We start from the raw sequence: 57400 nt of genomic DNA, 5'->3' as shown, positions 1-57400 counted from the left end.
CGGAAGCCTGTGCGGGGCTGGTGGGGGCGTTGTGTGCCGGAGCCGCTGTCGTGCCGCTCAGCCCCAAACTGGGGCAACGGGAGCTGGAGCACATCCTCGCCGACAGTCGACCGGAGCTGGTGCTCGGCGCGCCCGGATTCTCGCCGCCCGCGGGCCTGGCCGGGCTACCCGTGCACGAGGTTTCCCTCGACGTCACCGGGCGTGCACTGCCCGAGGAGCCGGCCGGGGACTCCGATGCCTTGATCGTCTACACCTCCGGCACCACCGGAATGCCCAAGGGAGTGGTGCTCACCCGGGAGGCGATCCGCAGCAATCTCGACGCGGTGGCGCGGGCCTGGGAGTGGACCGACCGTGACGTCCTGGTCCATGCCCTGCCACTGTTCCACGTGCACGGGCTGATCCTCGGCATGCTCGGACCGCTGCGCGTGGGGGGAACCCTGCGGCACCTGGTTCGCTTCGACACCGTTCGGGTGGCCGAGGAACTCGCCGGGACGGGCACGATGCTGTTCGGCGTCCCCACGATGTACCGCCGACTGGCCGACGACGCGGAACGTGATCCCGGAATCGGGCGGGGACTGGCGCGGGCACGGCTGCTGGTGTCCGGTTCGGCCGCGCTGCCCGCCACCGAGCACCAGCGCATCGCACGGCTGACCGGGCAGCGGGTGGTGGAGCGCTACGGGATGAGCGAGACCATCATGAACTGCGGAGTACGCTCCACCGGCGACCGCAGGCCCGGCTATGTGGGACTTCCGTTCGACGGGGTCGAGCTGATCCTGGTCGACGAGGAGGGGAACCGGATCACCGTCTCCGACGACGAGACCGTGGGCGAGATCCTGGTTCGCGGGCCCAACCTGTTCCGGGAGTACCTCAACCGTCCGGAGGACACGCGGGCTGCTTTCACCGACGGTTGGTTCCGCACCGGGGACATGGCCACCCGCTCGCCGGACGGCTATGTTCGCATCGTCGGGCGCCGAGCCACCGACATGATCAGTAGTGGTGGTTTCCGGATCGGCGCGGGTGAGATCGAGAACGTGCTGCTGGAGCACGTCGCGGTTTCGGAAGTGGCGGTGACCGGGGAGCAGGATCCCGAGCTGGGGCAGCGCATCGTGGCCTGGGTGGTGCCGGGGGGAGCGCAGCTCTCCGAACGGGAACTCGTCGAGCACGTGGCGGGGCTGCTCAGCTTCCACAAGCGCCCCAGGGAGGTGCGTTTCGTGCGGGAACTGCCGCGCAACGAGCTGGGTAAGATCCAGAAGGGGAAGTTGGGGGCCGAGTGGGCCTCCCGCCACGTTTTCGCGGGCTGAGTTCCGACAGCCGCCCCGTCATCCCTCCCGGGCGCATGCGATCGGGAGCGACGGGACGGCTGAACCGGCACACCCCGGAGTAGCTGCCGGGATGTGCCGGTGATCAGTTCGCCGTTCGGCACGCGGTGGTGCTCACGACCAGGGAATCTGTTCGGAGTGGTAGAAATCGATTCCCTGCTCCTCCCAGCGGGGTGCCTGGTCGGCGACCCGCTGCCGGAACGAGGACCAGTCGAGCTTGTCCGAGGCGGACCAGCCCAGTTCCGCGATGGCGGGCATCCGCGGGAAGGCCAGGAACTCGATCTCGTCGGAGTTCGTCACCGTCTCGCTCCAGAGCGCGGCTTCCACCCCGGCGATCGAGCTCTCGGGGACCGATGCCATGAAGCTGCCCGGGTTCCAGTCGTAGGCCTCACGCACCGTGGTGGGGCCTGCCCAATCCAGACCGAGTTCGGTGTCCTCGTTGTACTTCTGATCCACGTAGGACTTGTGGGCGGGCGACAGCAGGATGTCGTTGCCCCGGGCGGCGGCTGCGGCGACCTCCGCGTTGGAGTTCGTGGTGCCCCAGTACTGCACCATGGCCGATTCCGGTGGCTCCGTCTTGGCGTAGTCGTGCCAACCGAGCGGGGTCTTGCCGTGCTTCTCCACGAGCGGCAGCACCTTGGACATGAACTTCCGGTAGTCCTCGTCGGTGGTCGCGTGGGCCTCGTCACCACCGATGTGCAGGTACTCACCCGGTGTCATCGCGGCGACTTCCCGGAGGACGTCGTCGACGAACTCGTAGGTGATGGCCTTGTCGATGCACAGCGAGCTGAAGCCGACCTCGATGCCGGTGTAGGGATCCGGTGCCTTGCCGTCGCAGTTGAGCTCGGCGTAGGACGACAGTGCGGCGTTGGTGTGTCCCGGCATGTCGATCTCCGGGACGATGGTGATGTTGCGTGCCGAGGCGTAGCGCACGATCTCGGCGAACTCACGTTTGGTGTAGTAGCCGCCCTCGCCGCCGCCGACCTCGGTGCTGCCGCCGTGGGTGGTCAGGCGGGGCCAGCTGTCGATCTGGATGCGCCAACCCTGGTCATCGCTCAGATGCATGTGCAGATAGTTGATCTTGTACTGTGCCAGCTGATCGATGTAGGTCTTGACCTGCCCGACCTCGAAGAAGTGCCGTGCCACGTCCAGCATCGCCGAACGACGTTCGAAGCGGGGTTTGTCCACGATCTCGCCCGCGCGGACCTGCCACGGGCCGTGTCGGGGGAAATCGCTCTCGGCCTTGGCGGGCAGCAGCTGGCGCAGGGTCTGCACCCCGTAGAACAGCCCGTCCGGGTCGGTCGCGTGGATCGTGAGCCGATCCCGGTCGATGTCCATCCGGTAGCCGGAGTCGCCCAGCCTGGCCCGCGAGCCGTCCAGCCGTAGCACGATGTCGTTGCGGCCCGGCCGGTCACGGTTGATCAGAAATCCGTAGCCGGTGGAGGGGCGTAGCTGTCGCTGCAGGTAGTGCGCGACCTTCTCGGCTTCCGGGCTGCCCGAGGGAGTGTGGATGCCGGTGTTCCATCTGAGGTGGAACTTCGCGCCCGATTCCTCGCTTACCCGGGTGGGGGCGGGGATGACGTCGTGCAGCGAAACGGTGTTGCCCGTGGCAGGCCGCTGGTTGTCCGGTGCGGCCCCGTCCCCCTGGGGACTGGCCACCGAGACTGTTCCGCCTGCCAGCATCGCGCTGGTGGCCAGCGCCAGTGCGGCGGGGAGCAGTCCGCGTGAGTTTCGGGGTGTTTCCCGAGTTCGTTTCATCCTGGTCTGTACCTCTCGTCGGAGACGGTTGGATAAGGTATAGACCAAAATCGCGGGGAAGGTATATAGCCTGTTCGGAGTAGAACGACTGCTGCCGACGGCCGCTTTCCGGTATTCGACACGCGTTGGCCCCGTCACAGCCCGGCTGTGACGGGGCCAACGGTTCGCGGTTTGGCCGTCACGAGGTCGTGCCGGTCAGACCTCCGCCTTGCTCGTTTCCTTCGGATCCTGCCCGGATTCCGAGTTCTCGGTGAGATCGTTGCCCCACCGCGCCCGCTCCGGCGTGTCGGGCTCCAACGCCGCCATCGGTACCGGCGCGTTCCTGCGTCGGGTGAGCGCGGAGACCACGATGATCGTGAGCAGTGCCGCCACCATCGTCACCGTGCGGAACGGGAACAGCACCGCGCCGTCCTCGTACCAGGGCCAGGGCAGCACCGGGGCGAGTCCGAAGGTGTCCTCACCCGCGGAGAACCGCAGCAGGACGGCGACGACGAAACCGGCCGTGGCGCCGATCCGGTTGGCGAACGGCACGAACAGCGCGCACACCAGCAGCGGGAACAGCATGACGAAGATCAGGTCACTGGCCAGGTACCACAGGTCGTAGACGCTGCTGGCCTGCAGCGCCATCAGGGTGGCCGCCGCACCGATGATGACGATCAGCCTGCGGATCACCTTCTGCACCTGCTCCGGACCCGCCTTCGGCCGCACCAGGCGTCGGTAGACGTTCCAGCCGGTCAGCGAGGAGGCCGAGAGCACCGAGGAGTCGACGCTGGACATCACCGCTGCCGCCAGGACGCCGAGTCCCAGCGCCGCCGCGCCGGTGGGAAGCAGGTACCGCAGCACGTACGGCAGCACCATGGAGGGGTTTTCCAGCGGAGGAGCCCCCTCCGCCTGGAAGTTCGCCGCCGTGGCCACCACGCCGATGAGCACCGGCGGAATGGCCGCCAGCACGCACATCACGCTGGCGCCCACCGAGAGCCTGCGCGCGTTCTTGGGGCTGCTGGAGGACAGCACTCGCTGGAAGTAGACCTGCCAGGGGATGCCGCCGAGCACCAGTGCGATTCCTGCGTCCCACCAGTTCCAGTAGGAGTGGCCCCAGGCGGGATCGTCCCAGCCGGTCAACGGCGGGAACAGCGATGCGTAGGACTCGAAGTCGAAGTTCGACGGGTAGGCCGCCCACGCATCGCCCAGGCCGCCGACCGCCGAGGCAGCGAACGGCACCGCCACGATCAGACCGATGAAGATGACCACGACCTGCACCACGTCGGTGATGGCCACCGACCACATGCCGCCGACCACGGTGTAGGCCACGGCGATCACCGCCGACAGGATGATGGAGATGGTGAAGTCCAGGCCGATGATCGTTCCGAAGGTGGTCCCCAACGCGGTCAGGATGGCCCCGGTCCAGAAGACCTCACCGAGGATGGCCGGGATCGCGCCGAGTCCGGCGACCTTCTTGCCGAACCGGATGTCGATCGGGTCGAGCATGGTGGTGAATCGGCCGCGACGCATCTTCTTTGCGAAGAACAGTCCGCCGATGAGCAGACTCACCGCGTACCCCCACGGCGCCTGTGCCCAAGCCAGACCGCTGTTGAAGGTGCTTTCGGCGGTGCCGCTGATATATCCGCCGCCGACCCAGGTCGCCGTCATGGTGAACACGCCGATCCAGAGCGGCATGTTGCGTCCCGCGACCATCGTGTCGCCCAGCCCGCCCCCGCGTCGGGCGGCCACGAAAGCACCCAGCCAGTAGAACAGCGCGTAGAAAGCCAGCATCGCGATCAGTCCGGGCCACGAAACATTCGGTTCCGCGAGCGCCACATATGTCAGGGCGAATGCCAGAACGATCACGAAAATGCCGATCTTCGCCATCCCTTTTTTGCCCTTGCGGGCAACGGGTGGTCGGGTGCTGTCGTCACCGTTCGTGCGTGTTTCGGCAGGCACGTTCTTCCCTTCCGTGTCGCTGTCAGAACGGTTCGAGACCATAGCCAGAAACAGCGTGGATGTACAGATGTACTAGTTACGTCGAAGTAACGAATCGCTGGCGGTGCGGGTGGCCGTTCTCCGGAGGGTTGCCCCCGTTGCGGAGTGGTTATTGGCAGAGATTATGCAGGTCATAGTGCTATTCAATGGTTTCGTGGCTCCGCTGGTGATGTCGCGCGCGGCCCGCGGGAAGTCTCGCTGCGTCGTGTTTTCGAGTGTTGTTCGACTCACCGTTCGATGAGATCCGCGACACAGATATCCGTCGATCCCACGTCTGCTTTCGGCCGACGTACGGGGGTTTCGTCCGTCTTCCGATTTCCACGTATGGTGTTATACCGATTACCGAGTGTTTTTTGATTTTTCGTATCGTGGAGGTGTTCGCTCGATCCGGAGCGGGGATCGTTCGTCGGGCTCCTCCGGTGCGGTTCGAATTCTTCCGGCGCCATTTCGAGGGGCGTTTCCAGGGGAATCGGGCCACTGCGGGAGGCCGGGCGGTAACTACGGCCCCGGTGAGCTCTCGGGACCGTTCGCCGTTCCCTCGGCTGCGCCGAGCGGTGGGCCGGAGAGGTCGGCCGCCCCGCGCGAGGGATCGCCCGCGTCGCGGCACGGTCGGCTCGGCGCTCCGCGAGGACCGTCCGGCGCAACCACGAGTGTGTGTCGCGACACATCCCCGAATCGGGAGCACAATCGGACGCGAGAGCCCAAAGGCTAACGTTGGAGACGGTCAGGACGACGGTTCTGGCGGAGGTACTACGAGAGATGCGCAGCGATACGTCATCGAAATCGGAGTCCGTTCCCGACGACGCGGCTGGATGTGGGGGTGGCGGGCTCCCCACCACCCCCTGCAGCGTGGTTTGGAGCGGTGGTCACCCCTTCGTACTCGAGGGAAACGGCGGGCGGTCGCGCTGGGTCGGTGTCGACGACCGGGGACGACCGCGGTTTCTCAGCGACGCCGAACTCAACCGCAGAGGCTGGTCGCTTCCGATGCACTGACCGGGCCGTTCATCAGCGTGACTCTCTGTCCTCGGGCTGATGCCGGTCGATCAGGAGTGTTCGTGATCGGGCACGCCACGTCGAGCGTGGCCGCCCCGGCACGTGTTGCCGGACCATGTGTTGCCGGACGTTCAGTGATGTTCCCTCGCGCGAGGCGGCGAAGTAAGACGGCGACCACGGACGCCCGTCCCGACTTCCCGGTACGGGCGGGCACGTGGAACCGCTGCCTCGACCGCCGTGCCGACATCCCCCTCACTCTGCTGACCAGCAGCGAAACGGCGGGCCGCGCGGCTACCGGTCCGCATGACCACGGGCCCGTGGCGAGCCGTGTTCGCCCCGCGGCACGCGCACCGTTCGTACGAAACGTTCCCGGTCGCCTACCTCCTCGCGGTAGCGGCCGGTCACCGGCCCGAAGTGCACCGACGAGCGCGCACGGGCCACGGAGTGCTCGAACCTCGTGCTCCGGCGGGCCTGCCACGGGCGCGACGCCGTGCGCCGCGAGCCGCACGGAATCCCCGTGGAGCGAGGGAGCACGGCCGAACTGGTGCCGTCATCGGGTGAGGGGGACATATGGCACCCTGAACCAACAGGCACGATGACACGTCCGGCGTTGCCGCGAGCGGACGTGTCACGGATCGCGGGCCGCCTCGTGCTGGCGAGTGGAGCGGCCCGTTCGCAGGGGAGGGTCTCGTGGTGCAAGACGCCGATGGCGCCACTACGGGATCGGCGCGGAACTCCGACGGTCAGTCTTCGGAACAGGGCATCGACCGCATCAGAGAAGTCGCCGCAGGTGTCTGGAGTGATCCGTGGTGGACGGTTCCCAACGCGCTGAGCTTGCTGCGGCTCGCCGGGGTTCCGGTGTTCTTGTGGTTGCTTCTCGGGCCGCAGTGGGAACTGCTCGCGTTGTTGGTGCTGGTCTTCAGCGGTCTCACCGACTGGTTGGACGGGAAACTCGCTCGCTGGCTGGATCAGTACAGCCGGTTGGGGCAGCTGCTTGATCCGGCTGCCGATCGGCTCTACATCGTGGCCACGCTGGTCGCCTTCGTGATCCGCGGCGTCGTGCCCTGGTGGGCCGCTTTCGCGCTCATCGCGCGCGACCTGCTGCTGACCCTGTGCCTGCCCGTGTTGCGGTACCACGGCTTCGAACCGCCGGACGTGCACTATCTGGGCAAGGCGGCGACGTTCTGCCTGATGTACGCGTTTCCGCTGTTGTTGCTGGTGCAGGGGGATTTCGCGTTCGACTGGATCGCCCGTCCGTTCGCCTACGCTTTCACCGGGTGGGGAGCGGCACTTTATCTGTGGGCCGGACTGCTCTACCTCGGTCAGGTGTTCGGAGCCGTCCGGCTCGCCCGCACGCGTGGGTGAACGGCATCGCTCCGGCGGGGCTGTGTCTTTCGGCCCGGGGTTGTTCGGCCCGGGCGATCAACCGTTGAACGAATATGATCATCACTGCGATGATCCGGGCAAGCCCCGGTTGGCAACCAGCTCCGTCGGTTCGAATATCGGGACTCGCCGTCCGACGTCGTGTACGGCGCGGTACGTTGGGTGGTACTGGCACGATCCATCCGCAGGAGGAGAGCTCAGGTGAGCACCAACGACGGGCCCGGCGACGTATCGCCGGAGCAGTCATCGGAGACCACCTCGGTCTTCAAGCCCTTCCTCTCCGAGCAGGAGAACGCAGAGAGTGCGCCTGCAGAGTCCACCGCGTCCGGTGTGGACGCGCTGCCCGCCGGATCCGCTCTCCTGGTGGTCAAGCGCGGCCCCAACGCGGGGTCGCGATTCCTGCTCGACCGGGAGACGACCAGCTCGGGTCGGCACCCCGACAGCGACATTTTCCTGGACGACGTGACGGTTTCCCGCAGGCATGCCGAGTTCCGCCGGGAAGGCGCGGAGTACGTCGTCGTCGACGTGGGAAGCCTCAACGGAACCTATGTCAATCGTGAACCCGTGGACACCTCGGTGTTGGCCAACGGTGACGAGGTCCAGATCGGCAAGTTCCGTCTGGTGTTTCTGACCGGTCCGGCGGAGGGCACGCAGGGCAGCCGGTGACGATCGGGCGGTGCTGCGCTCGGTGGCAGCCGGGGTGCCCCCGTTCGGCGCGAACGAGGTATTTCGAGCCGGCCGCCGAGTCCGCGAGCCAAGCTCGCTCGTGGACCTTTCGGAGCAGCCGCACCGGTTCCGTCCGGCGAGATCGCGCCGCTGTGGGACATGCCCGATCACCCGGGTGGGCGGGGTACGGTGTATACGTCCCATCGGGTGATCCACGGGACGAGGGAAGCGGTCGGCGCCTGTGTGGGCGGCGTCTTCGCCGTATCGCGGGTAGCGTCGAAGGCGTCGGTGCGCGATCCTCGAAGGAGATGTCACGCTTCGGCGCGCTGGAGGAGGCGATTTGACGATGAGCAGCGAGATGCGCGTCGTCGGCGTGCGAGTGGAACTGCCGGCCAACCAGCCGATCCTGCTGTTGCGCGAGACCGACGGCGAACGGTATCTGCCGATCTGGATAGGTTCGGTCGAGGCTACCGCCATCGCCCTGGAGCAACAGGGGGTGCGGCCTGCGCGGCCGCTCACCCACGATCTGCTCAAGGACGTGGTCGGTGCGCTCGGGCGAGAGCTGGAACAAGTGCGGGTGACCGACCTCCAGGAAGGGACCTTCTACGCGGAGCTCGTTTTCGACGGCGATGTGCGGGTCTCGGCAAGGCCGAGTGATTCGGTGGCGCTGGCACTGCGCACCGGTGTTCCGATCCACGCCGAGCAGTCCGTGCTCGACGAGGCGGGACTGCTGATTCCCGACGAGCAGGAGGACGAGGTCGAGAAGTTCAAGGAATTCCTGGACTCGGTCTCGCCGGAGGACTTCCGCGGCGCCGACACCTGAGGCGCTTCGGTCGCGGTGGTGCTTGTTCGCGCGACGGGTCGCGGGGAACGTCTCGAACATCTGAAGGGGATCGGGGCGTCTCCCCGCTGGTGCGGAGCACCGAAGTGGTGCGAGACTTCCACAGGGCGTTCCGCGCGTCGTGTTGACCGCCGTTTTCCGCGAGCATACTGTTGAGTGACACGGTGGACGTGCGCGCGGTGGTCGAGCGAATGGGGGCGTGACGAGATCGGATTCGGACGTGTCGACGACTGCGGTTCCGGATCCGATGGCCGCCGTGGGTCGGCCGAGGGGAGGCGTGCGTGGTCGAAAACGCATCACGGCTGGATACGAACGTAGAACAAGCCGAGTTGTTCCCGGACGCGGCGCTTCCGGACGAGCTGGTCGGTTACCGAGGACGCGCGGCCTGTCAGATCGCCGGTATCACCTACCGGCAGTTGGACTACTGGGCCCGTACCGAGCTGGTCGAGCCCTCGATCAGGCTCGCCGAGGGGTCGGGTTCGCAGCGGCTCTACTCGTTCAAGGACATGTTGGTTCTCAAGGTGGTGAAACGGCTGCTGGATGCGGGCGTATCACTGCACAACATTCGCATCGCCGTGGATCATCTGCGTGGTCGCGGGGTGCGTGATCTCGCCGGGGTCACGCTGTTCAGTGATGGGACAACCGTCTACGAGTGCACCTCGGCGGAAGACGTGGTTGATCTGTTACGTGGTGGTCAGGGTGTTTTCGGAATCGCTGTCAGTGGGGCGATGCGCGAGATAACCGGCACGATCCACGATTTCCCCGCCGAACGCGCCGACGGGGGTGGCCTCCGCACACCGGACGAGGACGAACTCTCCCGGAAGCGTCGGGACCGCCAAACCGGGTGATCGCGGGGGTTTCCCACGGGATTTCCCCACCAGATTTCACCGCCCGGATCCGCTCGAGCGGAGCCACGGTGAGCGGGGTGGGGCCGGGCTTTCGTGGCGCTTTCGAGGAGTGTGCACCTTGCCACACACTCCCTGGACGGGGCGATATGAGGTACGCTCACACCCGTCGCCGACCCCGTACGGGAGAGACCGTGCCGAGCAACTCGGTACGGCGCCGAAGGAGCAACCCCTCCCCGACAACCTCTCAGGCTATTGGGACCGTACGGGCGAGATACCTCTGGAAAGAGGGAGTCGCCACAGCGTCGTGGTGAACCCCGCCGACGGTGCAAGCCCGCCACACCGGGCGAAGCTCTCAGGCGCCCGTTTCGCGGGCATTGACAGAGGGGGAGGTCAGCAACTCACCCGAGTGCTGTCTGCCCTGTCCGAGATGCCCGACGATTGAGGTTTTGGCGATGACCGACGAACGTATCCCGTTGGCCGCTCTCGAGCACGGAACCCCGTTCGCCGACCGCCACGTTGGCCCCATGCCGGCTGAGCTGGCTCGGATGCTCGATGTGATCGGTGTCGGTTCCCTCGAAGAGCTCGGCGAACAAGCCGTCCCGGCGGGACTCCGGGAACGCGACATGCGGATGGCGTTGCCGGAACCGGCTACCGAGGCCGAGTCCCTGGACGAGCTGCGCGAGCTCGCGGACCGCAACAACCCCCACGTGGAGATGATCGGCCTCGGCTATCACCCCACCATCACCCCTCCGGTGATCCGCCGCAACGTGCTGGAGAACCCGGCCTGGTACACGGCCTACACGCCGTACCAGCCCGAGATCTCCCAGGGGCGGCTGGAAGCCCTGCTCAACTTCCAGACGATGGTCGCCGATCTCACCGGCGTCCCGGTTTCCAACGCCTCGATGCTCGACGAGTCCACAGCCGCCGCCGAGGGCATGACCCTGGTGCGCCGCGCGGGGCGTTCGAAGTCCCCCCGGTTCGTCGTCGACACCGATGCGCTGCCCCAGACCATCTCGGTGATCGAGACGCGTGCCGAGCCGCTCGGCATCGAGATCGTGCACGCCGACCTCTCGCAGGGTGCGGCCGGGCTTCCCGAAGGGGAGTTCTTCGGTGCGCTGTTGGCCTACCCCGGCGCTTCCGGTGCCGTGCGCGACCACGAGGAAGTCATCGCCGAGGTGCACCGGCGCGGCGGTATGGCCGTGGTCTCGGCCGACCTGCTGGCGTTGACGATGCTGCGTGCCCCCGGTGAGATCGGCGCCGACGTCGTGGTCGGGACCAGTCAGCGGTTCGGTGTCCCGATGGGCTTCGGCGGTCCCCACGCGGGCTACATGGCCGTGCGCAAGGGCGTGGAGCGCCAGCTTCCCGGCCGTCTGGTCGGGGTCAGCGTGGACGCGGACGGAAATCAGGCCTACCGGCTGGCGCTGCAGACCCGGGAGCAGCACATCCGCAGGGAGAAGGCCACCAGCAACATCTGCACCGCCCAGGTGCTGCTGGCCGTTGTCGCCTCGATGTACGCCGTCTACCACGGTCCAGAGGGGCTGCGTGCCATCGCGACCCGTACGCACCGCATGGCCACCGTGCTGGCCGAGCAGCTGCGTCGCGGCGGGGTGGAGGTCTGCCACGACGACTTCTTCGACACCGTGCTCACCCGCGTGCCCGGCCGGGCCGACGAGATCGTCGCCGCCGCACGCCGCAACGGCGTGAACCTGCGCAGGGTCGACGCCGACCACGTGGGCATCACCTGTGACGAGACCACCACCAGGCAGCGATTGGCCTCGGTCTGGCAGGCGTTCGGCCTGACCGACGGCGGCCTCACCCCGGTGGACGAGCTCGACAACCTGGCCTCGGACGCGCTGCCCACGGCGCTGCGCCGCACCACCGAGTACATGACCCACCCGGTGTTCCACCGGCACCGCTCGGAGACGGCGCTGCTGCGGTACCTGCGCAGGCTCTCGGACTCCGACGTCGCCCTGGACCGGAGCATGATCCCGCTCGGCTCCTGCACCATGAAGCTCAACGCCGCGGCCGAGATGGAGCCGATCACCTGGCCGGCCTTCGGGGAGCTGCACCCGTTCGCTCCCGCCGAGGACGCGGCGGGCATGCTGCGCGTGGTCGAGGACCTGCAGAACTGGCTGGCCGAGATCACCGGCTATGACTCGGTGAGCCTGCAGCCCAACGCCGGGAGCCAGGGCGAGTTCGCGGGTCTGCTGGCCATTCGCGCCTACCACCGCCAACGTGGCCAGCAGCAGCGCGAGGTGTGCCTGATCCCGGCCAGCGCCCACGGCACCAACGCCGCCAGCGCTGTCATGGCCGGGCTTCGGGTGGTCGTCGTGCGCTGCGACGACGCGGGCAACATCGAGATGGATCACCTGCGTGAGCTGGTGGACAAGCACCAGGACGAGCTCGCCGCCATCATGATCACCTACCCGTCCACGCACGGGGTCTACGAGAACACGGTGCAGGACGTCTGCGGGCTGGTGCACGACGCGGGCGGTCAGGTCTACGTGGACGGCGCCAACCTCAACGCGCTGATCGGGCTGGCGCGGATGGGCAGGTTCGGTGCCGACGTGTCCCACCTGAACCTGCACAAGACCTTCTGCATCCCGCACGGTGGCGGCGGTCCCGGTGTTGGCCCCATCGGGGTGCGCGAGCACCTCTCGCCGTTCCTGCCGAACCACCCACTGCAGCCGCAGGCGGGGCCGGAGTCCGGTGTCGGGCCGATCAGCTCCGCGCCGTGGGGCAGCGCCTCGATCCTGCCGATCTCCTGGGCCTACGTCCGCATGATGGGTACCGACGGGTTGCGCCGCGCCACGCTGACGGCCGTGGCCTCGGCCAACTACGTGGCCAAGCGGCTGCACGACCACTTCCCGGTGCTCTACACCGGAGGCGGCGGGCTGGTCGCCCACGAGTGCATCCTCGACCTGCGTGACGTCACGGGGCGGGCCGGGCTGTCCGTCGACGACGTGGCCAAGCGGCTCGCCGACTACGGGCTGCACGCGCCGACGATGTCGTTCCCCGTGGCAGGCACGCTCATGGTGGAGCCCACCGAGAGTGAGAACCTCGCCGAGCTGGACCGCTTCTGCGACGCGATGATCGCGATCCGCGCCGAGATCGACAAGGTCGCGGCCGGTACTTGGTCCGCCGAGGACAACCCGCTGGTCAACGCTCCGCACACCGCCGCCTCGCTGGCGGGGGAGTGGGAGCACTCCTACAGCCGGTGGGACGCGGTCTATCCGATGGGCGCTCCGGAGAACAAGATCTGGCCCCCGGTGCGGCGGATCGACCAGGCTCGCGGGGACCGCAACCTGGTGTGCTCCTGCCCGCCCCTGTCGGCTTACGAGGGGTAATCGAGCGTTCAGCGGAGTCGTCTACTACCGTGGGCTCTTTACGTGACCGACTCCGAGAGGGGTATTAGAGCAGATGCTCACCATCAGCGAGAACGCGGCCGAGGTCATCAAACTGATCTTGGTCGGTGGCGAGTCCCCCGAGGGGGCCGGTCTGCGTATCAGCTCGTCCGAGGGATCCGAGGGAGAGGCCTCGGCGGAGAGCCTGGAGGCGGCCGTGGCCGACGCCCCGGAGGACAGTGACCAGGTCGTCGAGCAGTCCGGTGTGCGGGTCTTCCTGGACGAGCAGGCCGCCACGGTGCTCGGGGACAAGACGCTGGACGCCGAGCGGGACGACAACGGGGAGCTCGGCCTGACGGTCAGCGAGTGACTCGAGCGCAGCAGTGTCGACGTGGGGTGGCCGCCGTCGCGGTCACCCCACGCGCGTTTCCAGCGGTGGACTGCACACCTCGATGAGCCGTTGCCGCAGCGAGCTCGCTCGTTCGGCGAACGCCCGCTGGTGGCGGACGTACTCCGCACGGCCCGCGGCGGTTTCGATCTCGACGGGGGAGTAGCCCAACTCGCCGAGATCGTAGGGGCTGGCACGCATGTCCAGCTCACGGATCTCGGCGGCGAGCTCGAAGGCGTCGGCCGTCAGCTCGGCCGGCACGAGCGGGCCGAGCTTGTAGCACCACTTGAAGACGTCCATGTTGTTGTGCAGACAGCCCGGCTGTTCGAGGTTCACCCGGTCCTGCTGGGTGGGCTGCAGCGTGTTGCGCGACCGGGCGGCCGTGCTGAAGAACCGGAACGCGTCGTAGTGGCTGCACTGGACGCGCATCGACTCGACGACCTCGTTGGTGCCCTGTTCTCCCAGCCGCAGCGGCCACTCCGCGTGCCGCAGCTCGTCCTGGGTGAGCCGGTAGACCATGGCCCACTCGTGCAGCCCGAAGCAGCCCAGCTGTGCCGGTCGTGACTCCGTGGCGCTCAGCAGGCGGTGCACGAAGTCGGCGGTGTCGAGCAGCCGCGGGGTCAGCGCCTCGGGCGCGACCATCACGCCGTCCGGCGTCTCGGTGTAGCCGCTTCGGTCGAGGAACTTCGCGCCGCCCTCCAGCGCCACGCCGTAACCCGGTTGCCAGCGCTCCAGCCTCGACGGGCGCTGGGTGTAGTAGGTGAAGAGGAAGTCCAGCACCGGGTGCTTCTCGCCGCGCCGCTGCCGCTCGCGGTGCGGCACGGTATATACTTTCATGCGCTCCTGAAATACGCGTTCGCGTTCCTGCCACTCCTCTTGGGTGAGGACAACCACCGCCCTGCTCCCTCCTTGAGGTCAGCACGATGTCGGCGCGTGCTGACCAGCCTTTGCTTGCGACCCGCGTGGCTCGCCTCATGCGTTCCGGTGCGTTTGCTCCTCGACGTGATACGGAAGCATGGCTCGACCGGCACCTCGACATACCGCACGAGCTCTGCACGCGAGCCCCCGGCGACTGCCGGAAGGACTCGACGGTCAACCTGGAGCTGTTCGACCGGCACATCCGAGATCACTGCCGAGTTCGCCGCGTCTCAGATCCACCGTACCCACGTCGTAGCAGCGTGACGGTCGCTCGGTCCGACCCGCACACAGGTGGCCGAAGGCAATTTCTGACCCATGACTCAGCCACTCCGCTTCTGAGAACGGGGTGGCTGACAGAGGATTGGCCTCGATCAGGAGTAAGCTGCTCACCAGCCGAGCTGGTGTTTCGGGTGCTTAGCTCAGAACCAGTATCCGGGCTGCCACTGTACGGACTCCGGACGTGTCCCGGTACGGCAGTACTCGATGATGGCTTCTCGGGCCTGGTCCAGTGGGATCGAGGCCGAGGCGGGGAACCAGAGGTCGCCTTCGGGGTCGAACAGCATCGCCGGAGTCTCGTCGGTGGTGTGGGGGTTGTAGCTGTCGACGAGGTCCTGCTGTTCGGGCGTGCCGTTGTGGTAGCTGATCGCACCCCATCCGAGGTCGGGCCGTGTGCAGACCCGGAGCTTGTGACGTGGGAACTCGTTGATCGTGCCGTCCGGCGACTGGTGACAGGGGCGATCCCAGACGTAGACCTCGGTGGGTTGGCGTGGAGGCTCGTGCACGAGTGTCCGCACGAGTTCGTCGATCTCGTTCGCTGTGTGTGCGTACCGGAACAGGTGGTGGAACACCGCGGTGAGCACAGTTCCGGTTTCGAGGGTGGTCATGGAGTGGCTTCTCCTCGGATCTCAATCGGTTGCGTTGCGCCGGGCTGCCACACGGCCAGTATTGATCCGCGGGGCAGGATGGCTCGGATTGCTACGGCGCAGCTCTGGAAGCCGGTGCACATCTCATTGTTGAGGACGACGACGCCGTAGGTCTGCCCCCGTTCTTTCATCCGTTGGGCGTATTTCGTTTCGACGTGGGTGTATACACCGGGTGCACCTTTCGGGTTTCCCGGAGGGAACACGGTGGAGTTGTGCAGGGTGAGGCGGGCGCGTTCGGATTCGTCGTCGCGTCCGCTGGTTTCGGTGAGTTCGGTGCCGTCCTGGTCGTAGACGAGTCCGGTGGTTTGTCCTCCGGTGTAGTCGGGTAGTCGCTCGCGGACTTGGTCGATCCAGGTGCGGTCGCGGGCCGTGTCGGTGGGAACGCGTGGAAAGGTCGAGGGGTGGGGCAGACTCGGTGGGGGCTGGTCGCCGGTCATGCCGAGGGTGGCGAGATAGTTGACCAGGTGTCCGCGGGTGCTCTCGGACAGCGCGAGTACGTCGTCGATGAGCTCACGTGCTCGCTCGAACAAGGCATAGCCCTCCTGCAATTCGGGTGAGGTGCTGCCCTGGCCGACTTCGGCCAGGGTGGGCAGGGCGTATTCCTCGATCCAGGCGCGTACTTGGTGGAGTCGCTCGGGCGGCAGTTGTCCGAGCATGCCGCCGAGGGTGTTGCCCACCTCTTCCACGTGGGACATGGCGATCCCCTACAGGACGGCGGAGAAGGTGCGGACGTTTTCGGAGGCCTGCGCTACGGCTTGGATCGCCTCGCCTACCTTCTCGTGGGCGATGCCGAACAGTTGAAGGGATCGCTGCACGTCATCGTTGGTGCTGGTTCCGGCCACCTGGTACAGCAACCCGCGTAGGTCCGCCAGCCTGCTTCGCAGGGCCGCAAGTTCGCCGGTGGGTGCGGTATCGGTGATCTGTTGCAACTGGCCGCGGATTTCTTCGAGCATTACGGTCTCCGATCAGTAAGACACTTCTGACGCGTCATCGCCAGTGATGAGCGCTGCTCCGCTCGTGCAGCTCGCGAGCCAGATCCACGCGAGAATGCGACGCAGGAGCAACTTGGGGAGCAGGACCGTTCCGCCACCGGAGATCACCATTGAAAGCACCACCGCCGTCGTGGTGATGCCGTTGCTGATGGGGTCCGTGTGGTGCGGCGGAGTCAGCAGGCCTGCGATCGACTGGCGGCCGTACGGCGACGGGCGACCCATTGGGTGGCGGTAGCTGTCTTGGTCATGTCTCTCCTGGTGGGGACCCGTCCGGCCGGGACGGGGGAGGGGAGTAGCCCGGCCGGACGGGGACGGCCCAACACCGGATGTCGGGGATCGGCAGTGTTGGACCGTGGTCAGAGGCGGCGTAACCCGTTCAGGACGCGACGCATCAGATCGAGCTCCGGGTCAGCGAACGAGGTGGGCACGACCGTGGTGGTAGTCTTCGCGGGCCACTCCGGTAGGTGAGGACTACCGGAGTGGTTTTCTTCTGGGGATACCGCAGGCAGCGTGCCGGACCAATGGGAGTACCGGGGTAGTCGTGCCACCGGCAATTCCTGGGTCCGAGGTTCGTCCGTCATTTGTCGTCGCGGCTACCCAACCGTCAGTGTTCCCGGATCCGCTTCCGCGTGCCGAGGTCTTCGTTCACTGAAGTGCCACCACATCGGGGTGGCGAGCACCGCCGCCCCGCATAAGCCGGTGAGCACTGAGAGAGGAAGTGGGAATACCATCTACCGGTCCGATCGGAAGTCCATATCGTCGAGTTCTCCGATGGCTAAGTTCTCTGAACCGTTGATTGCTTCTCGTGAGATGTCGCTGGTGATCGAGGGTGAGCCAGCTATGACCGAATCGAGTATCGGAGTGAAATAACTTCGAGTGGGGACATCTGGATTCAGGTCGCCCCGGAAGGCGAGGATGTAACCACGACCCATTTGACTCAACTGTTTAGAAGTCGTGCTTGCGTATGTGCGAGCTCATCTGCTCGCACTCGGGGCAGTGCTGCCAGTTCGACGGCGGTGTTCCGGGGGTGAACCAGCCCAAGTGGCCGCAGATCGTCTGTGCTGCGTGGCCGTCCCGATAGTTCCTGACGAGGAGGGGCGCCGAGATGTCGTGCCAGATCCGGTCGTCGCTCAGCGACGCCGCGTAGGCGGGACGGCTCAGGTCGATTTCCGGTTCTCGTTCCCGCTTCGCTGCCTCCGGAAGGCGGGCCGGTGCGGTCTCCGCCGGTTCTACCGGCGCGTCCTTCAGGCACAGCTCGCACGGCATCCCGGCGAACGCTTCCGTGCTTTCCAGGTTGCTGTAGTGGGTGATGAATCCGCAGTAGGCTTTCCGTATTCCGTCCAGCCCGATGTTCTCGCTCGGAGCGAAGATGTGGACCGAGCGCACCATCGGAGGGTGGTTCTCGTTCAGCCGAGCGAAGATGACATTCACAGCACACCTCCTTTCGGACGTGATTCCGGATACCTCTCCCACATTCGCCGAGTGGTTCGTCTGGCCCGATTTCGGGCTCGTCGCTGTTCCAGTCGCGGCAGGTCGTAGAGCACGACCGCCCAAGGCAGCGCGGCCACCAGAGCCGCCGACGCGAGGATTAGTTCTGTTCGCACGATTACCTTTCACGGACATCAGCGGCGATGTCCACCACGAGCCAGATCGTCGTCACGCACGCGACGAGGACCATCGGGACCAGAAACACCGAACTCACCGTCCATCCGGGAGCTCGCGGATCGCCTGAAGACGGCGGCAGTCCCGGCACCGCGTGACTCGTCGCGGGGTGCCGCCCCGCGCGGGTGTCCGATGCCGTCTCCAACAGAGGGTGTAGGTGGCGGAGTGCTCCGCGCTTGTCGCGGGGCCCACCGGGATCGCGTGCTCGGTCACGTGCGGCAGCTCGTCCGGTCTCGGACGAGGGCTGCGTGAGCGATGCACTCCGTGTCGGAACGGGAGCGGACGGTAGTTCAGTCGTTCCATACGTGAGACGGTAATTATTAGACGATCACGTATCAATACGCTCGATCAGGTGATGCAGTTCATCGCCCTCTACCGTGGGAGGCTGGCGCTATGTCAGGGACCGCACGAGAAGTACATCTCGGTCGTCAGCTGAAGGCTCTGCGCAGCGAGAACGGTCTTTCTCTGGAGGACGCTGCGAAGCATGTGGAGCGAAGTCGAGCAACCGTAGGTCACTGGGAACGTGGGTACTCACGCATCAGTGCCCAGGATCTTACGGCGCTCCTCCAGCTTTATGGTGCCTCGGAAGAGCTGTCGGAGCATCTTCAGCAGCTTCGGAGGGACAGTCGTCAGCGAGGCTGGTGGCACAGCTACAAGCTACCTACACATCTGGCTCCGTTCGTCGGGTTCGAGGCTGAGGCAGCGGAAATGTTCCATTTCGAACTCGGTGTGATCCCCGGCCTCCTCCAGACGGAGGACTACACTCGCGAGATTCACAAGGTCGGTCGTCTTAAGCTGACGGACAACCAACTCCATGAATGGGTTGAGATCCGTCTCAGGCGACAGGAGCGGCTCCACGAAGGCGGAGGGTTCACACTGCACACGGTGATCGCTGAGGAAGCCCTGCGTCGGGAAGTGGGATCACCTGTGATCATGGCCGCTCAGCTGGAACGCCTGGAGCGAGAAGCCAAGCGTTCGACTGTGAACTTGCAAGTGTTGCCGTACGAAGCGGGAGCGCACGTGGGTTCCGTTGGTCCGATCACTGTGCTTCGGTTCGCTGATGCTGGTCATAGCGATGTCGCGTTTTCGGATACTCCGCTGGGTGGGCACGTCATTGACGACCTACGAGATGTAGCGGAGTTGAGTCGCCTGTTCAGTGAACTCCAAGGACAGGCCCTCCCGACACAGGCTTCACGAGAACGGCTCAGTAGCATCCGTCACGAGCACATGACACGTTCGAAGGAGTAGAGCCCGTGAGCACGCAACCTGAGTGGCGGAAGTCCAGCCGCAGTAACCAAGGCGGCAACTGCGTGGAGGTCGCCACCAACGTTCCGGGATCTGCCTTGATTCGGGACTCGAAACTAGGGGAGACCTCTCCTGTCTTGAGCACCAAGCCCGAGGCCTTCACCGCGTTCGTCGACGCGGTGAAGGCCGATTGGTTCGACTGATCCAGCGAACAGTGCAGCGCCCCCGGACGAACCGGGGGCGCTGCTTTTGTGTCCGCTTCATGAGTGCTGAGTCAGCACTGTCCCGAGCAACAGCGGGAAACCCTCGTGACATAACCGGGTATGCCATATCGAGGCGTCGCGTACTGCGCTGCGGTTTTGACTCCAGTGGTCAGGGGGGCAAAAGCAGCTGATTTTGGCCCGGTCCGTAGCAGGTGAAGAGGAAGTCCAGCACCGGGTGCTTCTCGTCGCGCCGCTGCCGCTCGTGATGTGGTTGCGTCCAGTGCAGCATGCGGTTGCGGTGTCGCTCGGCGCGTGCTCGCCACTGGGCTTGCGTCAGGACCTGCTCGACCGCGTCCACCACGGTAGTCCAGCGCGTCTCACCCGGTCCGGGAGGAGTCCCACGGGCGGGTGAGGTCCACCGTGCGGGTCACGTCGCGTAGGTGGCGTCCCGGCACGACCACCTCGGCCCCTCTGGCCTCGCGAGCTGATCGTCCGACATCGCTCAGTCCACATCGGTGCGGCAGGGGCGGTATCGTCAGCTGCTGTGCCGACTCGGCAACCGCACGGGTTCGCCGCACTTCCCGATTTCTTGGTGTGGCCTCCTGTACGTGTCGCTGAAAAGCCGCACCGAGACGTTTCCCCGTAGCTGGACGAATCCGGCGCTCTCCTCTTGAGTCCTATTTGGCCGGACGAGGCTTTGCGGGGGGCAGACTTCGACTACCTCTTTGGTCGAGTCCTGAAGCTTCTATGCTCTGTCTGTCGGGCGAGGTTTTGCGGGGGATGTGGTTGTGGGTGGGGTCTGACGTGCGTGATCGTAGCGGGTCGCGAGGGACTCGGCAAGTGAGATCAACGAACGGCCGGACACCATTGCCGCGCGCTGGCTCAGCATGCCTGTGGCCTGCGTGAACGATGTTCGCGAGGACCGGCCTCGATTCGGGGGCCAACAGAGTTGATCCGTACCGGCTCATCGGACGATCCAGTAGTCGACGCGCGCCTCGACGGTCCGAGCGCCGATGACGTGGCGCTCGTGGCGTGCGGGTGCTTTGAACACGGTCGCCGCTACGGCTTGCGGGCCACGGCCGCGAGTGTCGCGGTGGTGGCGGGGTCGTTCGGTTGTTCGTGCTCGGGATGCCATTCCGGGGCCCAAACCAGTCCGGGTGGAACGATCTCGTAGCCGTCGAGCAGGGCGGTGATCTCCGCACGCTCGCGGAAGTAGCCGGCGTTCGGTGTGCGGGCGTACATCCGTTCGAGGTCGCGTCCCTGTTCGCGCAGTTGTTCGGGCACGCCGTCCAGGGTCAGGTGCGAGATCGCCAGGTGGGAACCGGTGGGCAGCGCGTCGCGGTAGTGCGCCAGCAGTGCCCTGGGGTCGTCGTCGGGGGCGATGAAGTGCATGGTCGCCACGATGAGCAGGCCGACCGGGCGGGTGAAGTCGATGAGCTCGGTGGTGACGGGGGCGTGGAGGATTTCGGCGGGTCCGCGCAGGTCGGCACGCAGCACGCCGGTCCGGGCGCGGTCGGGGTCGGTGTGGTCCAGGATGGTCGAGGTGTGTGCGACCGCGACCGGGTCGTGGTCCACGTAGACGGTGCGCGCCGCCGGCTGGGACCGCTGGACGATCTCGTGCACGCTGTCGACGGTCGGAATGCCCGATCCGATGTCCAGGAACTGATCGATTCCTCGCTCGCACAGCCACGTCACGGCGCGCCGCAGGAACGCCCGGTTGGTGCGCGCGAAGTCCCGCACGAACGGGACGCGCTCCAGGATCCGATCGCCGAACTCGCGGTCCACCGGGAAGTTGGAATCGCCGCCGAGATAGTAGTCGTAGGCGCGGGCGGCCGACGGTCTCGTCGTGTCCGCGTCCTCGGAGTTGAGCGGCGCCGACCCCGACGCGTCACGGGGAATCTCCGACATCACGCCTCCACACGAGTCACGGAGCGCACGAAAGAACACGGCCTGACCCACGGCTGACTCGCGCCTACGACGAGACGGAGACGCGGTAGCCCCACGCGATCGCTCCCCAGCGCGAATCGACCCCGACCTCTCGACCGCACGGCCAAACCGACTCCGGAACAAACCGCGTGCTCCCAGGAGGAGCGTCCGGATCATCGTCCAGAACTAGCCGTTCTCATTCCTGACGACGGACGAGATTGTGCGAGCGCCTTTTTTCGCATGAGGAATGGGCGGTGCTGAAAGAGTTTCTGTGCCCTGTCCATCGGGCGAGGTATTGCGGGTTGATATCGATGAAGAGGGAAATCTCTTTTCTTCGCAGTAACCGTTTCTATGCCCTGTCCGTCGGGCGAGGTATTGCGGGACGTGCACGTTCTCTGCACTAGATCCACCGCCCGGAAGTTTCTATGCCCTGTCCGTCGGGCGAGGTATTGCGGGGCGAGCCGGTGCAGGCACATACCTACGTTGTCTGCGAGTTTCTATGCCCTGTCCGTCGGGCGAGGTATTGCGGGTTTCTCCATCTCGAGGGTCAGTACCAGATGACCGAAGAGTTTCTATGCCCTGTCCGTCGGGCGAGGTATTGCGGGGGTTGTGGTTGTGGGTGGGGTCTGACGTGCGTGATCGTAGCGGGTTGCGAGCACCTCGGCAAGAGTGATCAGCGAACGGCCGGAAATCGTTGTCGCTCGTTGTCGCAGTGACCCTGTGACCTGCGTGAACGACACTCGCGAGGACTGACCCCGATTCGGGTGCCAACAGAGTTGATCCGTACCGGCTCATCGGACGATCCAGTAGTCGGCGCGCTCCTCGACGGTCCGGGCGCCGATGACGTAGCGCTCGTTGAACGTTTGGGAAGTCGTCGGGTACATCCTCACCTGGTCCTCCAGCGGGTCGATCCGCTCCCGCAAGCTCGCGCGCAGTGTCCGCAGCTCGCGCTGGTCGCGCACATCGCACTCGAACACCGAGAGCTGCACGCGGGGGCCGTAGCCCGACAGGAGCATGGCGACGTCGTCGCGGCGCCGATCGTCGACGATGTCGTAGGTCACCAGAACGATCACGGCGTCCTCACTTCCACCGCAAGGCCCGATACGGCTCGTCGGAATTCAGCAGGGTCTTGCCCACCGCCTTGGCCTGCAGCGACAGGGCGATCCGATAGGAGACGCGACGGCCGGTACCGCGGTGCGAGACGAGAGTGAGCATGCGCTTCTCGTACGCGGCCAGGAAGGTGTGCTTGGCGTCGTCGCCCATTCGGCAGCCGATGTCGGGCTCGGTGGTGAACTGCTCGGGCCGCACCTGCCCGGTGCTCACCACCCGCCACACGGCGACGTCGACCGTCATCGGCCGGAACTCCTCCATCAGATCCAGCGCCAGTGCGGGCCGACCCCAGCGGTGCTGATGCAGAAAACCCACCATCGGGTCGAGCCCGGCAGCTTCCAGCGCGGCGATCGCCTCGTGGCACAGCAGCGTGTAGCCGTAGGAGAGCATCGCGTTGACCGGGTCGGGAGGCGGTCTGCGTTGCCGGCCCTGAAAGTCCCACTCCGGATCGAGCAGCCGCCGCAGACCCCGCATGTACTCGCGGGACGAACTCCCTTCCAGCCCCAGCACCTCGTCCAGCGTGTCCGCGTCAGCCACGCGTTTTCCCGCCGCCCGTAATCGTTCGGCCGCTTCCGAGGCCTCACCGTCGTCGCGCCGACGCGCGGCCCGCAACAGCGACACCCTCATGTTGTCGATCTTGGCGTCGACGAACTCCGCCGCGAACCGGCGGGCCACCGCCGAGTCCTCGGCGGCCCGGTACTGCACGCGCCGCGCGGAGGGATCGGAGGTGGTCGGCGGCGTCAAACGGCTGCCGAGCGTGCCCTGCTCGGTCAGCAGCACCACCTCGATTCCTCGCTGTGCGGCCCGGTGCAGAAACGTGGTGGTCAACCCGACACGTCCGAAACACACGACCTGGCGGATCCGGCGCAGGTTCAGCCGCAGCAGCGATTCCTCGCCGTCCACGACGATCAACCGGTCCCCGCGAACTCGCACGACTGCCCTGGCGGTCGACGTAGACAACCGTCTCAGGGTTACTTTCGGAATGACTTGGCTGCGTGGTCGGTGAACCGCCGCCCCACGCGGCGGCTTGCCGCGTTGCAGGGCACATCAGGTAGCCACCTACATCACGTGCCCTGCTGCCTTGCAATCCATCCACGTGGAACGGCGGAGCCGATCACCGTGCTCAGGCTGATCACCCGTGCGGCACGAAAAGATTACTGTGAAAGGACTCCTCAGTGGGTGCGACAGCATTTCGGCCGTGCCCAGGGTGGAGGTGGTGACGGTCTGACCGAGAAAACGGACGCCCTCGTCGAAAGAGACCACACGGCATTTCCCCGTGTTGAGGTCCAGTCGCAGTGCTTCGAGTTCGTTACCGGCTGCCTGCAAAGCTTGTTCGCCTTCGTGTCGGCTGGACACGGGTATCGCGAAGTCGTCGCCGTAGCGGATCACGCGCCACCCGGAGCCGAGCATCGCGCGGTCGAAGACGTCCAGATACAGGTTGCTCAGCAGGGGAGAGACGACACTGCCCTGGTGCAACCCACGCCCTCTGTCGCGGACGGCCGTGCGCGCACCGCGCACGGGTCGATCGAGCAGCATGCCGACGAGATGCACCACCCGCTCGTCGTCGACCACTTCCCGAAGCCTGCGCATCACTTCCCACAGGGGGATACGGTCGAAGCAGTCCTCGATGTCGGCTCTGGCAACCCAGCTCGCGCCGCTGTCGCGGGCCTCGGTCAACGCGTCAACCGCGTCCCTCGGCCCCAGACCGCGCCGGTAGGCGAAGCTCCAGGGCAACAGCAGCGGATCAATCTCCGGATCGAGCACCGCCAGCAGGGCACGCTCCACGATCCGATCGACCAGAGCCGGAACCCCGAGACGGCGTACGCCGCCGGAGGATTTCGGAATGTCCACCCGCCGCACCGGCGACGGGCGCCAAGTCCCGTCGCTCAGTTCCTCGGCCAGGTCACTGATCGAGCGCGCCGCGTCGGCCTCGAACCGCTCCACCTCGTTGTTGGGACGTCCGTCGTCCCGAGCGGCATCGCGCACTTCCTCCCAAGCATCCAACAGCCCCTGCTGCGAAAACGCGCGCGAATACAGAACTCCCATGACCATCCCCTGAAAAAGAAGTCGCACAGAATCGCGATTCAACGGTCACTGAGGTCGTGTGTTTCCTCTTGGTCGGGCGAGGTTTTGCGGGGCCTACTGCAGGCATATAGGCATCGAGCCTGAACCTGGTTTCTATGCCCTGTCCGTCGGGCGAGGTTTTGCGGGGTGGGGAGTCTGAATGGGGTGGAGGTTCTCGCCAATAGTTTCTATGCCCTGTCCGTCGGGCGAGGTTTTGCGGGCACTGGTCATATTTCGAACATGGTCTGATCTAATGTTTCTATGCCCTGTCCGTCGGGCGAGGTTTTGCGGGGGATGTGGTTGTGGGTGGGGTCTGACGTGCGTGATCGTAGCGGGTTGCGAGCACCTCGGCAAGAGTGATCAACGAATGGCCGGACACCGTTGTCGCTCGCTGCCGCAGTGATCCCGTGTCCTGCGTGAACGACGTTCGCGAGGACCGGGGCGCTTTCCGGTCCTCGCCGGGATGTCGTGTACCGGTCGGGGTGCGCCCGCGAGCGGGGCGGCCCCGCGCCCCGTGTCCACCGCGACGTTCACGGATCGAGCTCCTCCAGCTGGACACCGCCGAAGCCGTGGGTGGTCTGCGCCCCGACACCGGCCACGGCGGCGAAACGCATCAGGGCCGCGAACAGACCCCGCGTGACACGTTCGGCGTTCCTGGCCAGACCCAGTCGAACCGTGCCGACGAACCCGGTCTGTTCCATGGTCGCCGAGACCGGGGTCCGCACGGTCTCACCCGCCAGGTCGTGCAGGAAGACCGCCCCGGTGATCGCGCGCAGCTGCTCATCGCCGACGCGGAGCGGTTCCGGCGCGTGCGCGTTCCAGCGCTGCGCCGCGTTGCGCACGATCAGCACCGGATCTGGCAGCGGATGATCGCGCCCGTTCCGGGAGAAGTACAGTGGGCTGATCATCCGCAGCTGAGCGTGCCGGGCGGGTTCCGAGTTCGCCAGCCGCGCGTAGCTGACACCGTCCACATCCACCTCGCGCACCCGGCAGTGCGCCTCGCCGAGCCTGATCCGCCGGGGCACCGCGGGCGGGTCGTGCTCGGCCAGCCACCCGAGCTGCCAGCCGGTGCGGCCGTCGAGATCCCGCAGCGGCCACACCGCGAACGGCTTGCGCTGCTGCCGGTGCTCACCACCGCCGGACTCCAGCACCGCGCAGGCCGCACCGTGCAGCCGAGCCGGATAGATCCGCGCCGAACCCGGTTGATCAAGCGTCAGCCGTATCGTCGCCGGCACCGTCGGCCTCCTTCCCGTGTCCGTTGCCGTTCACCGCCACCGAGGTCGCCTCCGGGGCGGGCTGCGTCGGCGAAGGTGCCTGCGGTGCCGACTCCGCTTGTGGCGGCGGCTGCGGCAGCGGCGGTGTGGTCGGCTGCGATTCCCGCACCCGCATCGGCACGTAGCGCCGCTCGGCCTGGTCGAAGTTCATCAGATGCGTGCCGCGGAAGAACGCGGGCGCTTCCTGCGAGAGGTGCCAGCCGAGAGCCAACGCGACCGACTTGGGCACCATCGCCACGACCACGAGTTCCCGCTCCCCGGCGCCCGCCTTGATCACGGCCAGCCTCTCGGCGATCTCCGGGCCCATGCGTTCGAGTTGGCCGCGGCCAAAATTCGGCTCGTACTCGTTACGGCCCGGAAGATTGCCTTGATAGGTGAGCGTGTGGACGGTCCCCACCCCGAATTGAGCGAATTCCGCCGCTGAGAAGTGCTTGGCCTGTGGCGTGAACGCCAACCACACACCGACCCGGCTCGCCTGCGAATCGGCGACGCTCGGCTCGGCCTTGACGAGGCTCACCGGGTCGGTGTCGAGCGGGTACTCGATCTCCGCCCGCGAGGAGGAGCCGCCGCTGCGCTCCGGCTTCCGTTCGGAGGGAGTGGATTTCGGGGGCGTGCCCTGGTTCTGCGGCTGCAACTCCAGCATCCGCAGGCTGTCCGGGTGCGGCAGGGAGAACCCGACGGCCAGGGCGATGGGCCAGAACATGTTCGGCGCGACCGAGTAACCCGTGTCGTCGCGATCGGTGTTGATGGCCTCCTCCAGCGCCTGACTGAGCTCGCGGGAGGGCTCCACGCAGTCGATCACTCCACCGTGGAGGCGGGACTTGAGGTCGACCCACCGGGTCAGCGAACGCATCGACATGCGCCGGTCCCGGGCGGTGGCGAGTGGCTGCTCGTGTCGGTTGGGCATCGACTCGTCGAGCAGCTGCACGTAGAACAGCGTGCCCCGCTGGTCCTGCGTGATGGCCCGCAGCCCCAGCACCACCAGCAGCAACAGCACGGCTGCCACCAGCAACCCCATCCGCCACGGCACGACCCGGCCGTCGTCGGAATCCCTCGGGAAGAAGTCCTCCACGACGAGTGCCAGCGAGGCGGTGATGAACGCGCCGAGTATCACCACGGACCAGTTGGATCCGATCATGGGCAGCTGGCCCCAGCTCGGCAGGACGCGGCGCAAGGATTTCATCGATACCCCTCTCACGATCCGCACGCGTTCGGTAACCTACCGCAACAGATCATCATCGTGGGGTGATCACGTGAACATCGAGCAGGCCTGCTGGGGAGGCATCGCGTGGCCGAAACCTTCGTCAACCCATACACCTTCGTGCCGTTGCCGGACGCGGCGCCGAAGCGCTCCGCGCCGCACGGCCACAGCGGGCGGGGCGACCTGCTGTCCGGTCGACTGACCGTCACGATCACGGCCGAAACCCCGCTGCTGGTGCGCGGGATCACCGCCAACGACGAGCAGCGGCCCCGGTTGCCGCGACGTCCCGACGGCACGGTCATGATCCCGGGCTCCTCGCTGAAAGGCGCGCTGCGCTCGCTGCACGAGACCCTGGCCGGGGGATGCCTGCGGGTGTTCGACAACGAGTTCGTCCCCGGCTACCGCGCCTCGGCGAATTCCGACGAGATCGGCACGGTGCGGCTGGCGGTGGTGGTGAGTCACGACGACGAGGACTCACCGCCCGAGCTGGAGCTCTGCGAGGAGGGGGACACGCGGACGCACCGGCTGCACCAGAACGAGCTGCTCCGGCTGCACAGCGAAGAAGCCCCGCTGACCTCCGGTGACAGGCTGGAGGTCACCTTCGACGAGCACACCGGAAAACCGTCCGAGGCCACCCGCTCCGACGAAGGGGACTGGGTGGTGTTCCTCAGCGACGCCGGTGTGCGCGACAAGAAATACCCCTACCGCGCGCACATCCGCAAGCTGCCGGAGGTGTCCGACCGGGTCCGGGTCGCCCCGGAGGTCTGGCAGGCCTATCGGTACGCGATCGAGGGCGCCGACGACCTGCGGACCCAGCGGGCCCACGACCGCGGTGCGGACAACCGCTACGTACCCGTGATCCACACTTACCAGCCCGACGGTGAACCGAAAACGAGACTCACCCTCGGCCGCCGCTGGGCCGTCAGCAAGCGCCTGCGACCGGGACAGCCGGTGTGGGTCCGGGTCGACGAGCGGGACAGAAAGACCGTCACCGCCGTGCGCCAGGCGATGATCTGGCGCCGCCGAGGGGAGTACCCGGCCAGCGAACGCGTCGGTGATCCCGCGCTGCTGCCCTGCGAGGACCCGCGCCGGTTGTGCCCGAGCTGCGGATTGTTCGGCTCCGCCGACACCAGCGGCAACGACAGCGGCCACGCCAGGCAGCACTCCTACGCCGGTCACGTGCGCATCGGTGACGCGCTGGCGCTCGACGAGATCCACGGCCGGGAGGTGACCCTGCCCCCGATGGGCGTGCCCCGCCCCGGATCGGGACAGTTCTACCTCGTCAACGACCGCAACACCCAGGGCAACGCCAGTACACAGCCATTGCGCGAGTGGGGTTCGGTCGCCGATCGGGGGAACCAGCGCCGCCGGTTGCGCGGGCGCAAGTACTACTGGCACACCCCGCTCGAAGGCTCCGACCCGCCGCGGCGCGGCCAGGCCCGAACACACCAGCTCGACAAGAGCCGACTGATCAGCGAAGCCACGCTGATCCCCCAGGGCAGCCGCTTCCGCGTCACGCTGACGTTCACCGACCTCGACGAGGCCCAGCTCGGCGGACTGCTGGCGGCGCTCCAACCGAGGAAGCTGCTGGGACAGCGCGTCTGGCAGCACATCGGCGGCGGACGCCCGCTGGGCTACGGCTCCTGCACGCTCACCGTGGACAGCGATAACAGCGCTGTCTGGCGCTCCGGCACCCGCTACGGCGCGACCGGCGACGCGGTGCCGCTGGACATCGACGGCTTCCTCGCCGAGTTCGACGAGTGGGCGCGCGGCCAGGCCCCGGCGGTGCGGCGGCTGTGGCCGCTGCTGGGCAAGGCGCTCTCCCCGGAGACCGTCGAACCCGACGCGGTCTGGTATCCGCCGGGGGCGAGCTGGGCACATCGTGACGGGGACGAGGACGACGGCAAGAAGTTCGACGAGGGCCACGACTTCTGGAAGCAGACCAGCGGCGAGGAACTGTCCCGGGATGAGAGTTCCGGGCAGCGCAGGGGCTACCCGCTGACCCCGCTGCCGGATCTGTCCGCGACCGAGCAGTCGATGGAGATCGTCACCGACGACCGGGCGGTCCCGCTGCCGAACCAGCATCCCCACCCGCACGAGGGACGGAAGGGGAAGCGCACGTGAGCCTGTACCTGGACATCGGGGTCGTGCGGATCCAGTCGTGGTTGAGCCGGGCGCCCCACCTGCGTGGTCGCCGCGGCGCCTCGGCGATGATCCGTGAAGCCACCAAGCCGGCCAAAATCGACGAACTGCTGACCGGCTGGCAGGACATCGTGGAACGCTGCACCGAAGCGGGAGACGTCGACGGGGTGGTCCCCCTCGTCATGCACAGCGAGGCGCCCGAGGCCGTCTCCCGCGTCGAAGACCACGTCACCACCCACCTGCGCTCGTTGCTTCCGGGCGCCTCGCTGCGCACCGAGCTACGGGCCGGGAAGTACTGGCTGGAAGCGCAGAACGGCCCGGTGCGCGCCGAGCGCGAGTGGCCCGCCGTGGTCGCCGAATGGCCACCGGGCAAGCAGTGCGACTGGTGCCGTACTTGGCCTGCGAGCAGGCAACGGATGGTCGGGGCGAAGGAGAAGCGGGAGCTCAAGTCCCTGTGCCCGGACTGCCTGCTCCGGGAGGAGCACGCCGGCTACTCCACCAGCCGCAGGCAGGAAATGGCCCCCGGCACCGAACGTGACCTGCTCAAAGGCTGGGAAGACCGTCCTCCGCAGCGGCCGATGGCCGTGCCCGACACCTCGCAGGTCTTGGCCGAGCTGGGCGAGCGGCGCGACAACACCCACCTGGCCACCGTCTACGCCGACGGCAACGCGATCGGCGGTCTCGGTGACGAGGTCCGAGAAGCCCAGGATCGGGGACGCGGCACCACCTTCAAACTGCCAGCCTCGATCGAGCACGCCACCTGGTCGGCGCTGCTCGACGCGGTCGAGACCATCACCGACGACGACGCCACCATGCTTCCGGTGATCGCCCACCTGATCGGCGGGGACGACGTGCTCGTGAGCGTTCCCGCGCATCGCGCCTGGGCGTTCGCCCACACGTTGCAGACCCGGTTCTCCGAGTACCTGGGCGCGCGGCTGGCCGAGGCGGACCTGGCCGGGATCACGACCCCGACGATCTCCACGGGAGTGGTGTTCCACCACCACAAGAGCCCGCTGTCCTCCGCCATCGATCTCGCCGAGGAACACCTGAAGCGGGCCAAGAAGGAACACCGAGGACTGACCGCCGCCCTGGCGTGGCAGGACGTCACCCACGACGGCCCGCTGCCCGTGCACGATCGCCCCAGCGTCTCCGTCGAGGACCTCGCGGCGAGCTGGCCGGAGCTGTCGCGGCTGGCCGACTGCGGCGGGTCCGCCCGCGCGAACCTCGCCGCGCTGGCCCGCGACGGCGGCCACGCGGAGCTGATGCGCCACGCCGAACGGATCGGGCTGGACGAGCTGGTGCGACGGTTGATCGACGGCCCGGTGAGCCTGGAGCACGCCGTGGGAATGACGCGCTGGTGGAGGACGGCATGAGCACATCGACCCTGAGATTCGACATCACCTTCCACACCCCGTTCCGGGTCTCCACCGGCCACGCCCGCGACGAACTGGACGCGGCGATCGACCCGGAGCTGCCGCTGCCCAGCACCAGCCTCAAGGGCCTGATGCGGGCCACAGCCGTCAAACTCCTCGGTAAGAACGCGGAGATCGTGGGCAGCGTGTTCGGCTCACCCCGGCACGAGTCGCCGTGGCGCTGGAGCGACGCCGCGCCCGACGAGAACGGCTGGCACCGGCCCAAGGCGGCCGCGCGACTGGAGATCGACCGGGACACCCACACCGCGAAGGAGGACATGCTCGGCGTCCGCGAGCAGATCGGCGCCGAGCACGCCTGGTTCACCGTCACCGAACGCGGCTTCCTCGACGACGAGACCCTGCGCACCCACCGGCTGGTGCTGGCCGTCGCGGCCCGGGCCACCCGCTCGCTGGGCGCCGACCGCCGTCGGGGGCTGGGCTGGGTGACCATCAGCAGCGACATCGACATCGAACGGTCCGACGTGGAGACCTTTCTCGAGCTGGGGGCAGCATGAGCGAGCACGCGAGGGTCACCGTCCTGCTCGACGAGACCGTCGCCACCGGTAAGAACGCGCAGTCCGACCACCGGCAGGACACCCACGAGCACATCCCCGGATCGGTGCTGCGCGGGGCGATCGCGGCCGACTGGATACGCCGGAGCGGCCAGAGCGTCACGACGACCCCGGAGTTCACCTCGATCTTCGAGGGCAGGGGCAGCTTCGGGCCGCTGCACACCCCGGCCAGCCTGCCGATCCCGCTGTCGGTGCGGGTGCACAAGTACGAACCGACCCGGAAGTGCCACCAGCTCTGGTGGGACGAGGCCTTCGACGACGACGCGGAGCGTTGCCCGCACTGCGAAGGACCGCTCGAACGGAGCAAGGGGCAAGCACGCGGCGGGATACCCACCACCACCCGCACCACGGCGGCACTGACGGCCGACGGTGAGGCGGAGGACAGCGCGCTGTTCAGCCAGCGGGCGCTCAGCCAGGGGCTGCGGCTGCACGGATGGCTGCACGGCGAAGCCGTCCGGGCCCTGAACCCGGACGGAACCCCGATCACCTCGCTGCTGCTCGGCTCCCGGCGCAGCGTGCGCGGCAAGGCCTCCGTCGAAGTCGACCACGCGGTGAGCCCGGGGCCGGTGGAAACCACCGGCAACGACGTCGTCCTGCGGCTGGCCGCCCCGGCGGTGTTCGTCGACGACTTCGGGCTGCCCAGCACCACTCCCGACCTTTCCGAGCTGTCCGAGGCCCTCGGGGTGGAGGCGTCGGAGGTTCGGGGCTCCTGGACGCGCTGGGACGAGACCGGCGGCTGGCACGCGGCCAGCGGGCTGCCCAAACCCACCGAACGCTGCGTGGCGGCGGGCTCCACCTACCGCGTCCGCTGTGCCGAACCCCCCGCCGAGGAGGCGCTGCGCACGCTCATGGCCAGGGGAGTCGGGCTGCGGCGTCGCGAGGGTTTCGGCGCGCTGTTCCGCACCGAACCACCACTCGGCTTCGCCGCGTGGACCAGTGTCGCGGCTTCGCTGCGACAGCTTCCCGGACTGATCCCGAAATTGCGCGAGCGCCTCGATCCGCTGCGGCGGGGCACGGTGGACGATGAATCGTACTACCGGGCCTCGCACAAGATGCCCCCGGACGTGGGAGAGGCGCTCCGGACGATTTTGGGCATCACCGACGCGGACTTCTACGAGCAGCTGCTGGATTACATGGAGCACGGATGAAGAGCTCGCTGATCACTCTCCGACTGCGCATGGTGACCGCGGGGGGCGTGACCGCCCCGGAGGCGCTCGACGCCTCGGAAGAAACCCTCCCGCTGCGCACGGACAACAAGGGCCGCCCGCAGCTTCCCGGCAGCACCGTCGCGGGCAGTCTCCGGGCGCACTGCGACACGCGTGCCGACCTCGCCGCCGACGAGCACCAGAACGACCTCTTCGGCAGCAGACCCGGCTCCGACGCGCGCACCCCGTCCCCGGTCCAGGTGCTCGGCACCGTCTGCCGACCGGCGGGGGAGACCGAGTTCCGCAGGCGCACCGCGATCGACCGCGAACGCGGCGCCCCGGCCACGCACACGCTGCACGCGACTGAACTGCTGCCCGAGGGCACCGAGTTCGACGTGGTGCTGCGCTGGGACGACCCGGACCACCGGTACGAGAGGTTCGTCGAGTTGCTGCGCGGTTGGCGACCGCACCTGGGGCGCGGCTCCGGTGTCGGGGCGGGACTGTGCACGGTGGTCGGAGTCGGCGAGGCCACCTACGACCTCGCGACCGTGGACGGGCTGTACGCCTGGGTGCACCTCACCTGGCCGGACGACTACCCGACGCCCGTCGGCGGGGACGGGAACTCCTCGGCGCCCGAGCCCGTCGTGGACGTCGAGCTCGACATCGTGGACGGGCTCCACATCGGCACCGGCGAAGCCGAGCGGGAGAGCGAGGACGGACCCAAGATCAGCAGGGTGCTGCGCAGCGGCGGGAAGTTCGTAGTGCCGGGCTCGACGCTCAAGGGCGTGCTGCGCTCGCGAGCCGAGTACATCTGCCGCGCGGTCGGGGCCGTGGCCTGCACGGACCAGTCGTGCGGCGGGTGCGTTCCGTGCCGGCTGTTCGGGTTCAGCCCCGCGACGGGTGCGGAGGGCACCGGTCGGCGCGGCAGGATCGCGGTGCACGACGCCACCATCGAGACCACCGCCGATCCCGAACACCGCCAGCACGTGGCCATCGACAGGTTCACCGGAGGAGCCACCGACGGGCTGCTCTACACCGACGAGGTCCTCACCAGCGGGCGCTTCCGGCTCCGCGTCGAGCCGCTGGCCACGGACCTCACCGAAACCGAACGGCTGCTGCTGCGCGCCGTGGTGACCGACCTCGACGACGGGCTCGTCGGGATCGGCGGGCGCAGCACGGCCGGGCTCGGCACGGTGCGCGTCGCCACGCGCTCCGGCTGGGCACGTCCCGACCTCAGCCCCCTGGCCGATCTCCTCACCCCGGAAGCAGCATGAGCACACCCTGGACCCTGCACGGCAGCACTCGCCGTGAGAACGACGAGTGGAAGCACCTGCACGAACTCACCCACGACTGGACCGCCGCCTGGGCCGACAACCACGGTTTCCACCTGGACGCCGTGCCCGCCGAGCCACCGGCCACAACCCACCTGTGGGCGTGGACGACGGGCCGCTGGCTGCGTGCCCGCATCGACACTCCCCACTGGTGGGCCGTCGTGCTCGCAGTGGGCGACACGACGGTCGAGCCCTCATGGCGGCGGGAAGTCATCGACCGGCCCGATGTCAGCCCCGTGCTGCACTGGGCCGCTGCGGACGGGCGCATCCGGCAGTATCGAGGCGCCGACGGGGTGCTCGACCAGGACACCCACATTCAGCTGGTGCCCCACCGCCGCACCACGGCGCCCTTCATCGGGCACCGCGACAGCCTGCCCGGCGAGTTCGGGCAGCTGCTCGGCTCGACCTGAGCGGCGAACATCGCGCGGCGCGGCCTTCGCGTAGGCAGGGTCGCGCCGCGAATCCGCGGCGATGAGCGGTAGCGAAAAACGGCTCCCCGCCCGGCGGGGAGCCGCTCTCATATCTCCGCGCGAATATCAGCACGAAATTGTCTCCGCCCGAAACCGGCACGGGCGTTTCCCTTGATCGCGTTCCGAATCGGAGTGGCGTAGCGCGCGTTGACCCGCACGCACAGCTGCGTCGGCGCAGCGGACGAAACCGCCGTCGCTGGATGAGGGGTTGGCCCTGCTTCCGCCCGAGCGTTCCTCGAACTGCCGTTCCACTTGGCCCGATTAGCAGCGGGACCGACCGCCTTCAGGACAGCGACGGAAACGGGACGACTCGCGATTTCCATGCCCTGTCGGTCGGGTGAGGTTTTGCGGGACTCCCGTTCCGACGGACGACGGAACCGTCGAGCTGGGGTTTCTATGCCCTCTTGATCGGGCGAGGCTTTTCGAGGGTTGTGGTTGGGGGCAGGCTCTGACGTGCGTGATCGTAGCGGGTTGCGAGGACTTCGGCAAGGATGATCAACAGGTGGTGGGACATCGGCATCTGCTACCTCCCTCGCGGTGCTGTGACCCGCGTGAACGATGTCCGCGAGGACCGAAGTGCTTTCCGGATCTCGCGGCGATGTCGTGTACCGGTCGCAGTGCCCGCTCGTGGGCCGGGCAGTTCACGTTCGAGCAGGCTACGCGGTTCTCGCCGGGCCGACTCCTTCCAGCGGAGCTGTCGAAGCCGCGCGTGGTTCGTGCGGGTCGCCGGAGAAGGCAGGGACGTAGCCGCGTGCGCGATCAGCCTCGTGGCGCCGTCCAGTCACTGTTCCCCTTCAGCGCTCCCGGCGCCGGACTGCTCGGCGATCAGGAGTTCCGTGCGGTCCGAACAGGTAGGGGACTGAAACCAGTCCAGCTCACTGGGTTTCGCCATCGGGTACTGAAACCCGCACACCGACGTGTCGGCCGGTCGGCCGTCCCAGTGCCTGCCCCGGAAGGCGTGCCGAACCCATTCGAACCCGGTTCGATCCGGTACGGGCAACCAGTAGTGCCGCCGCTCGGTGGTTTCCACCGTCGTGCCTCCCGCACTGCCTCGGACAGTTGGATACTCGATGGATTCGAGTTGTTACCCGTTCGGGAGGTGTGCCGGACAGTGGCGAAGGACCCCACGAAAGCTCTCGGGGCCAAAAGGCTCGCGAAAGCACTCGGCAAGGAAGTCGTGCTGGAGAAGGACGCCGAGTCCCGCTGGTGCGGCGCTCATCCGCTGACCGGGCTCGTCCCCGTCCCGGGGCGGTGACGAACGTTCGACGCACGGCCGTTCTCGTGGATCCGAGAGCACCACGGACCGGCGTGCGATTTTTCTGAAAGAATTTCTTTTTCAGGATCGCGAGCAAAGAAGAGCCCCCTGATCGTGACCAGGGGGCTCGTGCTATTTTGATTCCGCCAAGATATCAAAAAGCAGTGCTGAGTCTAGCACGGAATGACTCCCCGCCGCGCGAACCCCAGGCAGCGCGTGGGTAGGGCCGCAAGTCCTGGCCACGGTTCACAGCCGTGCGGACCGCCGTCAGAGGGCGTGAAGTTCGCGCGTCAGGCAACGCACGATCTAGGCGAACCCGGCCGTGTCCTTGGTAAGCCCTGACGCTCATGCTCGGGCACTATCGGCCCATCATCGCCGCTCTGCCCGTAACCCCCGGCTCGGCGCGGGTGTAACACCCCGCGCGGGGTGAAGCTCCGAAGTCACAATTCCGGTATACCGAGAAGCTTCACCTCCCCCTCGACCCCGGGAGAACTGTGTCCAACACACGACACACCCGAGATCGAGGGGGGACTCGCAGCCTTACGGGTCCACGCGGTACCCGAGCCCCGGCATCGCCTCCGGCTCACAAGAAAAGACGGACGGCGGCCCGGCACCGGGGCCGGGTGAGGCTGTCGGGGGTTGCCGTTCAAAACGAGGCCGCACCGAGCGAGACCAACGCGCGCGAGGGGTACACCCCGAAGTTCATCACCGGGTGCTCTGGACCCGTTCCGTGCGCCGGCCTCGCTCCCAGCGTGGCGTGCCCCGCGATCTCCGGGCGCCTCCAGTTGAAAGCGCCCGGAGCCGGGTCAGGCCACGTGGGTGCCGTCGCGGACGGTACCCACGTACTCCTCGACGAGGTCCTCCAGCGCCACCACGCCCAGCGGTTTCCCGCCATCGTCGATGGCGGTGGCCAGGTGACTGCCGGTGCGGCGCAGCGCCGTCAGCGCGTCGTCCAACCGGGCCCGCGCACGCACGGTGGGCAGCGTGCGGATCCGGGAGGTCGGGACCAGGGTGCGCGGCGAACTGCCCGCCTGGTCCAGCACGTCCTTGACGTGCAGATACCCCACCAGCTTGCCGCCGTCGCCGCGCACGGGGAAACGCGAGAAACCAGTGGAGGAAACCGCGTCCTCCACGTCCGTCAGCGTGGGATTGCCCGGCAGGGTGGTCAGGTTTCCCAACGGAACCACCACGTCGCCCACGGTGTTCTCCACCGAGGAGAGCGTTTTCGCCAGTCTGCGGTGCTCGGACTGGTCCAACAGTCCCTCGCGCCTCGACTCCACCAGCAGCTCGGCCAGCTCCGAGGAGGTGTAGGCGGTCTCCAGGTCCTCCTTGGGCTGTACCCGCAGCGCCCGCAGCACCAGGTTTGCCAGCATGTTGAACAGCGCGATCAACGGCCGGGCCACCTTGACGAAGCCCACCAGGGCGGGGACCAGCCACAGCGCCAACCGCTCCGGATCGGCGATCGCGAGGTTCTTCGGCACCATCTCGCCGACCAGCACGTGCAGCACGACCACGAGCGCCAGCGCGATCGCGAAGGAAACCGCGTGCACCAGCACCGAGGGCACCGGAATCGGGCCCAACAGCCGGTCGAGCTGGTGCGCCACGGCGGGCTCGCCCAACCTACCCAGTCCCAGCGAGCAGAGCGTGATGCCGAGCTGGGCACTGGTCAACATCAGCGAGCCTTCCTGGCTGGCTCTGATGACCGTGTTGGCCCGTCGCTTCCCCTGCTCGCGAAGCGCCTCCAGGCGGTCCCTGCGCGAGGACAGCAGCGAGAACTCCGCCCCAACGAACAGCGCGTTGAGCAGCAACAGCAGCACGGTGAGTCCGATGGCCGTACCGTCGCTCATCGGGACACCTCCCGTTGCGGTTCGGCGTTCGCGACCGGCTGTCTGGAGCCGAGCTCAGGGGAGCGATGCTGCAGCCGCAGTTCGGCGATGCGATGCCGGTCCATGCCGGTGACCGTCAGGGTCCAGTCGTCCTGCTGCAGCCGGTCGCCCGGCGTGGGGATGCGGCCCAGCCGGTGCAGCACGAAGCCCGCCACCGTCTCGTAGTCACCCTCCGGCATGGCGAAGCCGGTTGCCTCCTCGAGTTCGTCCGCCCGCAGCAGTCCGGAGATGTTCCAACTGGAACCGCCGGTGCGGCGTACGGCGGCCGCCTCACGCCGGTCGTGCTCGTCGCGCACATCGCCGATGATCTCCTCGACGACGTCCTCCAGACTCACGATTCCCGCTGTGCCGCCGTACTCGTCGACCACCAGCGCCATCTGCAGCCCGGAACCGCGCAGCCGTTCCAGCAGCGCGTCGCCGTCCAGACTCTCCGGCACCGTGGGCACTGGTCGGGTCAGCGACCCCACCGAGGTCCCGGCGCGGTCTCCCAACGGCACCCCGAAAGCCTGTTTGACGTGCACGACGCCGTGCACCTCGTCGAGGTCGCCGCTGTGCACCGGGAACCGGGAGAAACCGGTGCGCCGGGCGGTGTCGATCAGTTCGAGCACGCTGTCCCGCGCGGTCAGCGACTCGACCCGCACCCGGGGGGTCATCAGTTCCTGGGCCGTGCGTTCCCCGAACCGCAGCGAGCGGTCCATCAGCACGGCGGTGGCCTCGTCGAGCGTGCCGTGTTCCGCGCTGGAGCGCACGATCGAACCGAGCTCGTCGGGGGAACGGGCCGAACGCAGTTCCTCCTGCGGCTCGACGCCGAACTTCCGGATCACCCAGTTGGCGCTGTTGTTCATGCCGTTGATCAACAGGCTGAACACCTGGGAGAACGTGGCGTGGTAGCCCGAGACGGCCCGGGCGGTCGGCAGCGGTCGTGCGATCGCGAGGTTCTTCGGGACCATCTCGCCGAAAACCATCGACAGCGTGGTCGCAAGAAAGATCGCGAGCACGAGGGCCGAGGGGACCGCCACGCTCATCGGTATCCCGAGCGCGGTGATGACCGGACGTAGCAGGTCACCGATCAGCGGCTCTGCCACGTAACCGGTCACCAGGGTGGTCAGCGTGATCGCCACCTGCGCGCCGGAAAGCTGGAAGGAGAGCGTGCTGTGGGCGCGGCGTACCGATCTGGAACGCCTGTCACCGACCTCGGCGACATGGGCGTCGATGGTGCTGCGTTCCAGGGTGGTCAGTGAGAACTCGGCGGCCACGGCCAGCGCCGTGCCCAACGTGAGCACTCCGACGAACAACAGTCCCAGGATCGCGAGTAGAACGTCCATCATCCACCGCCTCGCGACTGGCTGTTACGGCGTCGCGGTCGATGGTGAGTGGCAAAGCAGCCGGGTCTTCGACCCGGCCCGGTACTGCCGTCGGTCGAGTGTGCCTCGGGCACTGACGCTGTCACTCCTTTTGCGTCGTGTCGTGATCGTCGACTACCGGGCCCGTGTACTCCGTGCGGAGGCGGTGTTCCCGGTATCGGTGCGTACATCCTACCGTGTGGGACCCCGTGGTGGCTTCCACTGTGGCGCGGATATCCCGTCGGGCTCCCGTTCCCCCGCTTCTCCGGCGGGTCGCCGGCCGCGAGCTCTCAGGCCTGCGTGGATTCTCAGGGCTGCCTGCCCAGCATCGCCAACAGGCGGCTCTGCGGGGCCGCGGAGACGTTGACCGGTTTCGCCGGTGCGAAGAGCCCGGAGTCGGCGAGTGCCTCCAGGTGCGGTTCGAACACCGTTCGTATAGTCTCCACCAGTTCCGGGTCGAGCCCGGTGTCGGCCCCGATGCCCCTAGCCAGGTCCCAGGCGTGCACCGCGAGGTCCATGGTCATCTGCCAGCCGTAGTCCTCGGTGGGGATCTTTCCGCCGGTTACGTTGACCCGGCCGGACAGCTTCGCGTTGTCCCAGGCCGCTCGTGCCGCGGAGCTGGCCCGGTCCCAGGCCGCTTGCGGGTCCTCGCCCACCAGGTCACCGTCGAATCGGTCGCCGACCTGTGCCAGCGTGTGCCCCTCCAGCAGCCAGGGCGCCCACAGCTGCTCACTGACCAGGTGGTTGAGCAGGTCGCGTACCCGCCAATCGCTGCACGGGGTCGCGTTGTCCAGTTGGTCGATTCCGGTGCGACGAACACGGTTGTCGAATTCGCGCATCGCCGCCCGGTGCGCGGGCAACAGTTCCATCTCCGCTCCATGGCTCTGCGTTTTCCAGGGTGCCGCTGGTGTGCGACTCGAAGACTCGCACAATGGTTCTCGGGTCGAGGATTCGGGACCGACGCGGTGCGAGCGGGTCCCGGCGTTCCGTGTCACCCGGTCTCGCGGACCCGTCGACCGCCGCGTTCCGCCTCGGATGTCGAGAGCTCCAGGGTGAGGTCGCTCACGTGGCGTGAGTATATCCGTTACGCAGCACTCACGTTCGGTGCGGGGAGCGTGACTCCCGGAACGTGCCGCATCCGTTGCGCGAACATTGGGCCCTCCCGACTTCCCGGAGTTGTCCACCTGTGAAACATCTGCTCATCCAGACGTCACACCTTTGATGGACCCAGTGCTCGTGGCCTGCGAAGAAGTACGTATCCTGCCGCAAGTTGTCAGGTGGCCACCGCTGCCTAGCCATGCGTACGAGAGGACGTGATCGTGAACACCTCCACGGTTACGAGCGAGTCGCACGGGAGAGGGTTCTTCGGGCAACCCCCCGGCTTGTCCACATTGTTCTTCGTCGAGATGTGGGAGCGCTTCTCCTACTACGGGATGCGCGCCATACTCGCGCTCTACCTCTACACGGCGGTCACCCAGGGCGGACTCGGCATGGCCGAGTCGGTGGCCGCATCGCTGGTGTTGACGTACGGCTCTTCGGTCTATCTGACCGGTGTCGCCGGTGGCTGGCTCGCGGATCGTGTTCTCGGTGCGCAACGCGCCATCTTCTACGGCGGCGTGCTCATCATGCTGGGCCACGTCTGCATGGCCTTCCCGGGCGGTTACTACACCCTCGGCGCGGGGCTCGCGCTGATCGTGCTCGGCACCGGTCTGCTCAAGCCCAACGTCTCCAACGTCGTCGGTGGTCTCTACCACAGGGACGACGCGCGGCGGGACGCCGGCTTCTCCATCTTCTACACCGGAATCAACATCGGGGCCTTCGCCAGCCAACTGCTGACCCCGGCGTTGGCCGCCGGACCCGGCTTCCACTGGGGCTTCGGCGCGGCAGCCGTGGGAATGGCGCTCGGGCTGGCGCAGTACGTGCTCGGCCGGGGTCGTCTCGCGGGCGTGGGAAGTCAGCCGGTCAACCCCCTCCCGGCACACCGTCGCAACCAGGTTCTCGGGCGCGTCGGGCTCATCGCCGCGGCCGCGGTAGTGGTGCTCGGTGCCGCGCTGGCCGTCTTCGGAGTCACCGGCCTGATCAATACGATCACCCTGGTCTCGATCCTGCTTCCCGTCGCCTACTTCCTGGTGATGTTCCGCAGCAACCAGGTGACCAAGATGGAACGGGACCGGCTCCTTTCCTACATCCCGTTGTTCGTGGCCACCGCGATCTTCTTCCTGCTGTTCGAACAGCAGGCGGCGACGCTGGTCATCGTGACCGACCAGCAGACGGACACCACGCTGTTCGGCTTCGACTTCCCGGTGGGCTGGTTCCAGTCCATCAATCCGCTGGCCATCGTCGTGCTGGCACCGCTGTTCGCGTGGATGTGGACCAGACTGGGCAACCGGCAACCGAGCACGCCGATCAAGTTCACCGGCGGACTCTTCTTCGTCGCACTCGGTTTCCTCTGGGTGGTCATCGCCGGACTGTTCCGGGACGAACAGGGACTGTTGAACCCGTTGATGATCGCCTTCGTGTTCGTGCTGTTCACCGTCGGTGAGCTCATGCTCTCCCCGGTGGGGCTGTCGGCCACCACCAAGCTGGCTCCGGACGCGTTCTCCTCGCAGACCATGGGTCTGTACTTCCTGGCTCCGGCGCTTGGGCAGGGAGTCGCGGCGCAGATCGCGAAGCTCTACTCGGAACAGCACCAGGACATGTACTTCGGCGGGGTGGCCCTGGTCACATTCGCTCTGGCGGTACTGCTCGCGCTGTTGTCGCCGCGTGTCAAGAGCTACATGCACGGAGTGAACTGACCCAGGACCCAACTGCCGTGGCCGGGTGCCTTCCGCGCCGCGCACCTCTTCCGACGAGAGGTGCGCGGCGCGGTTCTCGTCACGTGCGGGAGGCTTTCGGAGTCCGTCCCGCCCGGCTCAGAATCTTCCCGGTCTTCCCACCCGCCCCGCTTGGGTCCGGGCGGGATCACGGCAACGCGAATATGTCGCCCAGCACGGTGTGCTCGGCGGTCAGCCGGTGTTCGGCAGGACTGTCGTAGACCACGAACAGTTTCTCGCCGTCCGGCTCCGAGACCACCGAGATTCCCTCGGCGTGATCGTCACCGGCCCCGTGGGGCAGTTCCAGCTCCACCGGCAGCTGCTCGGAACGCACCACCTCGGGGGCCTCGCTCTTCGCCGCGCCGCGCCAGCGATACACCCGGATCGGTCCGTCGAGGTCCATGGACGGCCCCGCCAGCACGAGCAGGTCGTCCCCGTGCGGGCACAGGTCCCGGATCCCGAGTCCGTCGAGATCGAGGAAGTGCTTGCGATAGCGTGAGCCGCCGAAGCCACTCAGGGTGAGCTCACCGGCCTCCGTCCCCTCGGTCGGTGCGATCTCCAGCAGCACGGCCCAGCCGCGCAGCACAGGACCCCGCAGGCCGAGGAACAGGTTCTGTCCCTTGACCGCGATCCCCTCGACGTCGAGTCCGTTGTCCTTGGCCGGTATCCGCAGGAACGGACTCAGATGCGGATCCACGGCCAACGCCTCGGTGAGACTGTCCTTGCGGCGCGCTCCCAGTACGGCGGAGCGCCTGCCGTCCGACGCCTCCCGCACCAAGCGGGGTGGGCCGTCGCCGTCGCGTTCCACCGCCAGCCTGGCCACGACGTGCCGGTTCGCCTCGTCCCGCACCTTGGCCAGTCGTCTGGCCGCCTTGGTGTCGTCGTGTTTGGGTTTGATCTTCTTGCGCACCAAGCTGTGCGAGCCCACCGCCCACAGCCAGTCCCCGTTCAGGCCGAGCCCTTCGATGTCGGCCTCCTCCTCGGCGGGACCGGGCAGCGGCACGAGATCGGCGAGCCGAAAGGTTCGCTGCTCACCGTAGGAATCCGGGTGTTCCCCCTCCGCGATCCGCATTCGTTCCACGGTCGCGGTCTCGTCGCCCGCCACCCACAGGCATCCGTCGTCGCCCCGGATCGCGGAGATGTTGACGTGTGTTTCCGCGTCCACCGACTCCTCGTGGAACCGCAGTGCCATACGTCGTTCGATTTCGTGGTGCATGGTCCGCATTATGCTGCTTTCCGGTGTGCCGTTCCGGCCGCAGGAGGCGTTCGCCCGGAAGGCCACGCCTCATCGTGCCGGTTCGGCTTCCCGGCGTTCGACGAATCCGAACTCCCGCCCGAGGTCGTGCAGGATCCGGCCGACCCGGTCGAGCAGATAAACCGTGCGGTGCAGTGAGGTGGGACCGGACGGCAGGGTCTCCGCGATGTCGTGCAGCTCCTCCGTGCGTTCCCGCATCTCCTCGGCGATGCCGTCGAAGTCCCGCGTGCCCCGGCCGGTCAGCGCCGCCGCGGCTTCCGCCATGCACCGGAGCAGTGCGACCAGCCTGTTTCGGGTGTCCTCGTCGATCATCTCGGCGCTGTCGCCCAGCACCACGGTGAGGTTGCGGACGTAGTAGGCGCAACCGGATGCCATGGTCAGCTCGCGTTCCAGCCGACTTCCCTGCGAACGCACTCGCAGCCCCGTCAGCGGCCGTGCGCTGCCGCGCAGCCGGTGAAACCGGTCGTCCAGCTCCCGCACGTCCTCGCGCAACCCGGAGACGGTTCTCTCGGCCTCCACGTCGCCGGTGGCCCTGTCGAGCAGGTCCCGCAGCTGCAGCAGGAAGTCCTCCGAACGCGCACGCACCACCGAGCGGGTGCTGGTGGGCAGGATCAGTACGGCGGCGACCACGCCTGCCGCCGCCCCTATCGCCGTTTCCACCAGCCGGGTCTCCAGTACCGCGACGGAGAAGGTGCCCAGGATTCCGTAGAGGAGACCGAGCGCGGTCGTGATGAAAAACGTCAGGGCGGCGTAGGAGTATCCGATGAAGTAGAACGCGAGGAACAGACACAACAGGATCAGCATCAGTTCGGTGGTCAGATACCCGGTCACCTGCGAGGCCACCAGAATCCCGGCCAGCACCCCCAGCAGGGTGCCCGCGGTGCGCTGCCAGGCACGTACCAGCAGCTCGCCACGACTGTTGACGCTGATGAACACCACGAACGCCGTGATCACCGCCCAGTACCAGCGGTTCGGCGACACCAGTTGACCGCCGACGATGGCCAGCGCCGCCGCCGTGGTCACCTGAACCGCCGTGCGTACCTCGAGGCGCCGGAGTCCGGTCTCGGAGTCCTGCGGTTCCTCCTGTTCGTCGGTGCCCCGTTCGGTCTCGGTGTTCTCGAGTTGTCCGGAGCCGGACTCCTCGGCGTTGTAGTCGCTGCCGAGCTCGGAGGTCGCCTCGGCAAGCTCGGCCAGTGCCGCCCCGAGCCTGCGCACCGTCATGGCGAGCTCCACCGATCCCTGTCGTTCCACTTCCTCGGCGACGCGCTTGGCGGCCTTGCGGAACTCGGCGGGGTCCGTGCGCAGCAGGTAAAGCAACGGGGTCAGTGCAGGAACGGCTCCGGAAGGTTGATCGATCGCCCTGGTCAGTGGGGTGAGCAGGTTCTCCGCGGCCAGTTCGACGTTGAGCAGTCGCTGTCGCAGCCTGGTTCTGCCCCGCTCGTCGATGCCCGTCAGCTGTTCGACCGTGCCCTCGAGCATCAGCGCGGTTTCGTTCAGTCGGGTGAAGCGGTTCTGCACTCGACGGCGCCGTGTGGTCGAGTCGGGGTGTTCGGCCAGATCGCGCACCGTGTGCAGCAGCGCGTGCACCTGGGCCCTGATGGTTCTCCTGCCCCTGCGGAGTACACCCTGCGGGTCGTCCCGCAGCAGCACGAAGCGCAACAGGCAGGCCGCCAACGCACCGCAAACCGCGGCCAGCGCCATCACCGGCAACTGGGAGAGGTCCGGGCGCAGGAACATCGCGAAGAAGTAGCCGAAGAAACCCACGAAGCCCAGTGCGAAGTAGCGCACCCCGAACCGGCGGACATAGGTGGCCGCGTAGATGACCACCAGAAAGATCAGCACCGTCAGGAGCGGGATCGGCCTGCTGAGGGTGGCCACGGTCAGACTGATCGTGGTGGGGATGGGCATCAGCAGGGTGGTGATCAGCTTGCCGCGCTCGGTGGGATCGTTGACCGCCACCGAGGACTGAATGGCAACGATCGCGCCGATCAGTGCGCTGGGCAGCGCCAGCCCCAGCCACGCGAGCGTGGGCAGCATGACCAGCAGGGTCAGGGCGACCGAGGAGACCACCCGCACGGCGGTCCGGAACCTGCGCAGTGCGGGGTCCGAGGCGACGAAGCGATTCCACCACTCGCTCCACATGCGTGCCTCCGGCTGCCGTCACTGGCCGACTTCTCCCCGTCGCCGCGCGGTTGTCGGCCGGGTTCGGGGCGAGATTACGCCCGCGGCCGGTTCAGGGCATCGCACACGCCGTGCTCGCCGGGGGCAGGGGAGCGCCGGATCACACCTTGCCACTGCGGTGGCGCCGCACGCTCTCCTCCACCAGATCCAGCACCGGATCCATGTCGTCGGCGGGGAAGCCCATGGCCAGATGCGAGACGAGTCCTTCCAGCACCAGCTCCAGGTATGCGGTGAGCACGTCCACATCGACGTCGTCACGCAGGTTGCCCGAACGGTGCTGCCGGTTGAGCCGTTCCCTGGTCGCGGCGGTGAGCTGCTCGGAACGTTGTGCCCACTTGGCGCGGAACTCCTCGTCGGTCCGGAGCCTGCGGGAGACCTCCAGCCGGGTGCCGAGCCAGTCCGCGCCGGGAACGCTTCCGCCGCCGTGCGGTTCGGAAAGCAGGTCGCGCATCACTTGCACCAGCCCCTGCTCGGCCACGACGTCGGCCATCCGGCCCGCGTCGTCCTCGGCCAGCGCCAGGAACAGCGACTCTTTGTCCTTGAAGTGGTGAAAGATCGCGCCCCGGGAGAGCCCGGTGGCTTCTTCGAGCCTGCGCACGGTCGCACCCTCATAGCCGTACCTGGCGAAACAGGCACGTGCGCCGTCCAGAATCTGGCGGCGTCGCGCCTGCAGGTGGTCCGAGCTCACGCGGGGCATGAACTGATCGTCGCAGCTCGCCGGTGTTCTCGCAATCCGTACGTACGTTTTGTGAACTCGTCCGCTCACTCACCGCGATGCGGTGTTTCGTAGCAGCCGCCGTTCGAGGGCCGCAAGTGGTGCGTATCCCTTCGGGCGACGGTAATGTCTACGTGTAAACCAGAACACAGGCGGTGATGGAACGTGGCCATGCCCATCGATCGGGATGATCCCGTCGACCCGGCGGTCCACGAGGTACCAAAGTCGCGCTTGCGGAGCCGTGCCGACGCGGAGGCCTACGTTGCCTCGGTGTGCTTCAAACACGGTCCACCCCGCTTGCTCGGCATCGAACTCGAATGGACTGTCCACCATGCCGAAAATCCCCGAAAGCCGCTGGATCCCGAACGCCTCAGACAGGCCCTCGGATCCCACACTCCCGGTTCACTGGCCCCGGAAAGCCCGAACGACGGATTGCCGAACGGCTCGGCACTGACCCTCGAACCGGGCGGCCAGATCGAAATCTCCAGCGCTGTGCACGAGTCGATGAGCGCGCTGCTGGAATCACTGACGGGCGATATCGCCTACGTCCGCGAACTGTGCGACCGTGCCGGCCTGGTGCTCGGCACTCGCGGTATCGATCCCTGGCGCCCACCACGTCGACTTCTCCCGGTGGCGCGCTATGCGGCCATGGAGCACGCGTTCGATCGCATCGGAAGCGGTGGCAAGCGGATGATGTGCAGCACAGCCGGCATACAGGTGTGCCTGGACATCGGTGAGCGGGAACGCCTCGGACCGCGCTGGGCGGCGCTGCACGCCCTCGGCCCGGTCCTGACCGCGACGTTCGCCAATTCGTCCACCATGCTGGGAGGCGACACCGGATGGGCCTCGGCCCGGGCACGGTCCCTGCTGCACACCGATCCGCCCCGCACGCGTCCCGCGCCGATCACACCCGATCCGGCCGCGGACTGGGCGCGGCACGTGCTGGACGTTCCGGTGGTGTGCCTGCGGCGCGACAACGGTGACTGGAGCACTCCGAACGGGATCAGCTTCGCCGAATGGATCGGCGGTTCACTCGAAGAAGCCCCCACGCGCGACGACCTCGACTATCACCTGACCACCATGTTCTCCCCCGTACGTCCCCGCGGCTACTTCGAGGTGCGTTACCTCGACGCGCAGGAGGGGGACGAGTGGATGCTGCCCGCCGCCGCGCTGATCGCCCTCTTCCGCAGCGAAACCACCGTGGACAAGGTGATCGAGGAGACCTCCGCGGTCGCCGACAGATGGGTGGACGCGGCACGCCACGGACTCGCCGACCCCGAACTCGCCCGGGCGGCCGAGGCCGTTTTCGACCTGGCCTGTCGTTGTTTGGAAGCTCTCCCCGACAGCCCCGCGGGGCTGGCCGAACGAGTGGCCGAAACCGTACGGCGGCGCCTCGAAACAGCCCGTGCGGCGCACGAGCCATCCACCGCAGGAGGACGACGTGAGCACCATCGGCCCCGAATCGGCTGAACTTACCCCGGACGATCTCAAGAACCGCGTCGCCGTTGAGCTGGAGCGAACCAGGCAACGCAGCATCGCCCTCACCGACGCGGTAGACGACGACGATCTCGTCGCGCAGCACTCCCCGTTGATGTCGCCACTGGTCTGGGACCTGGCCCACGTCGGCAGTCAGGAGGAGCTCTGGCTGGTGCGGGACGTCGGCGGACGCCCCGCACTGCGCCCCGACATCGACGATCTGTACGACGCTTTCCAGCACTCGCGTCGCGATCGCCCCGAACTGCCACTGCTCGGTCCCGGTGAGTCACGCGACTACATCGCGACCGTCCGCGACAAGGCCCAGGACGTGCTGCACCGGGTGCGCCTGGACGGCAGACCCCTGGTGGAGCAGGCCTTCGCCTTCGGCATGATCGTGCAGCACGAGCAGCAGCACGACGAGACCATGCTGGCCACTCACCAGTTGCGACGCGGCGAGCCCGTGCTGCACGCTCCGGACCCACCCTCGGTGGGCGAAACCCCGCTGCCGTCGACGGAGGTGTTCGTCCCGGCGGGGGATTTCACGATGGGAACATCCACCGAGCCCTGGGCGCTGGACAACGAACGTCCCGCTCATCCCGTGCACGTCGAGGACTTCTTCATCGACGCCCAGCCGGTGACCAACGCCGACTTCTTCCGTTTCATCGAAGGCGGTGGTTACCAGAAGTCCCGCTGGTGGAGCGAGGCGGGGTGGCGACACCGCGAACACGCACAGCTGAGTGCGCCGCTGTTCTGGCGGCGCAGCGGTGACACCTGGTGGCGTCGTCGGTTCGGCGGGATCGAACCCGTTCCACCGCGGGAGCCGGTTGTGCACGTCAGCTTTCACGAGGCGCAGGCCTACGCGAACTGGGCGGGCAAGCGTCTTCCCACCGAAGCGGAATGGGAGAAGGCGGCGCGGTTCGATCCCGCCACGGGGAAGTCCATGCGCTATCCGTGGGGCGAGTCCGAACCCACCCCCGAACGGGCCAACCTGGGCCAGCGGCATTTGCGTCCCGCCCCGGCGGGTGCCTATGCCGCCGGGCGGGCGCCGTGCGGGGCCGGGCAGCTGATCGGTGACGTCTGGGAGTGGACGTCCTCCGAGTTCGCCGCCTACCCGGGTTTCGAGGCCTTTCCCTATCGCGAGTACTCGGAGGTCTTCTTCGGTACGTCGCAGAAGGTGCTTCGCGGCGGATCGTTCGGAACCGACGCCGCGGCCTGCAGGGCTACCTTCCGGAACTGGGACTTCCCGGTCCGTCGGCAGATCTTCGCCGGATTCCGTTGTGCACGCACCCCCTCGCTGGACGAACTCGACTGAGCGGACGTGGCCATGTGCAGACATGTCGGTTATCTGGGGCCGCCGGTGCGGCTGGACGAGCTGCTGCTGCGTCCGTCCCACGGGTTGCTCGAACAAACCTGGGCGCCGAACGACATGCGCCTGGGCGGGACGATCAACGTGGACGGTTTCGGTGTCGGTTGGTATCGCGCCGACCGTGCCGAGCCCAGCAGGTATCGCGCGGTGGGGCCGATGTGGGCGGACGAGAACTTCGCCGCCCTGGCCCCCGAGGTGTCGGCGGACGCCCTCGTCGGCGCGATTCGTTCCGCCACCAGATCGACCTCGGCCGAGCGGACGGCCTGTGCCCCGTTCCGGTCGGGGCGCTGGCTGTTCAGCCACAACGGAGCCGTGCCCGGCTGGCCGGAATCACTGGCCGAACTGGCCGAAAAGCTCGACCCGGTGCGGTTGCTGGCATCGGAAGCACCGGTGGACTCCGCGACCGTCTGGGCGTTGTTGTCGCACCGGCTCTCCGAAGGGCAGCCTCCCGTCGACGCGGTTCGCGACACGCTCGTCGAAGTGGTCCGTGCCGTGCCCGAGGCACGGATGAACATGCTGCTTTCCGACGGGCAGCTGTTGATCGCCACCACCTGGACGCACTCGCTGTCGGTGTGCCGGACCGACCGCGCGGTGGTCCTCGCGTCCGAACCCTTCGAACTGCCGGCCGCCGCCCGTGGCCCTCGCGAGGGTTCGGGGTGGGAGGAGTCGTCGTGGCATGCCGTGCCGGACGGCTACCTCGTCGTGGCCGACCGCGAGGAAACCACTCTGAGCCCGTTGCCGGACATCGAACTACGAGACAGCCCGACCGCCGAGAGCAGGTAACCGGATGCACCCCGTCGAACTGATCAACCACCGCTCCGAGACCGACGTGGCGCGCGAACTACGCGCCGACGCAAGGGACGGACTCACCGCCGACCCGAAACGTTTACCACCGAAGTGGTTCTACGACGCCCACGGCAGTGAGCTCTTCGAACGCATCACCGAGCTTCCCGAGTACTACCAGACCAGGGCCGAGTACGAGATCCTCGAGACACACGCGCTGGACATCGTGGAGCGCACGGGTGTGGACACGCTCGTCGAACTCGGTTCCGGATCCTCCTACAAGACCAGGCTGCTGCTCGACGCGATGCGCAAGAACGAGCGACTGCGTCGCTTCGTTCCGCTCGACGTGTCGGCCTCCGCCCTACGCGGCGCGCTGGAAGCCATCGCGGCGGACTATCCGGAACCGGCGCTGTACGGGATCGTGGGGGATTTCGACACCGCACTGGCCGCACTGCCGGAGGAGGGCACGCGGTTGGTCGCGTTGCTCGGCGGAACGATCGGCAACATGCGTCACCCCCAGCGGATACGATTCCTGCGTACCGTTCGGGAAGCCTTGTCGTCGGGGGAGTGGCTGCTGCTCGGGACCGACCTGGTCAAGGACCCGGCACGACTCAGGAGCGCCTACGACGACAGCGCAGGAGTCACGGCCGAGTTCAACCGCAACGTGCTGCGCGTGCTCAACCGTGAGCTCGACGCGGACTTCCCGGTGACCGAGTTCGAGCATATCGCCGACTGGAACGAAAAACGGGAACGGATCGAGATCGGACTGCGCGCTCCCCGCGCCATGCGGGTGCGGCTGGCCGAACTGGACGCCACGATCGAACTGGCCGCCGGTGAAGTGATCGAGACCGAGATCTCGGCGAAGTTCCGGAGGGAACGTGTCGCCTCCGAACTGGCCGAGGCGGGATTCGAACCGGTCGAGTGGTGGACCGACCGCGCCGGAGACTTCGCGGTGTCGTTGGCCCGGGTCCGTTGAGGACCTCGTTTCCACGCGTGCCGCACCGTGGGCGAGCACGGTTTCACTCGTCCGGACGGCCCGTTCACTCGTCCGGACGGCTCTGGGCGGTGGAACCGTGCGGCAGGCCGGGGGTGAGGCGGGCCGCGGCTTCCTGCGGTGAGGAGGTCAGCATCAGACACGGCAGGCAGGGCATGCCAGCGGGCCGGTCCGCCGTCTCGGCCACGGTGTCCGGGATGCGCAGTCCACAGTGGGTGTCCCAGTGCTCCGGGAGTTCGTCGTGCCCCGTCGCGTCCTCGTCGTCGAGGGTGCAGAGATGGACCTGTCGCTGCGATTCACCCACGAGCCCCGCACGGTACCGAACGGCTAGCGTTCTGCTCATGCGGTCGCTCCGACACGTTCCTTGGCCACGCCCATGCACGCGTCGCAAGTGGGCCACAGCCAGTTGAGCTCGTTCGAGGCCGCCGCCACGACCCGCTTTCCGCACAACGTGTCGAGGCTTTCCCCTTCGTCGTGCTGCTTCCCCCGGGGAAGGGGGCCCGCTATGGCGTGTCGCTGTTTCTCGGCGGGTTGCCAGTGATGCTTGAGTTCACTTGTCATGATCACACCTCCGTGACGGGGGACGCGCGAGCCCGCTGAGGGTGATGCACGCGGACGTATTCTGTGACCGTTTTCACCCGTCGGAATGAGTCGGGATTCCGAGCACGGAAGATCCCCGTGTGATCCTAATCCCTCTTGAAATGGCTCGGCGCCGTGGGCCCGTCCGAACGGTCCCACGGCGCCGAGGGTGAACTCCACGAGCCGTCAGGAGTTGACCATGTTCCGCAGCACGTACTGCAGGATGCCGCCGTTGCGGTAGTAGTCGGCCTCACCCGGCGTGTCGATACGAACGTCCGCATCGAACTCCACGGTGGAGCCGTCCGCCTTGGTGGCGGTCACCTTCACCGTGGCCGGGATCTCACCGTTGTTGAAGGCGGTGATTCCGTTGATGTCGTAGTGCTCGGTGCCGTCGAGCCCCAGCGACCGGGCGGTGCTTCCCGCCGGGAACTGCAGCGGGACGACGCCCATGCCGATCAGGTTCGACCGGTGGATCCGCTCGAACGACTCGGCGATCACCGCGCGCACCCCGAGCAGCGCGGTGCCCTTGGCGGCCCAGTCCCGGGACGAGCCGGAACCGTACTCCTTGCCCGCCAGGACCACCAGCGGCGTGTTCTCGGCGGCGTAGTTCTGCGCCGCGTCGTAGATGAACGCCTGCGGGCCACCCTGCTGGGTGAAGTCGCGCGTGTAGCCACCCTGCACGTCGTCGAGCAGCAGGTTGCGCAGCCGGATGTTGGCGAACGTGCCCCGGATCATCACCTCGTGGTTACCCCGGCGGGAACCGTAGGAGTTGAAGTCCTTGCGCTCGATGCCGTGCTCGCGCAAGTACTGCCCGGCGGGGGAGTCGGGCTTGATGGCGCCCGCGGGCGAGATGTGGTCGGTGGTGACCGAGTCGCCGAGCAGGGCCAGCACCCTCGCACCGGAGATGTCGGTGACCGGTTCCGGCTCCAGACCCATGCCCTCGAAGTAGGGGGGCTTGCGCACGTAGGTGGACTCCTGGTCCCACTCGAAGGTCTCGCCCTCGGGGGTGGGCAGCTCCCGCCAACGCTGGTCGCCCGCGAACACGTCGGAGTAGTCGTTGGTGAACATCTCCTGCGTGATCGCCGAGTCGATGGTGCTCTGGATCTCCTGCGGGCTCGGCCAGATGTCGTTCAGGTAGACCGGCTTGCCCGCGGTGTCGTGCCCCAGCGGGTCGTTGGCGAAGTCGAAGTCCATCGAGCCCGCCAGCGCGTAGGCGATCACCAGCGGCGGCGAGGCCAGGTAGTTCATCTTGACGTCCGGGTTGATCCGGCCCTCGAAGTTGCGGTTGCCGGACAGCACCGAGACCACCGAGAGGTCGTTGTCCTGCACCGCCTGCGAGATCTCGGTGGGCAGCGGCCCCGAGTTGCCGATACAGGTGGTGCAGCCGTAGCCCACCAGGTGGTAGCCCAGCTTCTCCAGGTACGGCCAGAGGCCTGCCTTCTCGTAGTAGTCGGTGACCACCTGGGAACCGGGGGCCATCGAGGTCTTGACCCACGGCTTGGTCTGCAGCCCCTTGTCCACCGCGTTGCGAGCGAGCAGCGCCGCGCCCAGCATCACGGAGGGGTTGGAGGTGTTGGTGCAGGAGGTGATGGAGGCGATCACCACGGCACCGTGGTCGAGCTCGAACTCGCCCCTTTCCTCCGAAGTGACCTTGACGGGTTTGGAAACCCGGCCGTCGGAGCCGTCGGCAGCCGAGACCAGCTTGGGCTTGTCACCCTCGTCGTGGTGGGTCACCGCGGGTGCGTCGCTGGCGGGGAAGGACTCCTCGCCGGCTTCGTCCAGGGCACTGTCGTCCGAGCTGACCTGCACGTAGTCGCGGAGCGAGCCGCGGAAGGAACTCTTGGCGCCGGAGATCGCGATCCGGTCCTGCGGACGCTTCGGACCGGCGATCGAGGGAACCACGGTGGAAAGGTCGAGTTCCAGGTACTCGGAGTACTCGGGCTCGTGGTTCGGGTCGTGCCACAGGCCCTGTTCCTTGGCGTAGCTTTCCACCAGGTCCAGCTGGTCCTGCGGACGGCCGGTGAGCTTGAGGTAGCGCAGCGTCTCCTCGTCGATCGGGAAGATCGCCGCGGTGGAGCCGAACTCGGGGCTCATGTTGCCGATCGTGGCGCGGTTGGCCAGTGGGACGGAGGCGACCCCGGAGCCGTAGAACTCGACGAACTTGCCGACCACGCCGTGCTCACGCAGCATCTCGGTGATCGTCAGCACCACGTCGGTGGCGGTGGCACCCGGGGGGATGTCGCCGGTGAGCTTGAAGCCGACCACCTTGGGGATGAGCATCGAGACCGGCTGGCCCAGCATCGCCGCCTCGGCTTCGATGCCGCCGACGCCCCAGCCGAGCACGCCCAGGCCGTTGACCATGGTCGTGTGCGAGTCGGTGCCCACGCAGGTGTCCGGGTATGCCTGGCCGTTCCGGGCCATCACACCCCGCGCCAGGTGCTCGATGTTGACCTGGTGAACGATGCCGGTTCCGGGGGGTACGACCTTGAACTCGTCGAAGGCGTTCTGTCCCCAGCGCAGGAACTGGTAGCGCTCCTTGTTCCGGCCGTATTCGAACTCGACGTTGCGTTCGAACGCGTCCGGTTTCCCGAAGACGTCGATGACCACGGAGTGGTCGATGACCAACTCGGCGGGGGCGAGCGGATTCACCGAGGAGGCCTGGCCACCCAGCTCGACGACGGCCTCACGCATGGTGGCGAGATCGACCACGCAGGGGACCCCGGTGAAGTCCTGCATGATCACCCTGCCAGGGGTGAACTGGATCTCGGTGTCCGGTTCGGCGGTGGGCTCCCAGTTGCCGAGTGCGCGTACGTGCTCGGCGGTGATGTTGACACCGTCCTCGGTACGCAGCAGGTTCTCCAGCAGGATCTTGAGGCTGTACGGCAGCCGCTGCGCGCCGTCGACCGCGTCGAGTCGGAACACCTCGTAGGAGGAGTCGCCGACACGCAACGTGTCACGGGCGCCGAAGCTGTCCTTGCTCGCAGGTGCGGTCACGTTCCACTCCATCTCGTGACGGGCGTGCGCAAGTTCGGGAACGGCACGGGTCCGGAAAAGTCTCGCGCACTTCGGTGTTCCGTACGCGCGGACCCTTGCTTCAGCTTAAACAGTACGCTTGTCCTGTATTCGTGCTCAAGGCAGGGTCGGGCGAAATCGAGTCCGAAATATGGCCGTGCGCGTAATCTCGCGGTTTTTGCCCGGGCGAGCGGTGCGGCCGGTGAGGCCCTTCGAGAGGTCCGGCGCGTGCCGTGCGCCCCAGGGGCGTCAGGCCTCAGGAGTCCTCGTCCGCGTCGTCCTCGGTGCTGGGCAGTTCCGCGAGCTGGGCGCGCAACCTGCGGGCCCACTCCAGGTCGCGGGCGAACGTCGCGTCGTAGTGGTCGATGCCGTGTGGCGAACTCATATAGTAATTATTTCGATTCATTTCGTGGTTGCTTTCACTCTTGGGATGGAGTGCCGCGAGTGTCTTTCTGACGTTGCGTACACGGAGTGCCCAGTCGAGGTTACCGGCGCACACTGGTGGGTAGACACCTGACGTGCGAATACTCATGGATGTGGTGTCGAACGAAGGATCTTTTCCGAGCGGGCGGTCCCGGAAGAGCCAGCAGTGCTCCTCCCGGGCGTGCCGCATTCGTCCGACACCGTGATCCAGGGATCCGTGACGGCATCGGCCTCTCGATGACGGAAGGTGGGTCGACAATGAAGGCGGTCGTTTATCAGGAACCTTTCTCGGTGGACATCTCCGAGGTGGCTGATCCCAGCATCGAACACCCCAACGACGTGCTCGTCAGGGTGACCTCCACCGCTATCTGCGGCTCGGACCTGCACATGTACGAGGGCCGCACCGCGGCCGAACCGGGCATCGTGTTCGGCCACGAGAACATGGGAATCATCGAGGACATCGGCAGTGGGGTCACCTCACTGCGGCGCGGGGACCGCGTGGTCATGCCGTTCAACGTCGCCTGCGGATTCTGCCGAAACTGCATGGAGGGCAACACCGCGTTCTGCCTCACGGTCAACCCCGGTTTCGCCGGGGGTGCCTACGGCTACGTGTCGATGGGGCCCTACACCGGCGGGCAGGCCGAGTACCTGCGTGTCCCCTATGCCGACTTCAACTGTCTGAAGCTGCCTGCCAACGGCGAACACGAGACCGACTTCGTGCTGTTGGCCGACATCTTCCCGACCGGCTATCACGGCTGTGAACTGGCCCAGGTCATTCCCGGGGACAGCGTGGCGGTCTACGGTGCGGGCCCGGTGGGGCTGATGGCCGCCTACTCGGCTCTGCTGCGCGGCGCTTCCCGCGTGTTCGTGGTCGACCGCATTCCCGAACGGCTCACCAAGGCCACCGAGATCGGTGCGATACCGGTGGACTTCAGCCGCGGCGACCCGATCGAACTGATAAAGGACCAGACGGAGGGAGCCGGAGCCGACAAGGGGGTGGACGCCGTCGGATACCAGGCCCAGGTCGCCGACGCTTCCAGGGAAGAACCCGCGACGGTGCTCAACTCGTTGATCGAGAGCGTCCGTCCGACGGGGCGGCTCGGCGTTCCCGGCCTCTACGTTCCGTCCGATCCCGGTGGTCCGAACGAGAGCGCCAGACAGGGCATGCTCTCGGTCGAGATGGGCCGCATGTTCGAGAAAGGCCAGGTCATGGGGACCGGCCAGTGCAATGTCAAACGGTACAACCGCCAGTTGCGGGACCTGATCGTCGCCGAGCGGGCGAAGCCCAGTTTCGTGGTTTCCCACGAACTGTCACTTCGGGACGCTCCCGGCGCCTACACCAAGTTCGACCAGCGCGTTGAGGGATACACCAAGGTCGTGCTGCATCCCTGAGTACCCCTGAGTGACGCTCGCCTCCGACCCGTGCCCGGGGCCTTCCGCCGGGCACGGGTCTTTTCACACACGGAAGGCGACTCCTCGACGAGTACGTGCGGGCCATGCCCGGATGTCCGCCGTGGGCGGACGGAATCCTCCGCGGTGCCGCCAATGATCCCCACCGCGAAATCGTGTCGAAAACCGCGTTTGGCACCACACGGCGTGGCGATTTCGCGAGAATTCGACGGGGGCGCGATAGGGGAGCGTTCCCGTCGGTAAGGCGACACCAGGAGAATCCACGTTGGACAAGATCGGCGACTGGCTCGAGGGCCGGCTCCACTGGCACGCCTACGTCGAAGCGGGTGATTTCTCCGCCGAGCGCAGCGATCGGACGAAGCGGTTGTCGCGCAGTCCGGACCGCGTGCTGCACACCCCGGACGACGCAGCCGAGTGGCTGGCCGAGATGACCCGCAAACACGCTCAGCGGCGTCGAATACGGTTGCTCGGTGAACGGGCCTGGGCCGAACTCGCCGACGAGGACCAGCTCAGCCGTGATCTCGAACGAGATCTGGAAGTGCTCTGTCACGGCCATTCGCTCTACACCGACGTGCCGCGTGAGACCGACCGACTGCGACTGCACGTCGAGGCGGTCGACGGCAGCGAGTGCCGCCTCACATGCCGGTAGCCCGTCCCTCCCGCGCCCGGAAGGCGACGAGCGGTCTCGACAACGGGTTCGAGAAACTCGGTAGAATCTCCGTTCGAACCCGCACTACCCGTTTGGGAGGACATCATCGACGGGCAGCACCCCGAGAGCGACATCGGCGACGATCCGGACCTCTCCAGGCCGAACCTGGCGCGGATGTACGACTACTTTCTCGGTGGCTCAGCCAATTTCGAGATCGACCGGCGGGTCGCCGACGAGGCAGCCGAACGCGCGCCCGCTTCGGTGACCTTCGCCGTCGAGAACAGGGCCTTCCTGCGGCGAGTGGTGCGTTACCTGCTCGACGCCGGAGTGGACCAGTTCCTCGATCTGGGATCCGGTGTTCCTACGGCCGGCAATGTCCACGAGATAGCGCACGAGCGGGCGCCGGGGGCGCGAGTGGCCTACGTGGATCACGAGCCGGTTGCCGTGGCGCATGCCCAACGACTGCTGCGTGACTCGCCCAACGTCACGATCACCAGGGCGGACGCGCGTGACACCGAGACCGTGCTGAACGCGCCCGGCGTTTCCGGGCTGCTCGACTTCGACCGTCCGGTGGCGGTGCTCGCGGTCGCGTTGCTGCACGCCATTCCCGACCACGACGAGCCCGGAGCCATGCTCGCCGCCTACCGTGATGCCTGCTGCGCGGGCAGCGCCGTGGCCGTGTCCCATCTTTCCGGAACAGCGTTCACCTCCGACGAGCAACAGGCCGTGCGCGAACTGCTCGAGGCCACCCCCACCCCGGTAACCCTCCGGGACCAGGAAGCGATCGGTCGACTGCTGAGCGGATACCGGCTCGTCGACCCCGGGTTGGTGCTGCTGCCCGACTGGCGCCCCGACGACGAGAATCCACCGCGCCATCCCGCGGCCCACGCCAACGGGTACGCGGCGGTCGGCTGGTGCTGATGCGGGGCGAGCGCGCGGCAGCTCCGCGAGCGCGGTGATGAACGCGGGACGGTTACGTGCCCTCGGCCTAGCCTTCGCGATCGCTTCGGCACTGTTCTTCGGTGGTTCGGGGCCGTTCGCGAAGCCGTTGCTGGTCGCGGGACTCGGTTCGCTTCAGGTCACGTGGCTGCGACTCGCGGGGGCGGCGCTTTTGATGTCGCCGCTGCTGCTCCGGTACCGCTCGGCGGTA

At 67.2% G+C, this 57400-nt stretch carries 51 protein-coding genes, 1 pseudogene, 1 CRISPR repeat array and 1 riboswitch (2 of these 54 only partly in view); of the genes and pseudogenes, 26 read left to right on the top strand and 26 right to left on the bottom strand.

What is annotated here, in order from left to right; translation table 11 throughout:
• On the top strand, positions 1–1301 hold the 3' portion of the coding sequence (locus ACOQFL_RS18830) for an acyl-CoA synthetase (protein ID WP_435545498.1). It extends 172 nt beyond the left edge of the window; the window shows 1301 of its 1473 coding nt (coding positions 173–1473); its start codon lies off the left edge, out of view; its stop codon occupies positions 1299–1301.
• Positions 1302–1433: 132 nt separating this feature from the next.
• Here ACOQFL_RS18830 and ACOQFL_RS18825 read toward each other — a convergent pair whose 3' ends face one another.
• Positions 1434–3077, bottom strand: coding sequence for a beta-N-acetylhexosaminidase (locus ACOQFL_RS18825; RefSeq protein ID WP_435545497.1), 1644 nt, complete (start codon positions 3075–3077; stop codon positions 1434–1436).
• Positions 3078–3272: 195 nt separating this feature from the next.
• Entirely contained in the window at positions 3273–4946 is a 1674-nt protein-coding gene (locus ACOQFL_RS18820; protein WP_435545550.1) for a high affinity choline transporter 1, read from the bottom strand.
• Positions 4947–6740: 1794 nt separating this feature from the next.
• Between ACOQFL_RS18820 and clsA the strand changes: the two genes are divergently transcribed.
• The 6 genes from clsA (at position 6741) to ACOQFL_RS18790 (ending at position 13502) form a co-directional block, all read left to right on the top strand.
• The gene (gene clsA, locus ACOQFL_RS18815; protein ID WP_435545496.1) at positions 6741–7415 is read left to right on the top strand and encodes a cardiolipin synthase ClsA; all 675 of its coding nucleotides are present in this window, start codon (positions 6741–6743) and stop codon (positions 7413–7415) included.
• A gap of 219 nt (positions 7416–7634) precedes the next feature.
• Positions 7635–8099, top strand: coding sequence for a glycogen accumulation regulator GarA (gene garA / locus ACOQFL_RS18810; protein ID WP_092631654.1), 465 nt, complete (start codon positions 7635–7637; stop codon positions 8097–8099).
• Between the two features lie 346 nt (positions 8100–8445).
• Positions 8446–8922, top strand: a complete 477-nt coding sequence (locus tag ACOQFL_RS18805; protein ID WP_026152307.1) for a bifunctional nuclease family protein — start codon at positions 8446–8448, stop codon at positions 8920–8922.
• Positions 8923–9221: 299 nt separating this feature from the next.
• Positions 9222–9788: a MerR family transcriptional regulator gene (locus ACOQFL_RS18800; RefSeq protein ID WP_435545495.1), complete on the top strand. Its 567-nt coding sequence runs from the start codon at positions 9222–9224 to the stop codon at positions 9786–9788.
• Between the two features lie 170 nt (positions 9789–9958).
• A riboswitch (glycine riboswitch) is annotated at positions 9959–10059 on the top strand.
• Positions 10060–10240: 181 nt separating this feature from the next.
• Positions 10241–13135 carry an aminomethyl-transferring glycine dehydrogenase gene (gene gcvP / locus ACOQFL_RS18795; RefSeq protein WP_435545494.1) on the top strand — a complete coding sequence of 965 codons (2895 nt, stop codon included), beginning with the start codon at positions 10241–10243 and terminating at the stop codon, positions 13133–13135.
• 73 nt (positions 13136–13208) lie between these two features.
• Positions 13209–13502 (top strand): HesB/YadR/YfhF-family protein, encoded by a 294-nt coding sequence (locus ACOQFL_RS18790; protein WP_435545493.1) that lies wholly within the window; start codon positions 13209–13211, stop codon positions 13500–13502.
• Between the two features lie 42 nt (positions 13503–13544).
• Here the strand turns inward: ACOQFL_RS18790 and ACOQFL_RS18785 are convergent, their stop codons facing one another.
• Entirely contained in the window at positions 13545–14357 is an 813-nt protein-coding gene (locus tag ACOQFL_RS18785) for a 3-methyladenine DNA glycosylase (RefSeq protein ID WP_435545492.1), read from the bottom strand.
• Positions 14358–14443: 86 nt separating this feature from the next.
• Between ACOQFL_RS18785 and ACOQFL_RS18780 the strand changes: the two are divergent.
• Positions 14444–14662 (top strand): annotated as a pseudogene (locus tag ACOQFL_RS18780) (phosphatase domain-containing protein); the annotation flags it as partial.
• 195 nt (positions 14663–14857) lie between these two features.
• Here the strand turns inward: ACOQFL_RS18780 and ACOQFL_RS18775 are convergent.
• The 5 genes from ACOQFL_RS18775 to ACOQFL_RS18755 all read right to left on the bottom strand — a co-directional run bounded on the left by ACOQFL_RS18775 (position 14858) and on the right by ACOQFL_RS18755 (position 17957).
• The gene (locus ACOQFL_RS18775; RefSeq protein WP_435545491.1) at positions 14858–15322 is read right to left on the bottom strand and encodes an Imm1 family immunity protein; all 465 of its coding nucleotides are present in this window, start codon (positions 15320–15322) and stop codon (positions 14858–14860) included.
• The gene (locus ACOQFL_RS18770) at positions 15319–16056 is read right to left on the bottom strand and encodes a DddA-like double-stranded DNA deaminase toxin (protein ID WP_435545490.1); all 738 of its coding nucleotides are present in this window, start codon (positions 16054–16056) and stop codon (positions 15319–15321) included. The genes ACOQFL_RS18775 and ACOQFL_RS18770 overlap by 4 nt, the downstream gene beginning before the upstream one ends.
• Before the next feature lie 9 nt (positions 16057–16065).
• A complete protein-coding gene (locus ACOQFL_RS18765) occupies positions 16066–16314 on the bottom strand; it encodes a hypothetical protein (protein ID WP_435545489.1) in 249 nt (82 codons plus the stop codon).
• A 984-nt stretch (positions 16315–17298) separates the two neighbouring features.
• The gene (locus ACOQFL_RS18760) at positions 17299–17784 is read right to left on the bottom strand and encodes a hypothetical protein (protein WP_435545488.1); all 486 of its coding nucleotides are present in this window, start codon (positions 17782–17784) and stop codon (positions 17299–17301) included.
• Positions 17781–17957, bottom strand: a complete 177-nt coding sequence (locus tag ACOQFL_RS18755) for a hypothetical protein (RefSeq protein ID WP_435545487.1) — start codon at positions 17955–17957, stop codon at positions 17781–17783. Before ACOQFL_RS18755 ends, ACOQFL_RS18760 begins: the two co-directional genes overlap by 4 nt.
• Positions 17958–18408: 451 nt before the next feature.
• Here ACOQFL_RS18755 and ACOQFL_RS18750 point away from each other — a divergent pair, with 451 nt between their 5' ends.
• On the top strand, positions 18409–19263 hold the full coding sequence (locus ACOQFL_RS18750) for a helix-turn-helix domain-containing protein (RefSeq protein WP_435545486.1): 855 nt from the start codon (positions 18409–18411) through the stop codon (positions 19261–19263).
• A 5-nt stretch (positions 19264–19268) separates the two neighbouring features.
• Positions 19269–19463, top strand: a complete 195-nt coding sequence (locus tag ACOQFL_RS18745; RefSeq protein ID WP_435545485.1) for a DUF397 domain-containing protein — start codon at positions 19269–19271, stop codon at positions 19461–19463.
• A 169-nt stretch (positions 19464–19632) separates the two neighbouring features.
• On the opposite strand, the gene ACOQFL_RS18740 is transcribed toward ACOQFL_RS18745, so the two are convergent.
• The 7 genes from ACOQFL_RS18740 to ACOQFL_RS18710 all read right to left on the bottom strand — a co-directional run bounded on the left by ACOQFL_RS18740 (position 19633) and on the right by ACOQFL_RS18710 (position 27020).
• Positions 19633–19821 (bottom strand): hypothetical protein, encoded by a 189-nt coding sequence (locus tag ACOQFL_RS18740; protein ID WP_435545484.1) that lies wholly within the window; start codon positions 19819–19821, stop codon positions 19633–19635.
• Between the two features lie 701 nt (positions 19822–20522).
• Complete coding sequence (locus ACOQFL_RS18735) at positions 20523–21371, bottom strand: SAM-dependent methyltransferase (RefSeq protein WP_435545483.1); 849 nt, start codon at positions 21369–21371, stop codon at positions 20523–20525.
• Positions 21372–21654: 283 nt separating this feature from the next.
• Positions 21655–21994: direct repeats of the CRISPR family, unit length 37 nt; unit sequence GTTTCTATGCCCTGTCCGTCGGGCGAGGTATTGCGGG.
• Between the two features lie 186 nt (positions 21995–22180).
• Positions 22181–22462, bottom strand: coding sequence for a CRISPR-associated endonuclease Cas2 (gene cas2 / locus ACOQFL_RS18730; protein WP_092521864.1), 282 nt, complete (start codon positions 22460–22462; stop codon positions 22181–22183).
• Positions 22463–22469: 7 nt separating this feature from the next.
• Positions 22470–23459, bottom strand: coding sequence for a CRISPR-associated endonuclease Cas1 (cas1, locus tag ACOQFL_RS18725; RefSeq protein ID WP_435545482.1), 990 nt, complete (start codon positions 23457–23459; stop codon positions 22470–22472).
• Positions 23460–23558: 99 nt separating this feature from the next.
• The gene (locus tag ACOQFL_RS18720) at positions 23559–24545 is read right to left on the bottom strand and encodes a reverse transcriptase domain-containing protein (protein WP_435545481.1); all 987 of its coding nucleotides are present in this window, start codon (positions 24543–24545) and stop codon (positions 23559–23561) included.
• Between the two features lie 548 nt (positions 24546–25093).
• Entirely contained in the window at positions 25094–25798 is a 705-nt protein-coding gene (gene cas6, locus ACOQFL_RS18715) for a CRISPR system precrRNA processing endoribonuclease RAMP protein Cas6 (protein ID WP_435545480.1), read from the bottom strand.
• A complete protein-coding gene (locus ACOQFL_RS18710) occupies positions 25770–27020 on the bottom strand; it encodes a hypothetical protein (protein ID WP_435545479.1) in 1251 nt (416 codons plus the stop codon). Before ACOQFL_RS18710 ends, cas6 begins: the two co-directional genes overlap by 29 nt.
• 105 nt (positions 27021–27125) lie before the next feature.
• On the opposite strand from ACOQFL_RS18710, the gene ACOQFL_RS18705 reads away from it, so the two are divergent.
• From ACOQFL_RS18705 to ACOQFL_RS18680, 6 genes are read left to right on the top strand one after another with little or no spacing between them, the layout of a single operon-like run.
• Complete coding sequence (locus tag ACOQFL_RS18705) at positions 27126–29162, top strand: TIGR03986 family type III CRISPR-associated RAMP protein (protein WP_435545478.1); 2037 nt, start codon at positions 27126–27128, stop codon at positions 29160–29162.
• The gene (locus tag ACOQFL_RS18700) at positions 29159–30553 is read left to right on the top strand and encodes a Cas10/Cmr2 second palm domain-containing protein (RefSeq protein ID WP_435545477.1); all 1395 of its coding nucleotides are present in this window, start codon (positions 29159–29161) and stop codon (positions 30551–30553) included. The genes ACOQFL_RS18705 and ACOQFL_RS18700 overlap by 4 nt, the downstream gene beginning before the upstream one ends.
• Positions 30550–31107, top strand: a complete 558-nt coding sequence (locus tag ACOQFL_RS18695) for an RAMP superfamily CRISPR-associated protein (protein WP_435545476.1) — start codon at positions 30550–30552, stop codon at positions 31105–31107. Before ACOQFL_RS18700 ends, ACOQFL_RS18695 begins: the two co-directional genes overlap by 4 nt.
• Positions 31104–32312, top strand: coding sequence for a type III-B CRISPR module-associated Cmr3 family protein (locus tag ACOQFL_RS18690; RefSeq protein ID WP_435545475.1), 1209 nt, complete (start codon positions 31104–31106; stop codon positions 32310–32312). The genes ACOQFL_RS18695 and ACOQFL_RS18690 overlap by 4 nt, the downstream gene beginning before the upstream one ends.
• A complete protein-coding gene (locus ACOQFL_RS18685; RefSeq protein ID WP_435545474.1) occupies positions 32309–33583 on the top strand; it encodes an RAMP superfamily CRISPR-associated protein in 1275 nt (424 codons plus the stop codon). Before ACOQFL_RS18690 ends, ACOQFL_RS18685 begins: the two co-directional genes overlap by 4 nt.
• A complete protein-coding gene (locus ACOQFL_RS18680) occupies positions 33580–34050 on the top strand; it encodes a hypothetical protein (RefSeq protein ID WP_435545473.1) in 471 nt (156 codons plus the stop codon). The genes ACOQFL_RS18685 and ACOQFL_RS18680 overlap by 4 nt, the downstream gene beginning before the upstream one ends.
• A gap of 841 nt (positions 34051–34891) precedes the next feature.
• Here ACOQFL_RS18680 and ACOQFL_RS18675 read toward each other — a convergent pair.
• The gene (locus ACOQFL_RS18675; RefSeq protein ID WP_435545472.1) at positions 34892–35140 is read right to left on the bottom strand and encodes a hypothetical protein; all 249 of its coding nucleotides are present in this window, start codon (positions 35138–35140) and stop codon (positions 34892–34894) included.
• An 81-nt stretch (positions 35141–35221) separates the two neighbouring features.
• On the opposite strand from ACOQFL_RS18675, the gene ACOQFL_RS18670 reads away from it, so the two are divergent.
• Positions 35222–35365 carry a hypothetical protein gene (locus tag ACOQFL_RS18670; protein WP_435545471.1) on the top strand — a complete coding sequence of 48 codons (144 nt, stop codon included), beginning with the start codon at positions 35222–35224 and terminating at the stop codon, positions 35363–35365.
• Between the two features lie 806 nt (positions 35366–36171).
• Here the strand turns inward: ACOQFL_RS18670 and ACOQFL_RS18665 are convergent.
• The 3 genes from ACOQFL_RS18665 to ACOQFL_RS18655 all read right to left on the bottom strand — a co-directional run bounded on the left by ACOQFL_RS18665 (position 36172) and on the right by ACOQFL_RS18655 (position 39463).
• Positions 36172–37212: a hemolysin family protein gene (locus ACOQFL_RS18665; RefSeq protein WP_435545470.1), complete on the bottom strand. Its 1041-nt coding sequence runs from the start codon at positions 37210–37212 to the stop codon at positions 36172–36174.
• Positions 37209–38576, bottom strand: coding sequence for a hemolysin family protein (locus ACOQFL_RS18660; RefSeq protein ID WP_435545549.1), 1368 nt, complete (start codon positions 38574–38576; stop codon positions 37209–37211). Before ACOQFL_RS18660 ends, ACOQFL_RS18665 begins: the two co-directional genes overlap by 4 nt.
• A gap of 326 nt (positions 38577–38902) precedes the next feature.
• Entirely contained in the window at positions 38903–39463 is a 561-nt protein-coding gene (locus ACOQFL_RS18655; RefSeq protein WP_435545469.1) for a TIGR03086 family metal-binding protein, read from the bottom strand.
• 450 nt (positions 39464–39913) lie between these two features.
• Between ACOQFL_RS18655 and ACOQFL_RS18650 the strand changes: the two genes are divergently transcribed.
• Complete coding sequence (locus tag ACOQFL_RS18650) at positions 39914–41389, top strand: peptide MFS transporter (protein WP_435545468.1); 1476 nt, start codon at positions 39914–39916, stop codon at positions 41387–41389.
• Positions 41390–41555: 166 nt separating this feature from the next.
• Here the strand turns inward: ACOQFL_RS18650 and ACOQFL_RS18645 are convergent, their stop codons facing one another.
• The 3 genes from ACOQFL_RS18645 to ACOQFL_RS18635 form a co-directional block, all read right to left on the bottom strand.
• Positions 41556–42623, bottom strand: a complete 1068-nt coding sequence (locus ACOQFL_RS18645) for a DUF3616 domain-containing protein (RefSeq protein ID WP_435545467.1) — start codon at positions 42621–42623, stop codon at positions 41556–41558.
• 69 nt (positions 42624–42692) lie between these two features.
• Entirely contained in the window at positions 42693–44804 is a 2112-nt protein-coding gene (locus ACOQFL_RS18640) for an FUSC family protein (protein ID WP_435545466.1), read from the bottom strand.
• Between the two features lie 139 nt (positions 44805–44943).
• Positions 44944–45540 (bottom strand): TetR/AcrR family transcriptional regulator, encoded by a 597-nt coding sequence (locus ACOQFL_RS18635; protein WP_435545465.1) that lies wholly within the window; start codon positions 45538–45540, stop codon positions 44944–44946.
• A gap of 249 nt (positions 45541–45789) precedes the next feature.
• Here ACOQFL_RS18635 and egtA point away from each other — a divergent pair, with 249 nt between their 5' ends.
• The 4 genes from egtA to egtD are packed head-to-tail and all read left to right on the top strand — an operon-like array spanning position 45790 to position 50159.
• Entirely contained in the window at positions 45790–47028 is a 1239-nt protein-coding gene (egtA, locus tag ACOQFL_RS18630) for an ergothioneine biosynthesis glutamate--cysteine ligase EgtA (protein WP_435545464.1), read from the top strand.
• On the top strand, positions 47000–48346 hold the full coding sequence (gene egtB / locus ACOQFL_RS18625; protein ID WP_435545463.1) for an ergothioneine biosynthesis protein EgtB: 1347 nt from the start codon (positions 47000–47002) through the stop codon (positions 48344–48346). The genes egtA and egtB overlap by 29 nt, the downstream gene beginning before the upstream one ends.
• Positions 48347–48358: 12 nt before the next feature.
• Positions 48359–49183 (top strand): ergothioneine biosynthesis protein EgtC, encoded by an 825-nt coding sequence (egtC, locus tag ACOQFL_RS18620; RefSeq protein WP_435545462.1) that lies wholly within the window; start codon positions 48359–48361, stop codon positions 49181–49183.
• A gap of 4 nt (positions 49184–49187) precedes the next feature.
• Positions 49188–50159: an L-histidine N(alpha)-methyltransferase gene (egtD, locus tag ACOQFL_RS18615; protein ID WP_435545461.1), complete on the top strand. Its 972-nt coding sequence runs from the start codon at positions 49188–49190 to the stop codon at positions 50157–50159.
• Positions 50160–50223: 64 nt separating this feature from the next.
• Here the strand turns inward: egtD and ACOQFL_RS18610 are convergent, their stop codons facing one another.
• From ACOQFL_RS18610 to ACOQFL_RS18595, 4 genes are all read right to left on the bottom strand, one after another.
• Positions 50224–50520, bottom strand: coding sequence for a hypothetical protein (locus tag ACOQFL_RS18610; RefSeq protein WP_435545460.1), 297 nt, complete (start codon positions 50518–50520; stop codon positions 50224–50226).
• On the bottom strand, positions 50517–50738 hold the full coding sequence (locus tag ACOQFL_RS18605; RefSeq protein ID WP_435545459.1) for an HC3 family zinc finger protein: 222 nt from the start codon (positions 50736–50738) through the stop codon (positions 50517–50519). The genes ACOQFL_RS18610 and ACOQFL_RS18605 overlap by 4 nt, the downstream gene beginning before the upstream one ends.
• A 204-nt stretch (positions 50739–50942) precedes the next feature.
• On the bottom strand, positions 50943–53750 hold the full coding sequence (gene acnA, locus ACOQFL_RS18600) for an aconitate hydratase AcnA (RefSeq protein WP_435545458.1): 2808 nt from the start codon (positions 53748–53750) through the stop codon (positions 50943–50945).
• Positions 53751–54024: 274 nt separating this feature from the next.
• Positions 54025–54153, bottom strand: a complete 129-nt coding sequence (locus ACOQFL_RS18595; RefSeq protein WP_435545457.1) for a hypothetical protein — start codon at positions 54151–54153, stop codon at positions 54025–54027.
• 296 nt (positions 54154–54449) lie between these two features.
• On the opposite strand from ACOQFL_RS18595, the gene ACOQFL_RS18590 reads away from it, so the two are divergent.
• The 4 genes from ACOQFL_RS18590 to ACOQFL_RS18575 all read left to right on the top strand — a co-directional run.
• The gene (locus ACOQFL_RS18590; protein WP_435545456.1) at positions 54450–55583 is read left to right on the top strand and encodes a glutathione-independent formaldehyde dehydrogenase; all 1134 of its coding nucleotides are present in this window, start codon (positions 54450–54452) and stop codon (positions 55581–55583) included.
• Positions 55584–55866: 283 nt separating this feature from the next.
• Positions 55867–56250 (top strand): hypothetical protein, encoded by a 384-nt coding sequence (locus ACOQFL_RS18585; protein ID WP_435545455.1) that lies wholly within the window; start codon positions 55867–55869, stop codon positions 56248–56250.
• Between the two features lie 174 nt (positions 56251–56424).
• The gene (locus ACOQFL_RS18580) at positions 56425–57171 is read left to right on the top strand and encodes an SAM-dependent methyltransferase (protein ID WP_435545454.1); all 747 of its coding nucleotides are present in this window, start codon (positions 56425–56427) and stop codon (positions 57169–57171) included.
• A 37-nt stretch (positions 57172–57208) separates the two neighbouring features.
• Positions 57209–57400: the 5' end (the start) of an EamA family transporter gene (locus ACOQFL_RS18575; protein WP_435545453.1), read on the top strand. Its footprint extends 762 nt past the window's final position; 192 of the gene's 954 nt are visible here — the first part of the coding sequence; the start codon lies at positions 57209–57211; its stop codon lies off the right edge, out of view.

Origin of the sequence: Actinopolyspora sabaoui, assembly GCF_051225635.1 — a bacterium.
In the GTDB taxonomy this organism is placed as follows: Bacteria; Actinomycetota; Actinomycetes; order Mycobacteriales; family Pseudonocardiaceae; genus Actinopolyspora.
This window is presented reverse-complemented; position numbering and strand designations above follow the sequence as displayed.

Excerpts from the sequence above, each read along its gene's own strand:
- ACOQFL_RS18660 (WP_435545549.1), bottom strand. The coding sequence starts at position 38,576 with ATGGACGTTCTACTCGCGATCCTGGGACTGTTGTTCGTCGGAGTGCTC.
- ACOQFL_RS18820 (WP_435545550.1), bottom strand. The coding sequence starts at position 4,946 with ATGGCGAAGATCGGCATTTTCGTGATCGTTCTGGCATTCGCCCTGACA.
- ACOQFL_RS18590 (WP_435545456.1), top strand. The coding sequence starts at position 54,450 with ATGAAGGCGGTCGTTTATCAGGAACCTTTCTCGGTGGACATCTCCGAG.
- ACOQFL_RS18580 (WP_435545454.1), top strand. The coding sequence starts at position 56,425 with ATGTACGACTACTTTCTCGGTGGCTCAGCCAATTTCGAGATCGACCGG.
- ACOQFL_RS18595 (WP_435545457.1), bottom strand. The coding sequence starts at position 54,153 with ATGAGTTCGCCACACGGCATCGACCACTACGACGCGACGTTCGCCCGC.
- ACOQFL_RS18685 (WP_435545474.1), top strand. The coding sequence starts at position 32,309 with ATGAAGAGCTCGCTGATCACTCTCCGACTGCGCATGGTGACCGCGGGG.
- ACOQFL_RS18775 (WP_435545491.1), bottom strand. The coding sequence starts at position 15,322 with ATGACCACCCTCGAAACCGGAACTGTGCTCACCGCGGTGTTCCACCAC.
- ACOQFL_RS18765 (WP_435545489.1), bottom strand. The coding sequence starts at position 16,314 with ATGCTCGAAGAAATCCGCGGCCAGTTGCAACAGATCACCGATACCGCA.
- ACOQFL_RS18605 (WP_435545459.1), bottom strand. The coding sequence starts at position 50,738 with ATGACAAGTGAACTCAAGCATCACTGGCAACCCGCCGAGAAACAGCGA.
- ACOQFL_RS18690 (WP_435545475.1), top strand. The coding sequence starts at position 31,104 with ATGAGCGAGCACGCGAGGGTCACCGTCCTGCTCGACGAGACCGTCGCC.
- gcvP (WP_435545494.1), top strand. The coding sequence starts at position 10,241 with ATGACCGACGAACGTATCCCGTTGGCCGCTCTCGAGCACGGAACCCCG.
- egtC (WP_435545462.1), top strand. The coding sequence starts at position 48,359 with ATGTGCAGACATGTCGGTTATCTGGGGCCGCCGGTGCGGCTGGACGAG.
- ACOQFL_RS18640 (WP_435545466.1), bottom strand. The coding sequence starts at position 44,804 with ATGTGGAGCGAGTGGTGGAATCGCTTCGTCGCCTCGGACCCCGCACTG.
- ACOQFL_RS18610 (WP_435545460.1), bottom strand. The coding sequence starts at position 50,520 with ATGAGCAGAACGCTAGCCGTTCGGTACCGTGCGGGGCTCGTGGGTGAA.
- ACOQFL_RS18770 (WP_435545490.1), bottom strand. The coding sequence starts at position 16,056 with ATGTCCCACGTGGAAGAGGTGGGCAACACCCTCGGCGGCATGCTCGGA.
- egtD (WP_435545461.1), top strand. The coding sequence starts at position 49,188 with ATGCACCCCGTCGAACTGATCAACCACCGCTCCGAGACCGACGTGGCG.
- ACOQFL_RS18645 (WP_435545467.1), bottom strand. The coding sequence starts at position 42,623 with ATGCACCACGAAATCGAACGACGTATGGCACTGCGGTTCCACGAGGAG.
- ACOQFL_RS18720 (WP_435545481.1), bottom strand. The coding sequence starts at position 24,545 with ATGGGAGTTCTGTATTCGCGCGCGTTTTCGCAGCAGGGGCTGTTGGAT.
- ACOQFL_RS18790 (WP_435545493.1), top strand. The coding sequence starts at position 13,209 with ATGCTCACCATCAGCGAGAACGCGGCCGAGGTCATCAAACTGATCTTG.
- ACOQFL_RS18785 (WP_435545492.1), bottom strand. The coding sequence starts at position 14,357 with ATGAAAGTATATACCGTGCCGCACCGCGAGCGGCAGCGGCGCGGCGAG.
- ACOQFL_RS18695 (WP_435545476.1), top strand. The coding sequence starts at position 30,550 with ATGAGCACATCGACCCTGAGATTCGACATCACCTTCCACACCCCGTTC.
- ACOQFL_RS18665 (WP_435545470.1), bottom strand. The coding sequence starts at position 37,212 with ATGAGCGACGGTACGGCCATCGGACTCACCGTGCTGCTGTTGCTGCTC.
- ACOQFL_RS18680 (WP_435545473.1), top strand. The coding sequence starts at position 33,580 with ATGAGCACACCCTGGACCCTGCACGGCAGCACTCGCCGTGAGAACGAC.
- ACOQFL_RS18635 (WP_435545465.1), bottom strand. The coding sequence starts at position 45,540 with ATGCCCCGCGTGAGCTCGGACCACCTGCAGGCGCGACGCCGCCAGATT.
- ACOQFL_RS18825 (WP_435545497.1), bottom strand. The coding sequence starts at position 3,077 with ATGAAACGAACTCGGGAAACACCCCGAAACTCACGCGGACTGCTCCCC.
- ACOQFL_RS18710 (WP_435545479.1), bottom strand. The coding sequence starts at position 27,020 with ATGAAATCCTTGCGCCGCGTCCTGCCGAGCTGGGGCCAGCTGCCCATG.
- ACOQFL_RS18750 (WP_435545486.1), top strand. The coding sequence starts at position 18,409 with ATGTCAGGGACCGCACGAGAAGTACATCTCGGTCGTCAGCTGAAGGCT.
- ACOQFL_RS18735 (WP_435545483.1), bottom strand. The coding sequence starts at position 21,371 with ATGTCGGAGATTCCCCGTGACGCGTCGGGGTCGGCGCCGCTCAACTCC.
- ACOQFL_RS18805 (WP_026152307.1), top strand. The coding sequence starts at position 8,446 with ATGAGCAGCGAGATGCGCGTCGTCGGCGTGCGAGTGGAACTGCCGGCC.
- ACOQFL_RS18655 (WP_435545469.1), bottom strand. The coding sequence starts at position 39,463 with ATGGAACTGTTGCCCGCGCACCGGGCGGCGATGCGCGAATTCGACAAC.